This window comes from Aliivibrio fischeri, from assembly GCA_038993745.2.
Taxonomy (GTDB): Bacteria; Pseudomonadota; Gammaproteobacteria; order Enterobacterales; family Vibrionaceae; genus Aliivibrio; species Aliivibrio fischeri_B.
In genome coordinates, this window is record CP160629.1 from 1,900,681 (window position 1) to 1,958,351 (window position 57,671).

Below are 57,671 nucleotides of genomic sequence, written 5' to 3' on the forward strand. Positions count from 1 at the left end.
TTTAACTTAATCGTTAATGCTTGCGAGTGACAACGCATTGCCCCAATACGCACACACGTACCGTCAATTGGTACTGGAGCATTTTCAAGCCCTAGAATCTTGTTCGTTTCTACTGTTGCTTTCCATTCTTCTTTACTTTGGCCGTTTTCACGCTTCACATCAATCCATGGGATCAAAGAACCCGCTAATGGAGCACCAAATTCAGAGGTAGGAAAAGAACTAGAACGAATGGTCTCAGCCACTTTTCTATCAATATCTAAAATTGAACTCGCAGGATTTGCCAACTCAGAAGTCACACAATCATTAACCACGCCCATTTGTGAAATCAGCTCACGCATATTTTTCGCACCAGCGCCTGAAGCGGCTTGGTATGTCATTGCACTCATCCATTCAACTAGACCCGCTTTATACAAACCACCTAATCCCATTAGCATTAAACTAACGGTACAGTTACCACCTACGTATGTATTGGTTCCTGCATGGATGCCTTGCTGAATTTGCTCAAAGTTAACAGGATCAAGGGTAATAATGGCATCATCTTTCATACGTAATGTCGATGCAGCATCAATCCAGTAACCTTTCCAACCTGCTTGTCTAAGTGCTGGGTACACTTTTTCAGTATAACTGCCACCCTGACACGTAATGATGGCATCTAATTTTGATAGTGATTGAATATCAAATGCATCTTGTAATAGCCCTGCATCTTTACCAAGGTTTGGAGCTGGAATCCCAACTTGCGATGTGGTGTAAAATACAGGTTCGATATGATCGAAATCGCGCTCTTCAACCATACGTTGCATCAATACAGAACCAACCATACCGCGCCAACCAACTAAACCTACTCTCATTCTACTCTCCCTGTAATCTTAAAAAATAAATACGCTTCCTCCATCTATATGATGAACAGAATAAAATCTCAAGCACTATTTTTATATGATTTGAAATAAATGCCGTCTTATTTCCTTACATGTGAACGAATAGATATAAGAGAAAAAGCGCAATAAACCACCAATTCAATAATTATCTTTTTAGTAAAAGACAATTTGAAACAACATAAATATAACTTTTATGCACCTTACTTTAATTCGCATCAAAAACCTTCAAAAGTAAGCTCTTAACACTTCTTACACCTAGTTACACTTCATAAAGTTTCACCAAAAACCAAGAAAGCAAACGTTTAAACCAATAATCACCGACAAAAAGTGAGGTTAAGTTACTATTCATGCTATTTTTTAATACAAAATAAAACATCAACTCATTTTTAAAATCAAATAAACCATTAATTAAAACCATTTATTAACGCTAAAATTACGTTTTTATTGTGAAATTAACAAGAGTAGAGATAAAAATCACAAATAAACCAGAGTTAATCGATCTATTGTTGATCATAAGGTAAAGTGCACCTCGTTTAGAAAACACAACCCCTTATCGTATGAATTTTATTCATACATACAAAAAAGAGGCTTTATACATGAAGCAAGCAACAACAAAGTTACCTTCGATTACGCAGGTAATTATATCTTTAGGGCTATTTCTACTTCTTGCCTTTTCATTCACGGCACAACTTGATCTACCTATTCAACTAGCTCTTTACATCGGCTGGTTCATTATCATGACGTTAGGTATCAAATTAGGCCATGATTACAAATCTTTAGAAAAAGCAGCTCTAAATGGCATCTCCAATGGACTAGGAGCAGTATTAATTCTCTTGGCTGTTGGCGCATTAGTGGGTACTTGGATCTCTGGTGGTATTGTTCCAACCATTATTTACTACGGCCTAAAAGCCATTCACCCATCTATCTTCCTTTTAGCTACAATGATCATCTGTTCATTAACGGCTCTTGCAACAGGAACATCATGGGGTGCGGCTGGTACAGCTGGTATTGCAATGATGGGGATCGGTCAAGGTCTTGGTGTTCCAGCACCAATTACTGCTGGTGCAATCCTTTCAGGCTGTTACTTTGGCGACAAAATGTCTCCACTTTCAGATTCTGTAATTCTTGCTTCTTCAATGTCTAATGTTGAAGTTATGGAGCACATTAAAGGCATGCTGCCTGTTGCTCTTATCAGCTACATCATCACTGGTATTATGTTTACTGCATTTGGTTTCCACTTTGCAGGTAACGTAGACATGAGCCAAGTTGATTCTGTTATCTTAGCAATGGAAGAGCAATTTGTTATCTCTCCATTCTCATTTGTTCCTGTTGTTATTGTTCTTGGCCTATTGGCGATGAGAATGCCTTCTTTCCCAGTGATCAGCTTTGGTTCTCTTTTGGGTATTGTATGGGCAGTAATGGTACAAGATATCGATTTCTTGACAGCATTTAATACTGCATGGGCACCTTTCTCAATTTCATCTGGTGTTGAGTTTATTGATGCGATCCTAAACCGTGGTGGTATGTCTTCAATGCTTGGCTCAGTTGCAGTTATCGTATTTGGTCTAGGCTTTGGTGGTCTATTAGATAAAGTAGGTGTTCTTGAAACCGTTGCTAAACTATTTGAAAAACGCGTTCAAGGTCCAGGTTCTCTTGCAACAAGTACGATTGCTACTGCTTTCTTTGGTAACATCTTCGGTTCGGCGATGTATGTATCGCTTATCCTTACACCAAAGATTTGTGCGAAAAACTACGACCGTTTAGGCTACAAACGTAAGAACCTATCTCGTAATGCTGAGTTTGGTGGTACGTTAACTTCAGGTATGGTTCCTTGGAGTGATAATGGTATCTACATGGCAAGCATCTTAGGCGTCGCTACACTGTCTTATGCACCATTCATGTGGTTAAGCTTCGTATGTATTATCGTAACGATTGTAACTTCATACTTCGGTTGGTTTGTTGATAAATGCGAACCAACGGTAACGATAGAAGAAACTGATGAAGCTATCGCTGTAGAAACAAAAACAGCATAATTTCTTAGTTTACTCATTAAATAAAAATGCCAGTGATTGATCACTGGCATTTTTGTATCTAGCACTTAATTATTCGGATTATGTTTATTACACTGTGGCTTTCTTAACTGCCGCTCTTTTTCCTAAGAAATACCCTAACCCTAGAGGAGCAAAGAAAATAGCCAAGATAAACAAAATGAAGTAAATGATTGTACTCTTAATTAAATCGATCACTTTATCCATAGCAAGAGTTAAAACATCTTGGGATACTTGATCTAAATCCTGAGTAAACTTCTCACGCTCTTGAGTTACAATGATTGCAATAGCCTTACGCTCTCTTTCAACCATATCAACCAATTCTTTACGCTCACGAGCTACCATAGCTTCTAAAGCAATACGCTCTGCACTTAATTGATTCAGTTTATCATCGGTTTTCATGTCCAAATCATCAAGCAATGGCTGCAGCTGAATACTCATCTGCTCGGCAAGATTTTGCATATATTCTGGGTTATTTTTCACGAAATCTTGGAACGATTGCGATGTATTTCGTAAGCTCTCTAGTGTTTTGTTCACGTCATTGCCATTAATCGTACTATTCATGGCAATCAATTCAGCTTTCCACGTCATAATTTTTGGCGTTTGTTCAGAAACTAAACCAAGACGATCAGACACATCACCTAGTGCTTCAGGCATAGTGCCTAGTGTAGCTACTGCTTCTGTTTCATCAATATTTTGATGAGCTAACCAAGCCTTTAATGCAGGTGTTCTACGCATCATTAAACTATCAAATGCATGATCTTTTACAAATTGAGTAACAAACTCTTTCCCTGATTTAAATTCTGAGCCAGATAATAGTTTTTCTGCCATGTTTTCAATATCGACATATAAAGCCTGACTGGTTTTGTAATCAATATCGCTATCAAAGAGCTCAGCACCTTTACCTTCTGGAGAGAAAAATTGCTCCATTTGTGCCACAAACACCCAAGTATCAATCAACGCCACTTTTGGAGATACTTGGTACGCTGCACGCTGAAGCCCTTCTTCTGCATGAATCTTCCATAATAAGACATAAGACTGATGTAAGGTGTCATCTTTAGGGTAAGTTAATGCGATTTCATCTGCCGCAGATTCTACTTCACTAAAGAAATGCTTACTGTATTCACGAGTTAAAATACGTGTATTTAGCTCTGCTGTTGTCAATGGCACAGATTGAGACTCTAACTTTACTTCAAGAAGAGAACAGCCATTAAGCATCAAAAGAGAGATAATAATAGAAAAGAATTTAGAGGTGTGTTTCATTACAACCCTACCTAACCAAAAATGATAATTAAAGAGTAGATAGGGTATCATTTTGTAAAAAGCAAGCTATCAAATATTTGAGAAGAGTTGTCAAAACGCACTCAAATAGACAGCTTACTTTTGATCATATAAGCAACAATTATGATTCAGAAGAACCTAATCGACGCGTTAATTGATCTTTAAGATTTGGCGGAGTGCCCTTGATTGTTAACGTATCCGTTTCTGGATCATAAAAAACACGCTCACCAAGCAGCATTGCATCAAAATTTAATGATAAGCCACCACCAGCACCAACAAATTTAGTTAATTTTCGTAATGCGGTACGATCAACAGGGAAAGACTCTTCTAATTCATATCCTTGCTCTTCTGCAAATTGATAAAAATTTGAGCCTGACTCAGACGTTGGTAATTCACTAGCTAGCTCTTTAACTGTTAACTCTTCACCAGCTTGAAGCTGACCATTACAGTAATCATAAACTTGTTTGCGATATTGTTGTTTTTCTTCTTTGTCTAAACGTTCGTCAGCACAAAAATCTTCAACCGCTTGCATTAATACTTGGTTTTGAACTTTAGTATCCATACCAACATCAGCTTGTAAGAAATCTAAGAAGAAATCAGAGACCTTACGACCAACACGACCCTTAATGAAAGTCAGGTAACGATTCGAATCTGAATCGGTTTCCCAAGTTGATAAATCAATACGTGCAGCAATATCCATTTTTGCAATATCAAGATAATCAGTCGCACTAATATCTAGTTGCTCAGTGACTTTCATACTTTCATTTGATGGTAATACCGCGACAAACAGGTATTCAGTAGCCAATGATTGGTATTCAGCAATAACTAAAATACCTTCTTCTGCAAATGGATATTTAATCAGCTCTGATTTTAACTTCTCTGCGGAATTGTTGCTAAACTCTAAAAAAGGCGTTTCGTTCTTGCGAACAGATGATAACCAATGACCAAACTCACTTTCAGTTTTGAAAACACCGAAGCCTTTACCCGCTTTTGAATTAAATACACGGTGTAACTCAGAAACAAGGGCTTCTGTGAACTCTTCGTTCTCAAGAGTTTGATTTCTTAGACAAACTTCAAGTTCATCTTGCTCATTTTTTACTAATTTATGTAAAATTACGTTTGAAAGGGTTAAACTCATAATAGAAAAGGTTTTTAGTTGACGTACATAGTAGGTTATCATAAGCCGCTTTCACTATCATTAACTGACTGAAAAGACTTATGGCTATTACTTCAAAATACAGCAACAAACAAATTGAACAAATGTTAACAGAGATGGTCGATGTATTAGACAAACATCGTGCACCAGCTGATTTATCTCTAATGCTAGTTGGTAACATTGCAACAAACGTTCTAAACCAAGAAGTGCCAGCAGAACAGCGCCAAATCATCGCTGAAAAATTTGCTCAAGCACTACTTAGCTCACTAGATAAACCAAAAACTCACTAAGAGCGAGAATTCACAGACCATGGTTGATAGCGGGAATACATACGGCGACAAAGTTTCTAAGTTAATTACTTGGGGTCACTGGTTTAGCTTTTTCAATATCATTGCAGCAATGCTTATTGGTACGCGTTATATAGCGCAATCACCATGGCCTGAGACCTTTCTTGGTCAAACCTATCTTGTATTAAACTGGATAGGTCACTTTGGTTTCTTAATCTTTGGGTTTTACATTCTTGTTCTGTTTCCGCTGACCTTTATTACGCCATCACAACGACTTATGCGTATTTTAAGTGTCATCATTGCAACGGCAGGAATGACTCTACTCTTATTAGATACATACGCTTATCAAAACCTTCATTTACATATCACGCCGCTAGTGTGGGATATGTTACTTAACAATGATAAATCCAATTTAAATACACAATGGCAATACTTGTTCATTGTGGTACCCGTAATATTCCTACTGCAACTCTCATTATCTGAATGGGTTTGGAATAAACTACGTAAACTTGCTCATAAACATGTTGGTCGTCCATTTGCGATCACATTTGCCATCGCTTTTATTGGTAGTCACTTAATTCATACTTGGGCTGATGCCTCAGCTTATGGTCCAGTAACGGCTCAGCGCGCTACATTCCCGCTCTCTTACCCTATGACAGCTCGTTCATTTTTAGAAAAGCACGGATTCATTGACCGCGAGGCACTTGCAAAACAAATTCAAAATGAAGGAACTGGTGGCGCAACAGAAGCCATGCGTTACCCTCTTGAGCCTATTGCATTTAAAACAAAGCAAAAAGATTACAACTTGCAAATCATTATGATTGATAGCCTTCGAGCAGATACGCTAAATCATACTGACACACCAAATTTAACTCGATTTGCACAAAACAATCTGAACTATAACAACCACTACAGTGCAAGTAATAATCCAACAAGTTTATTCGGGTTATTCTATGGTCTGCCTGGTAATTACGTAGATAGTTTTAGAAACTCACACATCGAATCACCAATTTTAACCGAGCTACACGCTAGAAATTACCAATTTGGTCTATTTAGTGGCGATGATTTTAATTCATCTCTGTATAAGCAAATCATCTTTACCAAAGGTGAAATTGCTCAATCAACAGAAAAAATGAATGATAAAAAAGCAGTTTCACAATGGAAAGATTGGTTCGGTCGACAAACAAGTGATAAACCTTGGTTTAGTTATTTAGAGCTTACATCTGTTTCTGAATACGATGACGCTGCGCCGATTTCGACTTCGAATGTAAGTCAAAACCTATTTGAAACAAACTACCGTAAGGCAGTACAAAGAACAGATAAACAACTTAAAGCGGTTTTATCAACCTTAAAACAGTCCCCTGACTGGGAAAAACCATTGTTATCATCACTTCAAACCACGGTATGGAATTTGATGAAACACAAACAAACAGTTGGGGCTCAAGCACTAACTTTAGTGAGTATCAACTACGTGTTCCAATGCTTATCCATTGGCCAAATGTAGAACCAGAACTCATTACAACAACATCCAGTCATTTAGATTTAGCGCCTACTTTAATGGAAGAGTTTTTAGGTACAACAACCCCTGCAGATAGCTACAGCAGTGGTATTAACCTATTTGACCAAACAGAAGATCGTAATTGGTTACTTGCTGGAGACAGAAAAAATATAGCACTAATAACAGGAAAAAATACCGTTGTTATTGATACTTTTGGTAACTATCGAGTTTACGATGAAAACTATCGTCGTTTAAAAGATGAGAAGCCAAAACTGTCTTTATTAATGCAAGGTATCTCTGAATTGAAGCGTTTTTATCACCCTAAAAAATAAAAGATGAATTAAAAATTCAAGTATATTTCTAATCCCTTCCTTAATTGTGAAGGGATTTTTTTTGCCTATAAAATACGAACAACTGCTTTATCCCCCCAAAATTGTCGCAATTGCGATCAAAGTGAATATTTTTAAAGCAAACGGAAAATATTTTAAAAAGAATACTTTACAATAAGTAAGGGTATCGCTATTATTCACCGCGTTGGAGGGATGGCTGAGTGGTCGAAAGCACCGGTCTTGAAAACCGGCAAGGGTTAATAGCCCTTCTAGGGTTCAAATCCCTATCCCTCCGCCACTTTCGAGATTCAGATAGAGTCTGGGTTTCAAAAAATTGGAGCGGTAGTTCAGTTGGTTAGAATACCGGCCTGTCACGCCGGGGTCGCGGGTTCGAGTCCCGTCCGCTCCGCCAACACAACGAAGGCATTGTCGAAAGACGATGCCTTTTTTGTATCTATTGAAAATGAAAATACTTCCAAGATCCAGATAAAGTCTGGGTTTCTAAATAATTCTCCGATTCTTACCTACTCATTTCTAAAGACTGTAAAGTAAAAATCGAACTACTCTCTCTTCATATCCCTCCCTGTACAACACAATAAAAACAGCGAACTTTGCATTGATTTGCTTTAAATGCCATCAAAATGAATAAATTTGAATCAAACGAATTTATTTTTAAAAAGAAGTCTTTACAACAAGTATGGGTATCGCTATTATTCACCGCGTTGGAGGGATGGCTGAGTGGTCGAAAGCACCGGTCTTGAAAACCGGCAAGGGTTAATAGCCCTTCTAGGGTTCAAATCCCTATCCCTCCGCCACTTTCGAGATTCAGATAGAGTCTGGGTTTCAAAAAATTGGAGCGGTAGTTCAGTTGGTTAGAATACCGGCCTGTCACGCCGGGGGTCGCGGGTTCGAGTCCCGTCCGCTCCGCCAACACAACGAAGGCATTGTCGAAAGACGATGCCTTTTTTGTATCTGTTGAAAATGAAAAAGCTTCCGAGTTCCAGATAAAGTCGGATTTCAAAAAATCCATCACACCAATTCTTTAATTCTCAAAATTTGCGTTAAAACTAAGACAATCAAACAAAGCATTTCAAAGAATTAGAAGCAGGTTGCGAAACTTCATTCAAACCATTATTAACCAAGGTACATTTGTATTAGCCTAAACTCGATTTTATAAAATAATAAGGCTAGATAAATACCATGAAAAAATTATTTACTACATTAGCTGTTCTAAGCGCTCTTTCAGCAACGCCATTCGCTTCTGCATCAGAATGGGGTTATACAGGAGATACAGGCCCTAACCACTGGCATGGCGTTTGCCAAACAGGCGTAAACCAATCTCCAATTGACATTACCAATGCCATTGAGAGCGAATTAGAGCCGATTACGTTTAATTATGGTCAGGCTGGTGAAAACATCGTTAATAATGGCCATACGGTGCAGGTAAACATAAAAAGCCCACAATCAATTCAAGTTGAAGGTAAGACATTTAGCCTACTGCAACTGCACTTCCATGCTCCAAGTGAGAATTTAATTGCAGGACACTCATATCCGTTAGAGATGCACTTAGTTCATGCTGATAAAGATGGAAACTTAGCCGTTGTTGGTGTGATGTTTAAAGAAGGCAAAGCAAATCCAGAACTTGCTAAAATCTGGTCGCAAATGCCTGAATCAGGAGAAGTCACTCTTGATAAGAAATTAACACTAACGAACTTATTACCAAATGATCAAGCCTACTATCGTTTTAATGGCTCATTAACGACACCACCTTGTTCTGAGGGTGTGACTTGGCTAGTAATGAAAAATCCTATTGAGATTTCATCTGAACAATTAGCTCAATTTAGAGAACTCTACAACGGTAATAACCGCCCAACCCAAGCAATTAATGCTCGCCCTATCTTAAAATGATAATGAAAATGCCGTAAATCCACACAAAATGCTCGAATTTACGGCAAACAGTACTTAATTTTAAAAGAGTACTTTACATGAAGGTGGGGAACGCCTATTATTCACCGCGTTGGAGGGATGGCTGAGTGGTCGAAAGCACCGGTCTTGAAAACCGGCAAGGGTTAATAGCCCTTCTAGGGTTCAAATCCCTATCCCTCCGCCACTTTCGAAGCCCTAGCAGAAATGCTGGGGCTTTTTCGTATACGCAAATAAAATTGCTTTCCAAAAAATAAGTCTTAAAGCCCTTCTCTTTGTTAGTAATAATCAAAAAGCACTGCCGCTTATCTAAATACGTACTATTCAAGTAATAACTAAAAATCGATATAAACAAACACATAAAAACAATAGATACTTAAAAACCGATCTCTTATTTTTTATTCAACATCAAATCAATCTTGCCTAACAATAAAGCGAAATGTTCGATTTTAAAGCAAACGATGCGTAATTTAAAAAGAGTGCTTTACATGAAGGTGGGGAACGCCTATTATTCATCGCGTTGGAGGGATGGCTGAGTGGTCGAAAGCACCGGTCTTGAAAACCGGCAAGGGTTAATAGCCCTTCTAGGGTTCAAATCCCTATCCCTCCGCCACTTTTGAAGCCCTAGCAGAAATGCTGGGGCTTTTTCGTATCTATAGTTCAATCATACGTTAGAGCATACTTATTCGTAGATATCGTCATTAACTATACCTCCCAACACCAAAGATAATGAGATTTTGCTCTACGTTATTACTTTACTCTCACTTATTTTCTTTAACCTAAATAATCTATATTCCAGCCTTTACTTATATCACTCCCTTACAAATATAATCACTATATATTAATCATCATATTTTCTATCAAAATAAGAAAACAATTAATAACATTCGCAAAATTTAGTTTTTAACAATTATATAGAAGCTATAAATTCTCTTACAAATTTAAAATTGATAGATTTAATTTAATTAGAGTAAACTCGAAAAAATTAACAACTCCCAAAGAAAGATAAATAAAGTCAAAAAGCCCCAGCTCAATTATAAATAAATTAAATATATTATTAATTTTACCTAAGATGATCACATCATGAATCTAACATTAAAAAATACAGTTTTTATATCCACATTTTCACTGTTATTTATAATATCAATAATTTTAACAGGAACAGGATATTTTACATTTAAAAATTACAACATTAACTCTACTGAAGAACATAAAAAAAATATTGGTGCTTTATTAGCTATCTCATTAGAAGAGAACATAAACAGTTATTTTACTGCTATGGAAGCCTTATCTATCGATTTCGATAGCAATGGAAATATCAGTGATATAAAGCAAGCAACAACGAGTTTAGAATTATTACGTAAAAGTACGAATGTACCTTTAGTCTCTATTGGACTTAAGAATGGGTTAACGTTCGAAAATGGTGCTTTTATCCCTAATTTCAATGCAAAGGAAATGAAGAGAGAATGGTATCAGCGTACATTTAATGGTGAAACTAAAATTATCACACAAGCTTATAACGATGCCGCAACTAACCGTACTGTTTTCGCCTTTTCAAGTCCCCTTTATAAAAACAATGAAATTATTGCTGCAGTAGTTATTACAATTGAATTAGATACAATTAAAGAATTCATTAGTAAACTTACACCTGAGAATCAGGTTTTTGTTTACGACAACAGTGGATATATTGTCTCTGCTCGTAGGGATCACTTAATCGGTAAAAATATATTTTCTGAACGTCCTGAATATAAAAGCTTTATTAATAACGAACTAAATTACAGCATTGATAATCGATATGTATCAGCATATAAAACAGAAGTACCATCAATAAATTGGAATGTTGTAAGTTATGAATGGGACGATGTTATTGCTCAACCAAGTAAAGACATGTTAATTGATTCAATAATATTATTTGTTATCGTATTAAGTATCGCTCTGATTCTTGTTCACTTTTTATTAATAAGATTAATTTATGCACCAATAGGTGGAGAGCCCGCTTATATTTCTTCTATTCTATCAAATATCGCAAATGGTAACCTATCTGAAAAATTCACAATTACAGGCAAGGAAACAGGGATTTACGCATCCGCTATTGCCCTTAATCAAAAATTATCATCAATAATCAAAAATAGCTTATTACTTTCTGATAGCGTGTCTTCGGCTTCCGAAGAACTAACACTAGTGATGAATGATACTTCAAACAACTCTCAACAAGAATTAACCCAAGTTGAAGCTATCTCAACAGCGATAAACGAACTTTCGAGTACATCCAAAGAAGTGAGTATCAATGCGCTGCATGCAGAAAATGAAACACAAAACGCAATCAATAATGTGACGAAAGGATTAGAGGTTCTTAATTCTTCGATTTCGCTAGCTGGCAATATCAATGATTCTGTTCAGCAAACAGCGGACATGATCTCAGAGCTTAAAATTAACTCTAACAATATTGGAGAAGTAACAACGGTTATCAGCTCTATTTCAGAACAAACTAACTTACTTGCACTAAACGCAGCAATCGAAGCTGCTCGTGCAGGAGAGCAAGGACGAGGCTTTGCTGTTGTCGCTGATGAAGTCCGAAATTTAGCGGCAAAAACTCAAGAATCGACAAAAAACATTCAAGAAATCATTCTTAAATTACAAGAGCAATCTGAAATTGCCAATACGAATATTGCTTCGAATGTTGTTGCTATTCAAGAGTATATAAATCTGTCTGAAGATGTAAAAACTTCATTTGATAACATCGTTCTTTCTGTTCAATCTATCTCTGATGTTAATACTCTTGTGGCAACAGCTTCACAAGAACAGTTAGCGGTAACAGAAAATATTGCTCAAAATACAACGGCTACTTTTGATTTAGTACACCAAAACGTATCGGCAATAAACCAAACACAACAAGCTGCTGCTGAACTTTCGCAATTAGCTGTATCACAAAAAAATGAGTTATCTTTCTTTTTAATAGATGATAAATAATACAAAGAAGTGACAATAAGATATTTAAAGCCCTAACAGAGATGCTAGGGCTTTTTTATATGTGCGGGTAATTATTTTTGCTTCGCAATCCACTGCTTAACAAAATCAATTACGTATTTTTGGTTAGTAATTGCCGTTGCAGGATCAAAATCTTGATTATGTAAATCTGTGTTCGATAAGATTCGAATACCGATAAATGGTACTTTATAAGCCTCTGCAACTAATGCTGCTGATGAGCTCTCCATCTCTTCTGCCGCAGTTTGGTAGGTTTTGTGTAGCCAATTAATTCTAGCAACTTCTCGGTTCCATTCATCAGCGGTACCAATTACGCCTTTAACCACTTTGCCTTGAGCAGGATGCTTTACATTCTTATAAGCAAAGTCGACTAACTCTGGAGTTGAATAAAATGCGTCATGCTCAACAAACTTATTATCTTCTCTTAATCGCATTGTTACTGTGAAGTTTTTCCATTTTTCAGGTTGAATACCTTCTTCTACTTTAGAGAATTCAGAGCGATTTGCTCCCATATTGAAGCTCTTAACGGCTAAAACAATATCACCACGGTAAAGCTCTGGATCATGACCACCAGAAGTCCCTTGGTTGATAATCATGCCTGGTGAAAACTTCTCAATAGCTAGAGTTGTTGATGCTGATGCATTAGCAATACCCACTTCAGTTCTTGACACAATGACTGGATAATCATCAATAGTTCCAGTCCAAAACGTCCAAGAGCCAAAAGTTACCTCTTGTTTGTTTTGTAACTGCTCAACCATATAGTTAACTTCGACATCCATGGCGCCTTGTAAAACAATAGGCTTTGGTGCTGCAGCTAAAGAAAACGAAACAAGCGTAAATAAACTAGCAAGAAAATAACGAAGGTACTGCATGTATATATCCCTAATTAATATTTTTATGATTAAAAATTTTGGCGGATAATACAGGAACACCAACAAAAAGCAATCGTTTGCTATTTTATTTCACACTCTGTCAAATTCTTGAGCATCCAAACATCACATCCATTGTGTTCAGTTCCATCAAGAGGCGTAGATAAACGCTTAAAGCCTAAATCTTCATAGAGAAAGATCGCAGACTTCATACTGGATAGCGTGTCTAGGTAACACTGAGTATACCCAACCTCTTTTGCAAACTTTAAGATTTTCCCCGCAATAGTTTTACCGAACCCACGTCCTCTTGCTTCTGGTAGGAGAAACAATTTTTTCAATTCACAGATCGTTCCACTGTTATTAAATGGCGATAAACCACAACCTCCCACCACTCTGTCATTAAGTAGTAGGATAAGATATTTACTTTTTTCTTTTGGATTATAGTGAGCACTCATTTCTAACACTTCGTCATCACCAGGTCCAAATCCTTCTCCAACAGCACCGAATTCGACACCTACATTTTTAATGATGTAGCAAATGTCATTATCGTGCTCACTAGATATATCTACGATTCGATATTTCATTTTAATTCTCCGAAATCAGCTATTTTTCATTATAGAAAAATAAATAGAACATAATGCTGCCAAAAATTGATTGTGTGGGCTCAGTACAGATTTTGATCACAGAGAAAGTTATTTCTTTTCATTAATTACATATTTTATAAATCACGAAATTAATTACATTAAATCACAACTAAATAACGCCTTTTGTTTCCGATTTGATGCGTTTTACAAAAAAATAGATAAATTGCTACATTGATCACATTTCTCCTAAACCAACGCATTACCTATCATCAACAATGACGTCTTATTTCGTCATAAATATTGAGACTTTTTCGTTACTTATGAATAATATTGTTACTCATTTGCTTTTAGCGTTTGCTCTATTCTGTTCCTCACAAGCTTCTGCTGAATGGGGTATTAATACCTATAACCCAGTATCAATCTCGGAATCTGCACAAAAGATTGCGGCCGATATTAAACAGCTACCCGAACAGCACTTTTTTTCAAATAACGAATATCGACAAGTAAAAGAGTTGATGTCTCGAACGCTGTTTGAACAAAATAAACAGTTAAAAACATTAGAAGGCTCTTTAGTTAACTATAGAAATGATGCGACAGACAAAAACTGGGCAAAGGTAGAACAAAATCATCGCTCACTGACATCGTTAAACGTGAGCAAAGAGAAGTTATTGCTACTTAGTGATACAAAAACACGCGACCAACTCACTGGATTTGGTCCTCGTGGTGTTACTCAGTTTTATTCTGAATTACGTATTACAAAACAAAATATTCAATACTATATTCACTACCAACTGCGCAGTTTTAAAAAACTACTGAGTGATTTAGCTATTTCACCAGTACCTATGATTAGCGTGCTGTTTAAAGTGTTGTGTATCATGTTTATCTTTAATTGGTGGATGCGTAACAGCGATCGTCTAATTCACGACTTTAAAGTGTCTAAACTAAAGAGCACTTCAAATCCAAGTTTGCTGATCCGTACTATTTGGTATTGCAGTCGTGCGCATAAAGCCATTGCATACTTGCTACTAATTACAGCGACATTACGCATTATTTCAACGTTACCAAGCTTACAGCATCTGATTTTCTTAGAGATCTTCACATGGTGGATCTTAGGTGGTTCCATTGCGGTAAGTTTTATTCTTGAATTTGCTTTCCGTAATAGCAAACACAATAAAAAAGAAAATATTGCACTTCGCTTATCCACGATTCGCCGTTATGTATGGGGGATAATTGTCGCTGGTGTGATTTTACAGATCTCATCAAGAACATTAGGCCAAGGAACCATTTATGCATGGATTAACTCCTTTGTTGCTTTGTTCTTTGTATTACTGACGATCATCAGCTTGAAGCAATGGAACAACACTATCTTTAGTCGTATTGATCGTTTCGAAACCTACCCTATTTCGGTTCAATGGGCGATCCGTAATAAAGATTCAATGTTTATGTCTATTCCAGCAACCGCTTGCTGTGCTGCGTGGCTAATAGGCAGAACACTGCAACATCTTGTGCTTTCGACTTTGTCACAATACGCTGCATTCAGTCATGCCCTTGCTTACCTATTTAGAATAGAAGTGGCTAAACAAACAGAAGTCTCACGTGAACAATCGAACCTTGTGCGTGTAAAAGGTCCACTAGCATTTGACTATATTGCACCTGGCTCTGAAGAATCCGAACTTATCGAAGATTATGCTAAAGATGAAATCATCTCTCTGTCACGCTACTTGTTAACTGACAGCCCAGCGGTATGTGTGCTGTCTGGCGAGCGTGGTGTAGGTACGACAACAGTACTTAAGCGCATTCTGAATAAAACTAAAAACGCAGTACCCATTTACATTAACTGCCCTTACGACGGTTACGCTGCACTGTTACCAGAGTTAGCTCAATTACTAGGATTAGATGCAGAATCATCTGAAAAAGATATCTTACAACACCTAAGAAACAGCGAACAATGCTATCTAATCGCTTTTGATAACGCACAACGATTAGTGAAACCAAAAGTAAACGGGTTAATTGAGCTAATGAAATTAACCAACCTACTAAGACGTGCACGTAAGAGTCACCGAGTTGTTTTATCCATTGATAAATCAAGCTGGCGTTTTATTGACCGTGCTCGTGGCGAACGTCTGTTGTTTGATCTTGTTACGTTTATGCCTAAATGGACAGAGAAAGAAATTGGCCAGTTACTTGATTCGCGTATCGTAAAAGACAATAACGTAAACACCATTTCGTTTGATGGGTTAGTACTACCTAGACAATGGGATGAAGATAATTTAAGTGATGAAGAACGTGCTAAAAACGGTTTCTATCGTATTTTATGGGACTACTCAGATGGTAACCCAACGGTTGCTCTGCGCTTCTTTAGACTGTCACTATTTAGAGATAAAGACACCGACGCCATTTTAATTCGCCTATTTAGAGCACCACAATCAGATGATTTAGAAACCATGCCAAAACCGATGTTGGCCGTACTTCGCTCTATCGTACAGTTGGAAGTCGCTTCCCCTGAAGATCTGTGTGATTGTAGTCGTCTAAGCATTGCGGAAGTCATTAGTACACTACGCTACTTCCAGAGCCGTGGTTACATTGAATGGAATGATGAAAAAGCGCGTATATCAGACCACTGGTATCGTCATATTACTAACGTATTACATCGTCAACACTTACTGGTGAAATAACATGATTCGTTTATTTGTACTTTGCTTATCGTTGATGGTGAGCTCAACTGCATTGGCTGAAGATCCTCAATCAATCGACAATTTACAACAATTTGCCAGTTTAATCCGTTGGAGTGGTGTTGCTGCCTCCTTCTTTATTATCCTAGGCGCATGGTTATTTTTACGTTTCATTCAATCGATTGTGGATGGGGTAAGTAGCCAATTTGCTCAACGCCGTATGTTGATGCAAAAGCTGCAATCGTTCTTTCAATTCTTTATTTACATGTCGACAGCCGTTGCGGTTTTCATGTTGAGTTTTCGAGTTGATGATCGAGTCTTAGCCTTAATTGGTGGTACGATTGCCGTATCTGTGGGTTTTGCCTTAAAAGACCTTACCGCCTCTTTCATCGCGGGCTTAACCGTAATGATTGACCGTCCATTCCAAGTGGGTGACCGAGTGACGTTTGAAGGCCACTACGGTGACATTATCGCCATTGGTCTTCGCTCTGTTCGCATGCAAACCTTGAACGACGATATTATTACCATTCCAAATAACAAATTCTTAAATGAAGTCACCGTCAGTGGCAACTACGGTGGGTTGGATATGCAGGTGGTGATCCCTTTCTATATTGGAATGGATCAAGACATCAATAAAGCGCGAGATATCATTCAAGAAGCGGCGTCTTCAAGTCGTTATATTCACTTACCAAAACCGGTTGTGGTATTAGTAAAGCAGACGATTACCGATAACTATTTGGCGATTCAACTGACCTGTAAAGCTTATGTGGTAGATATTAAGTTTGAAAAACTCTTTGAAACAGACATTACGTTACGTGTGATGCAAGAGTTTAGGAAAGCCAATATCATTCCACCAACCATCGCAATACAGAGCAAATTAGCGTAATAAAAAATAAAAAGGTAGAGTTATTAGGCTCTACCTTTTTTATTGGATGAGGTTCAGAACTAAATAACGCCTAACTCTCGTAAACGCTCCATCAAATAGCTATTTGCAGTATGACGCTCAGACAATACAACCTCTGGTTTTGGGTGTAAGAACAAAGGTAAAGAAATACGAGACTTCGTCTTATCAACACCTTCAGGATTAATCACTCGGTGCGTTGTTGATGGGTAATAGCCACCCGATGCTTCTTGCAACATATCACCGATATTAATGATCAGATTACCAAAATCACATGGAACATCTAACCAATCACCCTCTTTTGTCTTAACTTGTAAACCCGGCTCATTTGCTGCTGGTAACACCGTCAGTAAATTAATATCTTCATGCGCTCCAGCACGAATCGCACCAAGCTCCTCATCCCCTTCTAGCGGTGGATAATGAAGAACACGCAATAATGTTTTTTCACTTCCCTCTATCATGCTAGATAAAGATTGTGAGTACAGTGCTGATACCTCTTCTGGTGAATGTTCTTCTACCCAAGACAACAGCTCAATCGCTAATGTATTCGCGTTATCGTAGTACTCTTGAATTTGTGCTTTTAATTCAGCAGGACATTGGCCGGTAGGATAATAATGATAGTACTCTTTAATGTCTTTTTTAGTATGGCCTTTGGCTACTTCTGATACTGAAGCAGGAAAAAAACCATCTTGAGTATCGACATTAAATTGAAAGTTTTCTTTCTCTTGGCTATTAAAAAACGCATACCAATTATCATAAATACTTTGTACTGATTCTTGTTGAATTGGATGATTTTTTAACACTCCAAATCCAGTTTCTCTTAGCGACTTTACAAACAGCTCTGCTGCATTTTCAGCAGTGTAATCAATAGCTTCTAATTTCATAATTGTATTCTTTTTATTGTTGAGCAAGGAGTGATCTCAATAGTCTTTATTCACCTTAAGAAAAGGCATTCTGCTATTTGAGTATACAAAGCGAATTGTATTAAGATGAGTCTATAGGCTCAAGGATTAACGTCTAAAATATAGAAACAATTTGTTTACATCTAAAAACACAACTTTTCCGTGCAACAACATAAGGGATATTCATGAAACACATTTTCATTACAGGCGCTAACCGTGGTATTGGTTTATCTTTTGTAAAATACTATTTGCAGCAAGGCCATAAAGTCAGTGCAACTTATCGTGATACCTCAACGGCTCAAGAGCTTCTTCAACTTGAAAATGACAATCCTGAACTTTCTTTGTATCAATTAGAACTGACTAATTACACTGCCATACAAGATGTAGCAAAAACGCTTTGCCATACTCCTATAGATATTCTAATTAATAATGCCGGTTATTATGGCCCTAAAGGTTATGGTTTTGGGCACTGTGATGTTGAGGAATGGAAGAAAGTATTTGAAATCAATGCTATTGCACCACAAAAGCTCGTAGAAGCGCTCTACCCTAGCTTGCAATTAAGTCATGATAAAACCATCGTATGTATCTCTTCTAAAGTCGGCAGCATGACAGAGAACACTTCAGGTGGAGGTTATATTTATCGTTCATCTAAGGCTGCATTAAACTCTGTAGTAAAAAGCTTAAGTAATGATTTAAAACCAGAAGGATTTACTGTAATTGCAATGCACCCAGGCTGGGTTCAAACGGAAATGGGTGGACCAAATGCTTTAATTTCAACAGAAGAATCTGTGAAGGGATTAACGAAAGTCATTGCCCAACTATCCATTGAAAATAGCGGGCAATTTTTAAATTTTGATGGTACTGAGTTACCTTGGTAGTGGTTCTAAAATTCCGTTTCTTACCAAGCCACGTCGTACGTTTTTACACAGTTTAGCGAACTTATCAATCTCAGAGAAATTGGGCGTTTCACCACGCTCAATATAAGATTCCCAATACAAGAGTTCACTTTCAACCAGCTCAATCAATTTTCGTGGACAACCTACACACGTATCGCCACATATCTGCGCTTCTGGTGCATCAAACGGAAAGTCAGCTTTCACCAACTCAATGATGTTACGCATTGCGGTTTTGCGATCGGGCTTTTGTGCTTTTACTTTATTGGCCATGAATTACTTAATTTTAATGATATAAAACTTAAACAGATCATAGCGCACTTATTGGAACTTTACACATTTACAACGGAGCTATGTAAATACATAATTTACGATTCTTCCTAAAGTTTCAACTTCGTTGTTGTAAAATCAAACAACTAAATAATCTTTACTAGTTAACCTCTTTCGTATCTCAAACACCAAGGTATAATGCTAACAGTTAAAAATTTTCGTTATAAAAGGAGTGGTATGCTTACTGAATCTACAAAAAATGAACTCGACTATAAATTAAAACTAATTGATTTTATTTTAGAGCAAGAGCCTACAGCAATTTTATCTTCAGAGTTTTCATTCAATTTTCAAAAAGAAGAGCGGATTTATTAATTATAAATAATAATACTACACATGCTATTGAAATAAAAAGTGATGTAGATAACACATATACATTACAAAGCCAAATTGATGATTATTACAAAGTATTTAATAAAGTATCCATACTTATTAGTGAAAAACACCTTAAAAACATAAATATGTTAAATAAAAACATAGGCGTTTATATATTAAAAAATGGGTACATATCTTGTAAACGAAAAGCAAAAGAAAAGCGAAAACTCAACAAAAGATTAACACTGGATTTATTATCCACAGCTGAACTTAAAAGTTTATCACCATCTAAAACTAGCAATAGAATTGAATTAATCAATGATATTGAAAATTACATTTCATTTAAAGATTTAAATGAAATTACTTATGCTAGTTTGTATAAAAAAATAAGTGCCATCTTTTCACTATTCAAAAATGAAAAAATAGGACCGACAACAATCCATGATCTAAGTGTGCTTGAAATAAGGCAACCATTAATTTAATGAAGAAACTTTACTTCGCACTAAACGAGCCATTCTAGTCATATGAATATTTGCCCTTACTGAAATCCAATAAGACGGACTTTTTCCATTAACAATTCCAATAGATGCAGAATCGATTTCATTGCAGCCCCAAGAATCAATATAATTGATTCCATACTCTTGAGTTAGTCTAATTCTCTCTGCACAAACTTCATAACCTCCATCATCTCGGCTACAACGTTCAAATAAAAGTTTATTTTGATATGGAAAGTCTATCCTAGGAACCCAAATCATAGGTTTAGATTCGCCTCTATAAGGGTGAATACAGCCATAATCACCATAAATTAATTCGCTATCTACCTTAAGCAACTCATTAAATATTTCTTGAGAATACATTCGTATCTCACTTGACATCTTGTCTTTCTTTGGAACTTCTTGAACAACTGAGCTTGGAAAAGAAGATGTTACTAAAATAATATCTAAGCTATCATCAACACAAATAATATCTTGAATTAAATCACTTGCATCCCTCAGCTTAAGGTCATATTCTTGCTGACGAGTTAAAGCCAAATCTACAATAACAATAACATTTTCAATTTCAGAAGCTAATTGTATAAGATTATCAGTAATCTCTTCACTCACAAGGTCTACACTTAATCTTATACAAATTTTCTCACAAGACCTACTTAACCTCTCAGCTTGAATCCTTAATGTATCCATATCCGTATCTTCATAAGCTAACACTGTGGGAATAACTGATACATTTTTTTCTTCTACAATTCGTCGTATAAAGTCTGTCCAATTATAAAATGCGTTATCATCATCAAAAAAACTTTCTATTTGCTCATTGGTTAAAGACTCTTCATTAGTTAAATCAAGAATAAACGTTTTTTTATTCATAATATCCGATAATTCATCAATTTTTTTGTAAACATCACAACCTTGATTTTTTTTACTTTTTCTCGACTTTGTCAATTCAAATATTGGAGTAATATAATCAAAGTCCTGACTATATATACTCTTCAAAGCTCTTAGCTCTGAAATGCTAGTTTTAAGAAGTGGATAATAATTAGAATTCATATTTATTTCCTCTAATAATATCCGCACGAACTTTAACTGCCATTGCTGATACATTAAACTTTTCTGAAATATTTTCTATATTATTAGATGTATTTCTTATATAATCTACAAACTCATCTTTTGGCATCAGCAATGCTCCTGCAAAATTATTAGCTTCAAATTCAATATTATTTTTTATATTTTCAGAACGAAAAAATACAGTATCCGTAAAATTTTTTTGTTTGTTTTTATGTAAAAAAAGTGTGCTAATTCATGTGCAAGAGTAAATCGTTGCCTTCTTGGGTGATGTAAACTATTAATGCTAATTAACCATTGTTCTAATGTATTATCAAAACTTAAAGACCCTGATACATCAGGCTCTAATGGTAAATATTCAACTCTAATATTAAATACTTTAGCAATAATAGATAAAATATCATCGCCAGGATTTACTTTATTTTGAACAAGTTGCAGTAACTGAACTGGAGAACGAATTTCAAACTTTGATGTATTTGAATCATGGGGTAAATCAAGCCGCTTCTTTCGGGGTCTAATAGCCACTTTAAATCTCCTCAACCGTTCCTTGTGAAAATTCTTTTTCATAAGGATCTAACTGTTGTATATATTTTTCCATTGCAGCAATTTTTTGTGTTATAGCTCTAAGTTCATCAGGATCAAAATGCTTAACACGCTCAATAACAATACCAACTTGCTCTAAAGACTCTTGTATCTCACTAATTGAGTCTTCATTTATAGTAGCTCGCTTATCTATATCACTCATAATCGATTTTTTAATTTCGGGTTCCGCCCTATGCAAAGCAGCTTCAAGTTGATTATGATAACCAACATTCTCTTCAAAATAAGTTCGCACTTCATTTTTAGTTTGTTGTTTAGCCACATTTTCAGCATTGGTCTTTATATATAGCGGAATCGATATGCCCAAAACAGTAATAATTGTTATCAATATGGTAATTATTGTTGTGTAAAACGTTGAAATTTGTCCTAATAAATCACTACCTTCTAGCACGATTCTCTTTTCAACTAATCGACCAAGCATTGATGCCTCTTTAAAAGATAAGGTATTTTCTGGTTTACTCCAAAAAATTGCTTTTGCATTATCAATAAGTGACATAATAGATGAATCAAACCATATATATACTGCAACCCAAAATAGCAAAGTCCCAACAAGTGTTGAAAAAAAGAAAATTATACTTAGTTTAAAATTTGACATAATTAATCCTAACAATTCAAACCGAATGTTATCTAATTATCTAAAGATATTCTATTGTCTAAATCAAAAACTAACTCAATATCTATTAATTCATAAAAGTAACGTTGAATTTTGATAAGTTACGTCAAGTTAACTAACAAAGAGTAAAAACCTGGATTAGAAACTATTAGCAACATATTTATAAATAAGAGTTTAAGGGGTATGATTAAGCAAGGAACATAACCCTCTGAAAAACCTTGATTTACTTAGCTTCTATGCGGATGGTTAGTGATGTGGTCTTCCCAGTTCTTCACATCAATAGCATAAACCACTTTATTTCTTACACTTTCACCAGCAGCGTGCATTGCTGATTTTGAACCTGTGATCAGCGGGTGCCATTTAGGTAATGGCTTATCTTCCGCTAATAAACGGTACGCACAAGTCAGTGGCAACCAGTTAAATTCTGCGATATTTTCACGACTTAGTTTTAGACACTCTTCACCTGATGTGAAACGTTTTGGGTAATCTTTACACGCACATGTTTTGCTGTTTAACCAGCTACATGCCACATTGGTGTAGTAAACTTCATCTGTATCTTCATCCATTAATTTGTGTAGACAGCACTTACCACAGCCGTCACAAAGAGATTCCCACTCTTGTTCTGTCATTTCTTCTAATTTTTTTTGTTGCCAAAATTGCTCTGTCATTGCTTTACACTCATTATGGGAAGAGGCCGTTTTATACCACTCTGTTCCAAAAAAGCAAGTTTTGACCTAAAGATAGAAGAGTGATACCTTGCGCATCCTTTATTTTTTGCGTGAGTTTAATTATGGAATGTCGATTAGGTTGCGGTGCGTGTTGCATTGCCCCAAGTATTACGTCATTTATCCCGGGAATGCCAAATGGTAAACCTGCTGGTGTTCGCTGTGTGCAATTAAATGAAGAGAATTTATGTAAGCTTTTTGGTAAGGCAGAACGCCCAAAGGTATGTCATCAATTTAGTGCTTGTCCTGATGTATGCGGTTCAACCTCAGAACAAGCTATTCAAACCATCACTGAACTAGAGTCAATGACGTTATAATTCTTTTATAGAAGAATACTCTTACGATAGTACACGAACAACGCTTTGTACTTGCTCTGCGATTTCAATGCCGTGGCTTGTTAAATAGCCACCATCTTCTTGTGTTACCAATCCTTTACTGAAAAGACGCTTCATTGCTTCAATTGCTTCGGGTGCTGCGTCTGAGTGAACCTTTAAGCCCGCTTGAGTGCTTTCTAGTGGGAATTGCTTGAGAAGGTTCATTTCTTCTACGATGTCTTTATTAAATGGCATATTTATATCTCTCTTATTTATTAACTGAATTCAGCATAGACTGTCTGAAAAATATTAAAACAGAGCTGGATCACACCTATAAAAAATCCCTATAGGATTACTCACTATAGGGATATTTTTTAATCAATTTTCAGCTAGTTAAGTGCTTAAGCTTGAATACCGATAATTAACCATGGCGCATTTGGTTGTGTTAAATCACGCTCAAGGTGCCAAATATCAGTAATGTCTTCTTCAATACCTTCTACAGCATCACGGTAGCGCCCAGAGAACTGAAGACTTAATTGAGCACGGTTTGCGTCATAATCAGCACGAACCACTTCTGCATCCACGTACATTACGTCTGTATGTTGCTCACCTTCAAGGGTTGCACGCTCTTGTACAAGATCATTGTACAGACTGATTGAAACATACTCTTGAATCGTCTCAAGTTGGTTATGGTTCCATGCACCTTGTAAAATACGGTAGTGTTCACGAGAACCATTGATGAATGCTTGCATATCAAAACCCGGTGGGTAGTTATGCGGAACGTCATCAGCACTTGCTGCACCAAAACCACCAGTAGGTTGTGCTGTAGCTTGATCAGCTTGGAAGTATTGTTGATTATCACGGAAACTAGGCTGTGCGTCCTGCTGACCTTGTGGGCCTGCATAAGCTGCACCTTGTCTCTGATTCATGCTACCCGCCTTGGCAGCCATCATTGAGCGGAATACCTTGAATAGAATGAATGCGATACCTGCCATGATAAGAATATCCATGAATTGGATACCTTCAAACGCACCACCACTAAATAGAGCTGCTAATAAACCACCAGCAAGTAGACCACCAAGCAAGCCACCCATTAGGCCTTTTTTGCCTGATGCACTTTTTGTTGTGTCTTGCTTACCAATAGTATTGGTATTTTGCTGTTTTTGTTTTGGCGCAGGCGCCGTTTTAAAGCTTTTACCAAATGACTTACCGCCACCGAATTTCTTTGCTTCTGCATGTGGTGCTGAAACCACAAAAACAAACATAAGGGCAACAATAGATAAAAGACGTTTCATTACCTCTTCCTTATTTTTGGAATTAATTTGGATTGATAATAGCTTGCATTGAGGAACAATGGCAGCATTAATCTTCAATAGAATGTTTCAGAGTGTTAAAACAAACAGTTATCCGTCTCAAACATGTGCACTAACTCCTAATTGACATAACTCTTACTTGAAGATTATAGCCATACATTTAAAATTAAGAACAATGTACATAATTTTATAGCTCAGGTTAATATGGCGCGCAGAAACGACCATTCTCATCAAGAAATACGCGAAATGGCATTAGATAATGTTAAATTGTTTCTTAATGAGCATAGTCATCACGAACTCAGTTTACGCAAACTGGCAAAAAGCATTGGTTATGTACCGAGTACATTAGTCAATATTTTTGGTAGCTATAACTTATTACTGCTTCGCTCTATCGCACAAACCCTTGATGAATTAATGCTTCAAATCTCACAAGGTATTGAAAACAGTGCAACCCCTGAAGAGGCACTAAAAGCCATTGCTTATTGTTATTATGATTTTGCACAGCAGCAACCTAATCGTTGGAAGTTGGTATTTCAACATAATATGAATGGTGAAGCCCTACCTGAATGGCAAGAAAACCGCATTAATCAAATGATGTCGATCCTTGAAAGAATGATCTTCACCATTAACAGTACGAAAACTCACGAAGATATCGTAGAAACAAGTCGAGTTATCTGGGCTGGTGTTCACGGCATAACCTTATTAAGTCTTGATGATCTACTTTTTTCAGCAACGCCGATTGATGGTCACAAACTTATTGATAATCTGCTGCTAAACTACATCAATCAATGGAAGCTTCATTAAGCGATATTCTTTGGTGAAAAGGACTTTTTATGGCAAAGCAAGCCAAACTACTCACACAGCGTCGATTCCTTCCCTACTTTCTCACTCAATCTCTAGGGGCTTTTAACGACAATATTTTTAAAAACACCCTATTATTGTTTGTTGCTTTTGCCAGTGTCGATTCTCTACCTATATCGTCTAATTTATTCATTAATTTGGCCGCAGGGTTATTCATTCTTCCTTTTTTTCTGTTTTCTGCTTTTGCTGGCGTACTGGCTGACAAGTATGAAAAATCGGCTTTTATACGCAAAGTTAAACTCGCTGAAATCATTATCATGCTCTTTGGGGCTATTGCCTTTGTTTTAAAAGACTTCACGCTATTACTTATTTTATTATTTTTAATGGGCACTCAATCCGCTTTTTTTGGTCCAGTAAAATACGCTTTACTCCCTCAGCAATTAAAAGAAGATGAGTTAGTTTCTGGTAATGCATTAGTTGAAACAGGCACTTTCTTAGCCATTCTATTTGGAACCATTGGCGCTGGCATTATTGCTTCTCAAGAGAATGCACAATACATTGCCGCTGGTGCAGTGCTTCTTTTCGCAGTACTTGGCTATTTATCTAGTCGTTTCATCCCTTATGCAAAAGCCATTGACCCAACACTTTCATTTCGCTGGCGACCAATTCAGCAAACACGAAATACTATTTCAATCGCCCAAAAAGACAGCTCTGTATTTTTAGCGATTATGGGGATCAGTTGGTTTTGGTTTTTAGGTGCAAGTTACTTAACTCAGTTTCCTAATTACACTCACCATTTTTTAAACGATAATGCAATTACTGTTAGTGTACTACTGGCGTTGTTCTCAGTTGGCATTGCAGTAGGTTCATTAGCCTGTGATGTATTATCTAAACACCGTGTTGAACTAGGCATTATTCCTCTTGGCAGCCTTGGTATTACTATTTTTGGTTTCAATCTTTTTTTAGCGACGCCGGCAAATCCAATACATACCACTGATTTTTTTGAAATCTTAACGCATCCAGATCTTTTCTCTGTTTTTGTTAATCTCTTTTTTCTAGGGGTTTCTGGAGGAATATTTATCGTTCCTTTATACACGTTAATCCAAAAACGACCTCAAGCAAAACATCGATCTCAGATCATCGCGGCCAATAATATTTATAACGCCATCTTTATGGTAACAAGTGCTATTCTTGGGATTATTTGCTTATCTGTCATAGAGTTAAGTATTCCTCAATTTTTCCTTCTTCTTGCGATATTAAATGGGATTGTCACCCTCTTTCTGTTTTTCCGTGTGCCTATTTTTATTATTCGCTTTGTTTTATGGGTCCTCACCCACACGGGATACCGAGTAAGCCATCAACATTTACATCATATTCCAGATGAAGGTGGCGCTTTGTTAGTATGTAATCACATCACTTACATGGATGCCTTTATTATCAGTGGTGCATGCCCTCGTCCTATTCGATTCGTGATGGAGGAGGAATACGCGGAATTACCTTTAATTAAATACTTTTTCAAATTAACGAAAGTTATTCCAATTAATGCCACTAAAAGTAGCTCAATTCGACGAGCATTTATGGAGGTTGAGAACGCATTAACAAATGGGGAGATTGTGTTGATTTTTCCAGAAGGCGTTTTAACTCGTGATGGTGAAATCGGTCCTTTCTTACGAGGTATGGATATCATTTTAAAACGCTCACCGGTGCCAGTCATTCCAATGGCGCTGCGAGGCTTATGGGGAAGTTTCTTTAGTCGCCATGGCGGTAAAGCAATATTAAAACGCCCTAGTCGCTGTTGGTCTAAAGTAGAAGTGGTAGCAGGAGAACCCGTACTACCACAAGATGCGACATCAAAACTGATGCGTGAAAAAGTAGCTCAATTACGCGGTGATTGGCAGTGAATCAACCCACTCTTTAACCAATTTACGTGAAATTTTAATGCCAGAAATAAGCAAATGTTCTGGCATGATCTCATAACTTATCGGTTGCTCAAATTTAGCCAATTTATCTTGAGTAAACTCGACTAACTTAGCAGGAATTTTGCCTGTGTTTGAAACAAGAACAGCAACAGGTCGTTGTCCATACTCCTCATCAGGTACATCGACAACAATCACATTATCGATCTCATGATGTGTCAGTAGCACTTGCTCTATTTTTTCAGGATGGATATTTTCGCCACCAGAAATAAACATGTTATCAGCGCGTCCGTGAATATGGAGCTCAGCATTAATCACAGAACCAAGATCCTTGGTCTCAAACCAACCATCTTCGTTCGCTATATCAATAATGCCTGAAGAGCGATAATAACCTAGAGTTAAACTCTCTCCTTTTACCCACACTTCGCCTTCTTCAATGCGTAATTCTCGATAAGGCAGAACATTCCCTACTCCCGGCTCACCATCTGCTCTTTTTGCTGTTACGGTTGAGCCCATTTCGGTCATACCATAACCGAGCCAACATTCGATGCCCTGTTTTTGCGCAGCTATTGTTAATTCGGTTGGAATAACACTACCACCAAGTAGAACACGTTTTAATGCAAGCTGAGATGTTTCACCACTATCTAAGATACGTTGCAGTTGAGTTGGAACTAACGACGCATGCGTAACACCAGCTAAATCACTCAGCAAGCCTTGCTCTGTTGGCATAACCAGCATTCCGCCAGAAAGTAACCAACGCCAAACAATAGCTAAGCCTGAAACATGAAACAAAGGCAGTGATACCAGCCAAGAATCACTAACATCAAAGTGTAACCAGCTTAATAAACCAGCGGCTGAGTGTAAGTGATTACTTGCACTGTGCGCGACAGCTTTAGGGTTTCCCGTTGAGCCTGATGTAAACGTTAATGTTGCTAAGCGAGTTGGTTGCCATGTAGCCGCTACTGCGCCATATTCTGCGTTTATCAGTTGCAAATGATGCCATGTGCCAGAGATGGTCTCTTGACCTTCACCAAACCAAATATGATTAGCAGCAATGCTAGTAACTAATTGGTGTAGCTGTTTGCTCGGTGTCTTTGGATTAATTGCGGCAAAGCGAGCTCCAATACGAACAGAGGCCAGCTGCAACCAAACTAATTCTATGCAGTTTTTAGCAATGCCAACAATAACATCATCACGCTTAACGCCTTGCTGAAGAAGACCATTAGCATAACGATTGATTTGTGTAGACACTTCACTCCATGTCCACACTTTATCGCCATCACGCAATGCAATGTCTAATTCTCGCTCTTCACTCCACTTAACCCAAGGCCAAGTCGTGAATGCTGGTGAGATCAGTTTTCCCATATCACCTCGAGATCAGCCAATTGTGCCACTGGTAATTCGCAATTAGGCCAAGAAGTATCTAGCTGCATTTTAAACAGATCGATAGTATCTAAACCCGGAATCGTTTCTGGTGTTTTCCAAGCAGCTAATCGTGCAAGTTGTGTTAATGCCAAACTTGATTCAATGCTTGAGCTAATCACCGCTTGCATGCCTAATTGATGTGCTTGTTCTATTAACGAAATACACTTTTCAACAGAACCCACTAATGTTGGCTTAATGACAATAGCTGTAACGCCTTCTTGAGCTTTAACAGTAAAACCATCATCACGTAGAGTTTCATCCCATGCGATTGCAATATCGGTGGCTTTAGAGAAAGCTAAACTTTCTTCTGGTGTAGCACATGGTTCTTCTAAGAATTCGATACGAGAACGAAATTGTGGATGTACGTAATTAGCAAATTGCTCTGCTTTCTTTGCTGTCCAGCCACGGTTAGCATCAAGACGTAAAGAGAGATCAGAAATCAGTTCTAAAAACATATTCACAACCATGCCATCACGAATAGGTTCGTATAAACCCACTTTGATTTTGGCAATTTTCTTACCGCTCATTTCATTAAGCTTAACAACCAAGTCATCAGGATCACCAGAGCACAAAGGTGCTGCTTGGTAATTACCTTCTTGTGGCAACTGTTTTTCAAGTTCTAACAAAGCCATGCTAAAGCCAAATGCAACCGATGGGCAGTTTGAATCAAGATCCAACTCTTCATTGTTTAACCATGATTGAGTTAATGAAATTAAATCTTCACGAGCTTGTTCTAGCGTTTCTTGGCTGAATTCAGGTAAAGGTGCTACCTCACCTCTTGCTGTATGTATTCCATCACTTAACTCAATGACCAATCCATCTCTTTGCTGAAGACGTTGTTCACGAAGAATTACTCCACTGTCCATAGGGAGTTGGTATTGATAGATCTTGGCTGTTTTCATCTCTTACTCCAACCAATAAAAGAAAAAAGAGACTCAAAGGAGCCTCTAATACTTAATTGAATCTGTAACAGCGAATTATGGGTTACGAGGGAACTTATCGAAGTCTGGACGACGTTTTTCGTTAAACGCGTTACGACCCTCTTGACCTTCTTCTGTCATGTAGAACATCATTGTTGCGTTACCCGCTAACTCTTGAAGACCTGCTTGGCCATCACAATCAGCATTTAACGCCGCTTTTAGACAACGTAATGCCATTGGGCTGTGTTGTAGTGTTTCACGACACCAACGAACCGTTTCTTTTTCTAGATCAGCAACAGGAACAACCGTGTTTACTAAACCCATATCCAACGCTTCTTGAGCATCGTAGAAACGGCAAAGGAACCAGATTTCACGAGCTTTCTTCTGACCAACGATACGAGCCATGTAAGAAGCACCCCAACCACCATCAAAAGAACCTACTTTAGGCCCTGTTTGACCAAACTGTGCATTTTCAGCAGCAATGGTTAAGTCACACATCATATGAAGAACGTGACCACCACCAACAGCGTAACCTGCTACTGCAGCAATCACAGGTTTTGGACAAGTACGGATTTGACGTTGGAAATCCAATACGTTTAAGTGGTGTGTACCGCTATCATCACGGTAACCGCCGTAATCGCCACGGATCTTCTGGTCGCCACCAGAACAGAATGCGTCTTCACCTAAACCAGTTAAAATGATCACACCTACTTTTTCATCGTAACGTGCATCCGCTAACGCATCGATCATCTCTTTTACTGTGCCCGGACGAAATGCGTTACGCACTTGTGGACGAGCAATCGTAATTTTTGCGATACCATCCGCTGATTTGTGGTACTGAATGTCTTCGTATTGCGCAGTGCAATCTGTCCAATCTACTGGAGCGTAAAGTTCTTCTTCTGAAATGCCAACAGTTCTTGCCATGGGATTTATGTCCATTGTTGTAAGAATGTATTAAGTACATGTGTAAAGCGTTCGGGCTGTTCCACATGAGCGTTATGCCCTGCCTGAGCAATGATTTGATACGTTAATTGACTTTGCTCAGCCAAGTGTTGAAATTTTTTATCTGCTTCACCGCAAATATAAAGAATTGGAATGGTGCTACGATGTAATGCATCAAGCAAATATGGTTGCTTAGCAAGTGACGTAGATCTCAACATCATTCCAATTGCAGGTCCAAGATTATCACTTCTCTTGGTTACTAAAACTTGTCTTTGCTCAGGGTTTAGTGAAGAAAACACCGCTTGTTGATACCAATTGTCTAAAACATCAACAATAGGTAGTTCTTCAAAGCGCTTTGCCCATTGAATATCATTTTCCAAGCGCAGCTGCTTTTCTTCTTCTGAAACTAAGCCAAAGTTTCCACCTTCAATACACAGTCCTTTTACCTTTATCGTAGAAGGCAAAGAATACATAGCATGAAGATACATCGCTAATCGCCCACCCAACGAGTACCCAACAAGGATAAAGGCCTGATATGGTGATTTTTCCAATTGTTCAACAATCAACTGGCAGCTCTGTTCAAATCCCTCATTGTGATCCAATAAGGTTGATTGACTGTTTCCATGTCCTGGAAGATCAATTAATAATACCGGATGCGTCTTTGCAACCTTTGCAGCGATGCTTGACCAATCTTTCGTTGATCCTAACAATCCATGTAAAAATACCACGCAAGGTTGAGTGGTATTTTTCATGGTTTCCAATTGATTAGAATAAAGCGGCATGCTGAATGGTCTGAAAAAGACGTGTTAGCTCTTCACCAGATTGACCTGCTGGTGTATTGATCTCAATTAAATGAATGCCCTTTTCTAAGCCATCGTTAATCATTGACATGGCACAGCTTAGAGTTTCTGGCCTATGGTAGGACAAACCAAACATCGCAGCAGCATGGCTGAACTCTAGCTGATGAGGCATACGATAGAAATCATCTTTCTTTTTCTCATTCACGGGTAATAAATCAAAAATACCACCGCCATCGTTATTCATCACCACAACAACCATAGGTTGCGTCGCTTGCTTTAATAACGCTAAAGAATTCAAATCATAAAGTAATGACGTATCCCCAACTAAAGCGAGTAACGGTTTATCATTAGCTAACTGAACCCCAACGGCTGTAGCTACTAAGCCATCAATACCTGAAGCGCCACGATTGGTGTATACATTTTTTTGATTAAGCTCACCAGTCATGTCCAATAGGCGTACTATCAAGCTGTTACCAACAAACCAATCGCAATCATTGGCTTTTTGGCCTACGGTAAGCGCAAAGCTTAATTCAGATAATGTTTCGCTATTGCACGCCATAGAACGAGCCAGCGCCAATGCATTCTGTGATGCCACTTTAAGAGATTCACTCCAATGAACAGATGGCGCATGGTCAAATACACAATCTCTATCAGCAAGGCTGTCTGCGTGTGTTTGGCACCAAGTTGAAATATCAGCACGATAACGAACATGTGCATGACAACTTTCGTTTAATAACTCACTATGAGAGTCGATTAAATAATAAGCCTGTTGGTAGTTTTTCAACCATGCACCCAAACGTTTTGATACTAATCGAGCACCAAATTGTAAAACGCACTCAACTTCGGATAACAACTCAAAACACGCACTATTTTGTAGCCACAAATCGTAATGTGCCCACTCTGAATAATAACCTGATTGTGGATCAGCCAATACTGGCCAACCAAGTTCTTTTGCTAACTGTGCTGCGCAATTTGCTTCTTCTAAAGAGACTTTACCGATAATAACAACCCCTTTCTTACGTGCCGTTTGCATCCAGTTAGGTGATAACGTTACATGAGAAAAGTAAGGTGTTTGTTGTATATAAGAAGAAGTATCCGCTTTCCAGTTCTGAATTGGTGCTAAATAATCAACAAGAAGGCTATCGTCTTTTTTGCCATAAAACGGCTCAGGGAAAGGGCAATTAATATGGATAGCGCCACCCTGCTCTTGTTGAACAAAGCACGCTTGATCAAGACGGCTTAATAACCACTGTGCCGGCACGTTTTGACTTGGAGAAGGCAATTGAAGCGAATGGCAAACGTGTGACGAAAAAATACCCTGCTGATTAATTGCTTGGTTCGCTCCACAATTAATCAATTCAACAGGACGATCTGCAGTAAGTAAGACGAGTTTTTCTTTGGTTAATCCTGATTCAGCAACTGATGGCAATAAATTAGCGACTGCAGTACCTGAAGTGACAATAACAGCAACAGGATCATTAGATGCTTTAGCAATACCTAAAGCTAAAAAGCCCAAGCCACGCTCATCAAAATGGGTATGGATGGATAAAAGAGCATGTTCAGAAGCGGCAAGAGTTAGTGGGGTTGAACGCGAGCCCGGAGCGATGCAAATATGCTTTACTCCATTTCGAACTAACTCCTCAATAATTAACTCAGCCCAAACTTGATTTAGCATTACTTGCTGCTCAGGTTGCATCATGCGACTTGCGACTCCGTGATATCTGAACTCACATTAGTATCAGATTCTAATAAGGTACATAAAGTAGAGGTTTTTCTATCTAACTCGTCCCATTCACTGCTTGGCTCAGAGCCCGGAACAATACCAGCACCTGCAAATAAGTGAAGTTTATTACCCATAACCAAAGCACTACGAATAGCAACACAAAATTCACTGCGTTGTTGACTCAAGAAGCCGACAGCACCGCTATACCAACCACGAGCAAAAGGTTCATTATCAATAATGAAATCCAAAGCCGACATACGAGGTAATCCAGCAATAGCTGCCGTTGGTTGTAAGTTATCAAGTAATTGAGAGTCACTGCATTCCGCATTAATTTCAGCAGAAATAGGACGTTTTAAATGCTGAACTTTGCGTAATTTCACCAATTCTGATGTATCAGCAACGTTCATTGAAATACTGAACTTAGATAAACGGTGAACAATATCGTCCACCACTAAACGGTTTTCATACTGATTTTTCTTATCCGAAATTAACCATGAAGCTAATTGGTTATCTTCTTCTTCGTCATGGCCACGCCCAATCGTACCAGCTAATGCTTCTGTTTTTAGAGCATAGCCATTACGTACATATAAACGCTCTGGTGTTGAACCAATAAAACAATGCTCGCTATCCAACGCCATCATAAAATGAAAACTGTGGCTATTTGACTGGCGACTTGCTTTTAAAAACTGAGCAGACGATAAATTCTGATCAAGCGTCAATGTCGTTTTACGAGCGAGTACCACTTTCTCAAACTGCTTATTTTCAATTGCAGTTAACGCTTTATTGACCATGTTTGACCAATCCGCTTTTTCAGGCGTATTGATACGTTGAGTTACTCGGCAATGTAATTCAGATAAATCATCAAACTCTTCTGTCATTTTGTTTAATGTAGAGAGCAAACGGGAATTATCTTCTGACAAATTCACCATAATATTCCACGATGAACCCAAACGCGTAATTTCTACTTGAGGAAGAAAAAAGAAAGATGACATACAGCGACGATTACGTTCAGTTCGACCATCAAAAGATCGACCACCCCAAATACGTTGCTGAGGAGCGAGAACTTTTTGAGCGGCACTAGGGTCGGTAAACGTCTTAACTTGACCCAATACTGCCACTTCTTCTTCACCGTCACGTGATTGCCAATAAAACTTAGGAAATACAGGTTGTGCTTCTAACCAATCAATTAGCTGCTCACCAATAGACCAATCCAGTTTTAAAGAAATTGTATGGGATGTTGTTGCCTGTGTAATTTGATGACGGATCGATTCAATGGCATCTTGAAAAGTGGACAAATTAACCTCTCTTGATCGTTTTCAGCCATCATGGCAACCGACTTGCACAAGCGGAATTGCTTGTTATTTCCTTGTATGAACTAGTGATTCTAGCAAAAGGTTTGTAAATAAAAAATAATTCACATCAATTGTATGTCTAAAAAATAAAACTCTTATCAAATTTTGCTTGTTTATGAAAATCTAAAACAAGAAAAGCAATACCTAAAAAATTCTTAAGTCACGCAAAAAAGACGATGAAATTAAAAGAAGAGAAATTATCTATTTTTAGATAGAAATATGGCAGAAGATGTTTTTACATGATTTTTTTCTAAAAATTGGTTCTCAGCCTATTAGAAATAGTGTAATTTGAATCTATATCGTTTTTATATCATCAGGGTTTCACCATGCAAAATATTGGAATGTCATCAAAACTTAGCAGTGTATGCTACGACATCCGTGGTCCAGTTCTTAAACATGCTAAGCGAATGGAAGAAGAAGGCCACAAAATTCTTAAGTTAAATATTGGGAATCCAGCCCCATTTGGCTTTGACGCCCCTGATGAAATCCTTGTTGATGTGATTAAAAATCTACCAACATCGCAAGGTTACTGTGATTCAAAAGGCATTTACTCAGCACGTAAAGCTGTTGTTCAACATTATCAACGTCGTGGTCTATTAGATTTGGACGTAGAAGATGTTTACATCGGTAATGGTGCGTCTGAGCTGATCGTTATGGCAATGCAAGCATTGTTAAATAATGGCGATGAGATGCTAGTTCCTGCTCCTGATTACCCATTATGGACAGCGGCAGTGTCACTTTCAGGTGGTAAACCTGTGCATTACATGTGTGATGAAGGGGCAGATTGGTACCCAGATTTAGACGACATTAAAAAGAAAATCACACCAAACACTAAAGGTATCGTGTTAATTAACCCGAATAACCCAACAGGTGCGGTATACAGTCGTGATTTCTTACTACAAGTTGTCGAAATTGCACGTCAAAACAACCTAATCATTTTTGCTGATGAAATTTATGACAAAGTACTTTATGACGGTGCAGTTCATACTACATTGGCAACATTAGCGCCTGATATCTTAACGGTAACATTCAACGGTCTATCTAAAGCGTATCGAGTATGTGGTTTCCGTGGTGGTTGGATGTTCTTAAACGGTCCTAAAGATCACGCTCAAGGCTACATTGCTGGTTTGGATATGCTTGCTTCAATGCGCTTATGTGCAAACGTACCTATGCAACATGCGATTCAAACAGCGTTAGGTGGTTATCAAAGCATTAATGAGCTTCTGCTTCCTGGCGGTCGTCTATTAGAGCAGCGTGATAAAGCGTATGACCTTATTACACAAATTCCTGGTGTAAGTTGTGTGAAACCAAAAGGCGCAATGTATCTGTTCCCTAAACTTGATCCTAAGATGTACAAGATTAAAGATGATCAGAAGTTTGTGCTGGATTTCTTAATCAAAGAGAAGGTTCTACTAGTTCAAGGAACTGGCTTTAACTGGCCAACACCTGATCACTTCCGTATCGTGACATTACCACGAGTTGATGATCTAGAAACTGCGATTGGTCGCCTAGAGCGCTTCCTACACACTTACAAACAATAAATTGTTCTTGTTATAAAAATTCAAAAGCCTGCTCACTTGCAGGCTTTTTTATACTCACTAATCTTCAGACCACACATCTCGAATTGCAGGCCACCCCCACCCCGTGATAGAAACACCTTTAAGTACATCTTGAAAACGTAAAGTCTGCTTATGATGAAAAAGAGGTAATATTTTATAATCACTAATCAGACTTGAAGAAACAGGCTCTAATTTACCTAAATAGTATGTTAATTCAGTTATATTCCTAATATTAATTAACTCTGATTGTAGCCATTCTTTCGTCTCTAATGAAAGACTTTGCTGCAAAATAGGATTGGATAATAACCAACGAAAGATCGATGTTGGGCGGTTATCATCTAAGTCTAGACTCGTTAAGATGACATCTTCAAGCAACGTCTTTTCTTTTGCTTTTCTATAAAACTCATCAAAAGAATAACTATTAATCTGACACTTTACGCCAAGCTGGCTTAATATCTCCATCATTGCACTGGCACATCGAAATAACGTTTGATGATCAAATACTGCTATAGACAATGTTTCAGGTAACTCTAGTTCTGTTGTTGGCGAGTTAAGTGTTTTCATCCAATGTTGAAGCAGATTATAGGCTGGGACTGCTTCTATTTTTTCTCCTGATTTAATCACTTCATCTTGTAACTTATTAGGAGATAAAATCTGACTTAAATATTTTCGTTGTAATAATGATAACCCTGAACTGTGATTAAATAACGCAAGTAAACATCCATCTTCAATTCTTGTTCTTACTTCGTTACTCCTCATTTTTTTATTATCTTGGCTCTTTTCGAGATAATGAGTACAAGTGACCTTTTGATCTAAATCGACTTGTCCACTCTTCATTGCAATTTTACCTAATGAATCCATTGCAACCTTCCATATCGTGACACTATCAACTAATGCACGACAACCATAATATCGCTCAAAAGCCTGTAGTTGTAATCGTGTATCTGAAAGAGAATCGACTTGAAAGAAACCACTGCCAATACTTGTTTTTGATGACGATAACTGAGAAACAGGTTGAATCGAGTAACGAGCATCAGCAAGTAAACCCGCAAAGCCTAAATCCGGTTGGTTTAACTTAAACTCAATACAATGTGTATTGGGAGCAGAAATAGTGGTGACGTGCTCTAATTCATCTTGATACTCTGGCAACTCTTTTAATTTTTGAAATAATTCAGCGACACATTCTGCAGTAATTATACTTCCATCATGAAAATACAATTGTGGTCGTAAATAGAAACGCCATCGATATGCTTGTTCATCATAAGTCCAATGGTGAGCTAATTGAGAGGACAGTTTTCCCGAAAAATCACATTCAGTTAAACAGCAATAAACCTGTCGTAAAAGAAAACGCTCACTATTTCTTAATGAACAATGTGGTAATAATGCAGAAAAAGAACGAGGATAAGTAAGCTGAATATGTAGTTCTCCTTCACGTCGAACCACACCTGAGGTATTTTGAAGTAACGCCCCAAATAAAGCATGATCATGATCTATCAAAGCTAATGCTTTTTCATACTTACCATTAGAGATCATGGTCTTAGCTAATTCTGATTTCAACTCATTGACGTGGTAATTTAAATAAAGAACAGAACGTTGATTTCGACCAACCTTTGGATGCCATTCTAACCACCCTAACTGGCTCATTTCTTTTAAAATAGTTCGGCAATGTCTTGCACTCGTGAAAACGAGATCTGCCACCTCATTTAAAGTAATTAAAACTTCCGTTCGAACACCTAATTCAACCATGCGAAAATAATAAGCAGCCAGTTTACCTTCAATCAAAACATCACCTCTTTTTTATTCTTACTTCCCCATTTAAATAAAATACACCTACAAATGGCAAATTTACAATTAAAAACCACAATAATAGGAACTAAATAATAAAATTCACTCTCTTTTTAGCTTCCCTATAATTTGAAATAATTTATTTACTCCATCACAACGACCTACAGTAGGCTTAGTATGAAATTATTATCAAACAAACATTCAACAGCACTAAAAGATTACTACCAGTCAAAATTGCTTATGACAAAAAATTGGATTGAAGTAGAGGCTATTTTGTATATGTCATCACTGCTAAACCTTCAAAAAGAAGAAATACACAGTGATGAATTAAGTAGGAAAAATAAGGAGATTCAGGATTAGACTAATGATTCAAAAATCTTCAACGCTCACGTACAAAGTGGTTCTGAACAATCGCACCAAGGAAGGTTTCGCTCTTCACAAACTTAAAGTTTAGCGGTTGTTCTAAACCAGCAAATAATGGTGAGCCTCCACCTAACAGCACAGGTATCGTGGTAATAATAAGCTCATCAATCAAGTCCTCTTTTAAAAAGTTTTGGATAGTCACTCCACCATCGATATACAGGTTTTTAAAACCTTTGGCATGAATCTCATTAAGAACCTCTTTCAACTCACCCTTAACTAAAAAGACCTTGTCTTCATACCCTTCAGGAACAGAGGTCATGGTATTACTCAGAACAAAAACCGGTTTTAAATAAGGCCACTCAACATCAAAACTTAATACCATATCCAAAGTATTACGTCCCATCACCATGGCATCAATACGATCAAAATGTTCAACAAAACCCATCGAATCTTGTTCTGGATTTGGAATTGCATGTAGCCAGTCAAGGCCTCCGTTTTTATCTGCAATATAACCATCTAAACTTGTTGCTATAAATACACTGTTTGACATGCAATACCTCGATTCTGATTCGTTAATAGTCTTTACTTGGCTTTGATTATTTCTTTCTATATAATTATTCTACACTGTAGAAATTAATATTAGTTTAACGAGGAATTTAAATGTCTGTCAAGGAGAAAAAAAGAGGAAGACCTAGTGGTTCGAATAAACAATTAAGCCAAAAATCCATAATGATAATGGCAAAAGAATTAATGAAATCAGAAGGAAAAATCCCAAGTATTCGCAAACTGGCCACGCATCTAAATGTTGATGCAATGGCTATCTACTATTACTTCAGCAATAAAAACGCGCTACTTGAAGCCATCACAGTGTCATTAATTGAAGAGATACATCAACCAAAAGAACAAACTGACTGGCAAGATGAATTACATCTGTTATGTGTAAGTTACCTACGCTTACTCAATACGTATACAGGACTACTTGAAACACTGCTGTCGATGACATCGCAAGGGCCAGCTGATATTTTTACCGAACGTTTTAGCATGATCATTGAGCCACTTGAACTCGATAATACAGCGAAAAAAATGCCTTGGATCTATTAGCTGATTACCTACATGGGTTTGCTCTCGCTTTACACTGTAACCCATCGCACGAATTAGATATTTCCGAATACATCAAAGGGCCGCTTAATTTTTATTGTCTTGCCCTTAAACATTCACACTAAACCAAACAGCCCTTAGGCGTCACATTAAAATGGCGCTTAAACTCACGACTAAATTGAGAAGTGCTGGTATATCCAACTAAATGAGCAGCGTCATTCACTCGTTTACCTTCTAACTGAATCAATTCTTTTGCTTTATTCAAACGTACTTTTTTTAAATACTGCAATGGCGACTCTAGCGTGATTTTCCTAAATGCAGAGTGAAAAGCAGAAACACTCATGTTGGCTTCTTCCGCCAAATTTTGCACAGTTAAGCTATTTGCATACGATTGATGCATCTTATTCATCGCTTTAGCAACACGAGCATACTGGCTATCATGATGCGCTAAATTAAATAATACGTGACCTTCTGGCCCAGTCAGCACTCGATACACAATCTCAGTTAATAATGCCTCTCCTAGCATTTTTGTATCTAGATCTGTATGTAATGCTGCCATTAATCGCTTACAGCTCTCCAACATATCATTCGCCATTTTTACGGATGTTAATCCAAAGCCATCTGAAGAGGTTTGTATACAAGGTTGAAACTTTGCTTCTTCTAGCTCATTAACTAAACGGTGTAACAAAGCGGAATCCACATCAATACTTAAACCTAACAGCGGATCTCCATTTTCTGGGAATGCTTCGCACTCTAATGGCATCGGCACGCCCACCACTAAATAATCATCAGGGCCATAATGAACCGGCTGATTACCTATATAAATATTCTTATGACCTTTACCAAGAACAATAATCCCTGACTGATAAACAAAAGGCTGACGTTGATTTCCTTTACTACTGCGATAAAACCACACGCCAGGAATAGCGGTTTCTTTAATACCTTCAAGATCATTAAATCCACAATGATCCGCATAACTTTGCATCAATTCGCCCAAAGACTTCATTCATTATCCTTTATCTGATTAAGATCACATCTATTCAATTCTATTTAAAAAAATACGCTTAATTGTAGAAATAGGCAATAAAAAAGCAGGAATTCGCCTTTATAGATCGCATACCTGCTACTAATATGCACTTATTGAAATAATAAGCTCTAGAAAATAGAGCATCCTTTTTGGAAGAAATGAGGTACAGCAATGAAATTCTCTTACGTTAACCCTACTCTAATCCATTTTGGCCAAGGTCAAATCGAAGCTATCGCAACATCTATTCCACAAGACCAAAAAGTGCTTGTCATTTATGGTGGCGGTTCTATTAAACACAATGGTGTTTACGATCAAGTTGTCGCTGCTTTATCCAATCATACATGGCTTGAGTTTTCGGGCGTAGAACCAAATCCAACAGTAGAAACATTAGATAAAGCGGTCACTATCGCTAAAGAAGAAAACGTAGATTACATTCTTGCTGTTGGTGGTGGCTCAGTTATTGATGGTTCAAAATATGTTGCAGCAGCAACCAAATATGACGGTAATGGTTGGGATATCTTAATTGGTAAACACACAGTGACCGAAGCCGTTCCACTTGGTGCAATCTTAACCTTGCCAGCAACAGGCTCTGAGTCTAACTCTGGTGCTGTAATTACTCAAAAATCAACACAAACCAAACTGCCTTTCATGGCTTCAGCAGTACAACCAAAATTTGCGGTTCTTGATCCTGATTCAATGAAGACATTACCAGAACGCCAATTAATTAACGGGATTGTTGATGCTTGGGTTCATACTTGTGAGCAATATTTAACTATGCCAACTGGTGCAATGGTACAGGATGGCTATGCCGAAACCCTACTACGCAACTTACTGACTCTCGGTGCTCAATACGATGACCGTGACAATAATGAGTGGCGCTCAAACCTGATGTGGACAGCTAACCAAGCGCTAAATGGCTTGATTGGTACAGGTGTTCCTCACGATTGGGCAACACATATGATTGGTCATGAGTTAACTGCGCTTTATAACGTAGATCACGCACGCTCTTTATCTATCGTTCAACCGTCTTTACTTCGTAATCAAATCGAAGCAAAACGAGCTAAATTAGAACAAATGGGTAAGAATGTATTTGGGCTTGTTTATACCGATGATTTAGCAGAACGTACTATCATTGAAATTGAAAACTTCTACCACAGCTTAAACTCTCCAACTGAATTAACCGAGCATGGTAATGATAAAGCATCTGCTATTGATGCTATTATCAAACAGCTTGAAGCTCATGGAATGGTTGCTTTAGGTGAACATCAAGCAATTACACCTGATGTATCACGTAAAATTCTTGAAGACGCTGTAAAATAACCATCTAAATACTGACTCAGAATGATATGTTCTGAGTCAGTATGATTTTACAAACTAACTTATTGTTGTTTAAAGAAATCGAAACCTGTTAAATGCTCAGCGAGTGCAGGCTCAGTAAGAACTTTATCCTGCTCAACATCGTATTTAATAAATCGAATACCATCTGATTGATAATCATCATATTGTTCACCATCAGGTCTCAACAAAATAAGAATCTTACCGTTTTCAAAATAATTTGAAGCCGCCGTAATGTCCCCTGCATAAGCTTCTAACGCTTTATTTCCCGTATCTTCCCATGTATCTGTTAATAAAATATGCCCATTTTCTGTCACAACCATACCAATATTGTCATCACTAGGATGATGGAACGCTGCAACAAACTTTTGATCTATATTTTTAAAAGTAACATCTGAAGAATATGGCGTTACAATAATCTCTTTATCTTGCTTTAAGTTATAAGTAAAAAAATGCATTTTATCTTGAGACTCAGAATAATAGCCCGCTGAAATAAAGTTTGCATCCTCACCCAGTTCTGGATAGTAATCAGAAATATTACGAGGACCGCTTAATAAACCATTTTCATCAGCGGTAATAAAGGTATCACCAGTGAGCTTTCCATAACCACTGCCTTCGTTATCATGCCACCCTGCCCCATTCACTGTTCTTGAAATACTTTCAGCTATATATCCCGGATCAGGTAAATCTTTATATTTACTTAATGGGTACCATTTGGGTACAACCGTTCCCCAGTCAAAGGCTTGTGCAAAATTAACATTCTCATCTTTTGGTACGATGGAATTAAATAAATTACCAGCAAACCAAGCACAGTTACCATATAGCGTATATTTACCTCCATTCCAATCTTTTCCTATACCTAAAAATAACTTAGCGATCTCTTTACTCTCAACATATAACGACTCTTCTTTGTCCGCTATATCCTGCTTTATTTGTTGGTAGTTTTTATCTTCAATATGAACGCATTTTTGAAAACTAAATTCTCGACTGGCTTGGTTGCCATCGCTACCAAATCCATATCCATCAAACTGAACTTTTCCTTCATCATCTTTATAAAAAAGATCCACCCATGTATGTCCAACAGCTCCAGAATCAGCCCACTGAACCATTCTTTCTAATAATTGAACGATATTGTCATCAGGGTAATCGTGTTGAAATTGTTGATAAGTTTCTAATAAAGGAATTCGATTAGCTTTTCGATTTATTCGAATACACACTTGAGGATAACCAATATTAGGATCTCCCTCTAAAGCAACACGGTGCCCATTTCGATATTCATCGGCAGTGGCAACATTAGAAAAAAGAGCAAGGGAAAGTATAGTTGATGCTGTAATAATGGTTCGATTCATAATTAATCCTTAATATTATTAAGTCGCATCATTAGCCTATTTAATTATTTTTCGAAGGTCATAGAGATAATATTCAAAATGCAAATAATTAAGCATTTATACCAATTTGATTAATTTTAAATAAAAAAAACCGCACCAATTAAATTGGTACGGTTTATTTTAATTCTATCAATAAAGATTATTTCTTCTTGCGTTCCCATTGTGTAATAAACGCAACAGAAGCAATAATAATAGCAGCACCTAACCATAAACGACCAGGTGGAACCCATCCAAATACCATCCAGCCTGCTAACACATTTAATGGCAATTTTGCATGATCAAAAGGCTGAACAAATGAAGCATCAGCAACTGAATACGCTTTTACAATTGCCCATTGCGCTAATGCTGTCATTACACCAGCACAAAACAGCAATAACCACACATTCATACCACTTGGGGTTTGCCATTCAGGTAGCGCTAATAAAATATTAAATGGCGTAATCAGAACCAATAAATACACAACCATGGTCGATGGTGAATCGTTTGACGACATTTTCTTCACCATTAACGAATAACAAGCCCAAAAGAAAGCCGCACCAACAGGCAATAATGTTGCCCATGTAAAGCTATCAGACCATGGCTCTAGAATAATCATTGCACCAACAAAACCAGCTAAAGTCGCAAACCAACGAGCCGCTCCTACTTTCTCTTTTAAAAATAGACCAGAACCTATGGTTGCAAATAATGGAGACGTCATCAAAAGAGCGATACCTTGCCAAATAGGAACAGGATAAGCAAGGGCCCACAGCCATAACTGAATGCCGATAACTGATAAGAATACACGCAGAGCATGCATACCAAAATGTTCAGTTCGAAGTGAATTACGAAGACCCAATGTTCGTAGGTAAGGTAAAATAACAACCAAAGCAATAGCGTATTGAACCAAAGCAACCATGGTCGATGGAAGACCAAAATTCATACTTACATATTGAGCAATACTGTTTACTATCGCAAAAGCAAGTCCTGCGGTAAGCATCCAAGAAGCGCCTTGAACCGGTTGATGTTGAGACATAAAGGGCAATTCACATTAAAAAAGGGAAGCAGATCATACGACTGTTCCCCTCATTTGCCAACTGCTAAACCACAACAAAAACCGACTAACTGGCCTATTTCATAAATTTTAAGCCTAATACTTTAAGCATTGACTTTTTATGCTTCAATAATAACCGTGCTCTTGGTAACCACGTTGGCGTTGATAACACGGTTTTAGCATGTGAAAACGTAATAAAACCTTCTATGCCATGATAGCTTCCCATACCAGAATCACCGATTCCACCAAATGGGGCGTCATCAGCAGCAACATGCATCATAGTATCGTTGATTGCCACACCACCACTGTGTGTATTTGCAATAATTTGTTTAATTAACAGCTTATCGGAAGACATCACATACAGAGCTAATGGTCTCGGTCTCTGCTTAATATAATCAAATGCTTCTTCAATGACCTCATAGCCAATGATGGGTAAAATTGGTCCAAATATCTCTTCTTGCATCACTAGCATATCGTCATTAACGTCAGTAAGCAGGTGTGGCAAAAACGAACGTCCTTCGGATTGAACATCACACTCTATCGAAGTGAGCGTCGCTCCTTTTTCTTTAGCATCCGTAAGATACGATTCTAAACGTTCATACTGAGCTTGATTAATAATATGGCTGTATTCTCGTTTTCCTTTTTTTTCAGGGAACGCCTGTGAAAATCGACGAACATACAAAGAGATAAACTTTTCGACCTTATTTTTAGGAATGAAGACATAATCAGGTGCTACGCATATTTGCCCTGCATTCATTGATTTTCCGAGCATAATGGCATCAACAGACGATGTTAAATCCGCATCATCAGCGATAATAACAGGTGATTTCCCGCCAAGTTCAAGCGTAATAGGCGTAAGATTTTTTGCTGCTGCACTTGCTACCAGTTTCCCCACTTGAGTTGAGCCCGTAAATAATAAGTGATTAAAAGGTAACTGAGAGAATTCAGCAGCCACATCAGCGGCGCCTTCAATGATGCATACATGCTCAGATAAATCGGAAAAGACTCGACGGAGTACTTGATTGGTTTCTGGCGTATATTCACTCAATTTCACCATCACTCTATTACCTGCTGCGATAGCTGTAACAATTGGCGCTATACTTAAATAGATTGGAAAATTCCAAGGAACAATAACGCCTATCACGCCTAAAGGTTGGTAAACGACTTGTAATCTTGATGGAGAAAGCAATAAACCAGCACTTCGTTTTTGGGGTTTTAACCACTTTGATAAACGTTTGGTCGTGTAATTAATATGCTGAATTGACGGCATTAAATCACAAATAGTGGAGTCAAAATGACTTCGATATCCATAATCTTTTTCTAATGCGCTCGTTATATTTTCTTTTTCAGATAATAAAGCCTGTTTTAATTGGCCAAGCAGCAACAATCGCTCATCTTTTGATGAATTCGGCGATGCTTGATACGCGTGTTTAAGCTGTTCAAATTGATCTAGCAAATTAGCAACACTACTCATATTGTTATTCCATTCAACAAAGTGGTTTTCATTATAACAATCCGTATACATGAACAAAATAATACAAATATAACTGTGTGTTCTTGCTCTATATTCTCTTATATATAAGCGAATTAATTCAGTAATATCTGCATAAATAATGTCGAGTTAATATCTAGAATTGCTATAAACCATTGATCTTTTTGTAGCAAGCCTGTAATGATATAGAGGTAGAAATAACTTCGAGAACAATAATAATGAATAAAACGAATGAAATTACTCTATCCCCTCACTGGGAAGATCGTATAAGCAACGAACAAAAGTTACGTCGTAATGATCAGCGCAGCGTTTTTCAACGAGATCGTGCTCGTATTCTTCACTCTGCCGCTTTTCGCCGCCTTCAAGCTAAAACTCAAGTGCACGGCCCAGGTAGTGCCAATGACTTTTATCGCACTCGATTAACCCATTCTCTTGAGGTCTCTCAAATAGGTACAGGGGTTGTCGCACAGTTAAAGCTTAGACAGCCTGAGTTTCGTGCCCTTTTAACCTCAACTAGCTTAATGGAAAGCATTTGTTTGGCTCATGATATTGGCCACCCACCTTTTGGTCATGGTGGCGAAATCGCTCTAAATTATATGATGCGTGATCATGGTGGTTTTGAAGGTAATGGGCAAACTCTACGAATTTTAAGCAAGTTAGAACCCTATACTGAGCATTTCGGTATGAACTTAGCCAGAAGAACCTTGTTAGGGGTTTTAAAATACCCTGCATTTCTTGATCAAGTTCATTCAACAGAACGCCCACAAGAAGTAACTAATGTTCGTCATTTAAAATCCATAGATTGGCATCCACCCAAAGGGGTTTATCGTGATGATGCTGATATTTTAAATTGGATTTTAAAACCGCTATCGGACGTCGATAAAGCGCTATTTTCTACTTTCCGTTTTCAACAAGACAGTCAAAATACGCACCGTAAAACTCGCTTTAAATCTATAGATTGTTCCATCATGGAACTCGCTGATGATATTGCTTATGGCGTTCATGACCTAGAAGATGCCATTGTGATGGGAATTGTTACTCGTAATCAGTGGCAAGAATCAGTAGCGAGTAAATTAGCAGAATGTGGTGATGAGTGGTTTGAAGCAAATATTGAAACCATCAGCGATAAACTATTTTCAGGCTTACAGTATCAACGTAAAGACGGCATCGGCAGTATCGTAAATGCGCTATTAACATCGATTACCATTAAACCGACCACCTTTAATGATGAAGCAGAGTTTGAATCTGAATTGCTGCGTTGGAATGCTTTTTTAAGTCCTTCTATGAGTTATGCCTTAGAAGTATTGAAAAAGTTTGTTGGGCAATTCGTAATTCACAACTCTGAAATGCAGCGTATTGAATATAAAGGCCAACAAATAGTCATGGAGATATTTGATGCTCTCAATTCAGATCCTGAACGCTTGTTACCAGAAAACGACAAAAGAGAATGGAGAGAAGCGAAAGAATCTGGTGCTAATGCACACCGTGTAATTGCTGATTATATCGCTGGCATGACCGATGGCTATGCTCAGCGTTTATATAATCAACTCTTTGTTCCGATTTAAGAATCAATACCACTTCATATAAGTATTAATATTTACTTGCTTGGATTGATATATTACAAGCTATGAACGGTAGTTCTTCTCAAATACACCTTCTGGCATTTGGCTAATATGAAACTCAATCATGTTATCAAATGCCGTTAAAATCGAATCAAATTTTTCAACATTATTTGACGCCACACAATCATTATCTAGCTGAGTTAAAATGTGGTATCCCGCTTCCGCTGTTGATAATGCATTGTCTTTTGGCGCTTTACGAACTCGATAATTACCAGATAAATCGGTGTTTAAATGCACCTTAGGTAAGGAATGCAAATTGGTGGATAACTGCCACATTTTATATGCTTTTTTCCACGTACCATCTAATAGAATAACGCGTTGTTTCTTTTGAAGAAGAGCTTTATCTGTACCAATAGCTTGGCTTTCATTATCTAAAAACAACACTTGATGATGATAGCTATCGTCAGCTAATAATTGGTTTAACTCAGAATGTTCTGAAAAATTCTCACCGATAAAAGTACGACAATTCGCCAAACTTAAAGATAAAATTTTCGCTGTTCCTAATGGGCGCTTAGCTTCTGTTGGATGCTGTAGTATGATTAATTCAATATCCGTGGTGATGGGTGTGATCCACTCACATATACAGGCTTTTTTTGTTTTTAAACATTGAAGACAAAATCGAATCACAAGGAACCTTTACTTGTTTAAATTATTACTTCCCATTCTAATTGGGCTTGGTATTGCTCAATTTAGTATGGTATCGGATATATTGGTATGGGATCGCTATCTGATAGAACATGGCGAGCTTTGGCGTATCGTAACAGGGAACTTTACCCATACGAATCTAGCACATTTAATAATGAATGCTGCTGCACTCGTCCTTTTTAGTTATATTTTTAAAGAGTTACTTACCCTTAAAAAATTATCGATTTTACTGTTTTCTATCAGTTTACTAACTGGACTAGCACTACTCTTTACGCCAATACAAGCTTATGTTGGACTCTCAGGCGTATTACACGGGCTGTTTGTTTGGGCTGCCATCGAAGACATAAAAAATAAACGTCAAACCGGATGGTTACTGCTGCTAGGTGTAATTGCTAAAATCAGTTGGGAGCACTATTTTGGAGCCAGTGCATCAACCATCTCATTAATAAATGCAAAAGTAGCAACAGAAGCGCATCTATTTGGAGTAATCGCAGGCGGACTACTCCAAATTCCAGCTCTATTTCTCAAAACTAATAAAGCTTCTGACGGCCTAAAATAGAGTGAGATAACGTTGTACCATCAACTAATTCTAATTCACCGCCCATTGGAACACCATGTGCTATTCGACTAGCAGGTACTTGGTGCTCTTGGCAAAGCTCAGCAATATAGTGTGCCGTTGCTTCCCCCTCAACCGTTGGGTTAGTTGCAAGAATAACTTCTTTGATATCACCACGATTCAAACGATGATCTAATAAATCTAAACCAATATCGCTTGGACCAATACCATCCAGTGGCGATAAATGTCCCATTAGTACAAAGTAACGCCCAGAAAACTGCCCTGTTGCTTCTACTGCAACAATATCTGCAGGACTTTCAACAATACACATTTCACCACTTGCTTGACGCTTTGGATTCAAACAAATAGCGCAGGTATCTTCCTCAGTAAATGTTCGACATTCCGAGCAATGACCAATCTCAGACATCGCTTGAGAAAGAGCATCAGCTAACTGCATTCCCCCTTGGCGATTACGTTGAAGCAAGTGAAAAGCCATTCGCTGAGCTGATTTTGGGCCAACGCCTGGTAGGCATCGTAATGATTCCATTAATTGTTCTAGTAAACCACTGGTTCGCATAGTTTCTTATATTCCTAAAAAGAAAAAGGCAGCCACTGAGCCGCCTAATTATTCCAAGACTAATAATGCGTTATTAATCTCAGCTTTATCATAAAGATAAATTAGAATGGCATTTTAAAGCCCGGTGGCATTTGCATTCCACCAGTTACACTTGCCATTTTTTCTTTTTGTGTTTCTTCAATGCGACGAGATGCATCATTGAACGCAGCTGCGATCAAATCTTCTAGCATTTCTTTTTCGTCTTCTTCCATTAGGCTTGGATCGATTTCAACACGACGAACACTATGAGAACCAGTGATAGTTACTTTAACTAGACCAGCACCTGACTCACCAGTTACTTCCATGTTTGCGATTTCTTCTTGCATCTTCTGCATGCGATCTTGCATTTGCTGGGCTTGCTTCATCAAGTTGCCCATGCCGCCTTTACCACCGAACATAATTATTCTCTCTTAAGTTTACTTCTTTGTTACTAAAAAAATGGGGGTTAAATTTTTGTTTTCAACCCACTCTAAATTTTAAATTAGATTGTATGAACGCTTATGTTAAATAGGTCTCACACTTTCTTGATCCATCTCTGCGCCAAATCGCTGAATAAAGAAATTGACGTGTGGATCTTGCTGCAAACTCTGATAAGCCGTTTGCAGTTTAGTTTGATACATTCGCTCACGCAGCTCTAAAGGTGTTGTTCCTTCGTCACTAATATCGATTGTTACCGTCACTTCTCGATTTAATGTTTGTGTTAGCGCTTGAGTGATCAGCTCATTGGCTTTGTCGCCATTTAAATGCGATTGCGCTGCTCGCAAATGTAACTTAACTTGGTTATCTTGCTCAACAAATGCTGAATTTAAAACAAGCTGCTGTACTAACTTTGGTAATGTTAATGACATTGCTAAAGCAGACCAAGTATCTTGTTTTGATGACTCTTCAACAAGCAATTTCACCATTTCAGGCGTTTTTTCATGCTCTAGCGCTTGTTTTAGTTTCGTTGGAGTAACATCACTCACCACTTTTTTCATTTCTGGTTGAGTTGATTTCCAGCGATACGGCTCTTCTGTTTTTTTCTCTTGTGTTGCGGAATTTCCAATTTGCGACACCTGAGCACGAGGCGCTAAATGTTGCTTTTCAGCAATACGCTCTAACACTGAACTCGTTTTTTTCTTATCGGATGCCGCACTAGCCTTTTTTGAGCCAGTACCTGTATTGGTCAAATTGTTTTTTGCACTACGCAATTGGTTACGAACACCTAATAGTCCACTTCGTGGGGCTGGCATCTCTTGCATAGGAGGCTGTGCTGAAGAAGAATGTTGAGGTGCTTGTGACGCAGATTCACCTGACGGCGTTCCCATAGGAGGCGCATCATACACTGGTGGCTGCTCAGTTTGCATTGGTGACACATTCGCTGGCGCATAACCTTGCTGTGTTTGCTGTGGCGTTGTAGGGCGTTGTTGAGACGCCATTGGTCTTTGTGCTTGAGGCGCAACATTAACAGGAGCTGAAGGGGCTTGTTGTACCCTTGGTGCCACATTTGTTGTTTGAGGCTCTGTTGATGGTACTGCAATTGGCTGTGCTTCTAATGCCTGAGCATGTACAGGGCGGAATGCGACCATTCTCAATAGCATCATCTCTGCACCAGTTCGCTCATTTGGAGCTAATGGCAAGTCCTTACGGCTTTGCAGTACAATTTGATAAAACAATTGCACTTCTTGAGGCGATAATTGTGTACTTAAAAGCTCAATACGTTCAGCATCTGGCTGTGTTTTATCTAGAGTTGCAGGCAACGCTTGATACATAGCTAATTTATGAAGCTGGTTAGCTAACTCTTTCGCTAATCTATCCCATTCAACACCAATATCAGCAAGATCATTTACGCAATTCATGAGTGTCTGCATATTCTTAGTGCTAATCGCTTCTAGAATACGAATTGCCTGATCGGTATCTAAGGTTCCGAGCATTGCCGATACAATTTCAGCCGTCACTGAACCGTTACCAAGCGCAATAGCTTGATCGGTTAAACTTAATGCATCACGCATACTACCATCAGCGGCATGAGCAATAAGCCCAAGAGCTCGAGCTTCTTTTGAGACTTCTTCTTTATCAAGAACAAAGTCTAGCTGCTCATGAATTTGGTCAACACTGATATGCTTAAGGTGAAACTGTAAACAGCGAGAAAGGATCGTTACAGGTAACTTCTGTGGATCCGTTGTTGCGAGTAAGAATTTTACGTATTCAGGCGGCTCTTCCAATGTCTTTAATAAAGCATTGAAACTGTGGCGAGATAACATATGAACTTCATCGATCAAATAAACCTTAAAGCGACCACGCGCAGGCTTGTATTGAACGTTATCTAATAGTTCACGTGTATCTTCCACTTTCGTTCTAGAAGCAGCATCGATTTCAAGTAAATCAACAAAACGTCCTTCGTCGATTTCTTTACATGTAGAACACACACCACACGGTGTTGATGTGATCCCTTCTTCACAGTTCAAACCTTTAGCAAATAAACGCGCAATCGTGGTTTTACCCACACCACGTGTTCCGCTAAATAGATAAGCGTGATGAAGTCGATTATGGTCAAGTGCGTTTTCCAACGCAGTAAGCACATGGGGTTGGCCAACAACATCTTTAAAATGATGTGGTCGCCACTTCCGTGCCAATACTTGATAGCTCATAGAATACAGCCCAAAATAAAATAGTTCTAAATCGTAGCACAGCAAAAAAATGAGATCTTCCTTGATAGAGAGATCTCACGTAATTAACTGTGTATATGAAGAATTAGTGACCAGCAAACTCACAAATGCTGTATACGTTTAGACCTAGGCCTTCTAAACGTGTTTCGCCACCAATTTCTGGAAGATTAATAACAAATGCGGCATGCTCAACTTCACCACCAAGTTGGCGGATCAGTTTTACCGTTGCTTCAATCGTTCCACCCGTTGCTAATAGATCATCAACAACAAGCACCTTGTCGCCTTCAACGATCGCATCAGTATGAATTTCTAATGTATCCGTACCGTATTCAAGATCATATGTTTGTGCGATTGTTGTACGAGGCAATTTACCTGGTTTACGAACAGGAACAAAGCCAACACCTAACTCTAATGCTAATGGCGCACCAAATAAGAAACCACGAGCTTCTGTACCAACGATTTTAGTAAAACCGCCTTGCTTATACTTTTCAACTAATGATTGAATTGTTGCTTGGTATGCTTTTGGGTCTTCCATTAGGCTTGTTACATCACGGAACATAATGCCAGCTTTAGGGTAATCAGGAATTGATTTAATACTGTTCTTAATCAGTGTTAGTGTTTCTGTAGACATTGTTATTTGACCTGCTTTGCCTCTATTCGGGCTTAAAAATAAATTAACCGGGCAATGGTATTCACTTTCTTATCCATGAGCAAGTATTACCAAACAAGGTGCGTAGTTGATCAAAGAGTTAATACAAATCTACTCCGAGGTAGGAATCCTTAAAAAACAGACCAAAAGGACAATAGCAAAACAAAATAGACCTATTTTTACCCATAAAAGTGGAGCAAGAGCAATTGAAATAACAAAACTTAGTATTATCAGAAAGAATGCTTTTTTCTTTATTGATTTTTTAATCGTTTTTTTCTCTTGCCATTCAACAATCGGAGGACCTAAAGATGGATGGGTGATCAACCAATGATTTACCCGAGGTGATGCCTTCATGAAGCATGCACTGGCTAATAATAAGAAAGGAGTTGTGGGTAAAAGAGGCAGAATAACACCGATTAAACCGATAATAAGCGATGTTAATCCAGCAACAAACCAAAATACTTTACGGGTAAAATGCAAATTAGCCTCTAAAGAATCAAAAAGTTAATTGAAGTGTAAACAACAATGACTTTAATCAATTCTAAAACGATGTCAATTCTAACTTAAAACTGCTGCATCCCACGTTATTTAATGAAAGGCTGTTCATACCTTCTTTCACTGAAAAACGATGAACCTGATTGGTTGAGGCATGAGTGGTTAATTGGTTATTTGCTCTTAAAACATTACGTTGATTATTACTTTCCCAGATAGCATCCAGACCCGCAGACAAAATAAATACCGCTTGCTCAGACAAATCCACATAGCCAAAAACACCAGACATTGCTTGGCTATTTTCCATTGTTCCCATGCCTTTTTCTATGGATGCCACCATTGCCGATATAGTATTTGTTGACATCTGCTGCTCTCGAATAAAATCATTAAAAAACGCTCTGATCAATAAACAAGAGATAACGCCATTTTCCCCACCGGAATGTGAATCAACAAGGTAGAAAAATAAACGTCCATCCAATAGCCATTCATAATCAAAGATTAAAGGCATACCATCCGTTGACTGCAATAAACGATAACTTAACTTCCAATTGGCATGTTGAGCCTCACTTTCAGGTAACAACTCAAACAGTAATTCTCGTCCTACGTTCGGCTCTTCTTGTAAGTATTCTAAATGCCAATGCAGTTCATCATTACAGCTTTTATCAAGCTCTGATGTTCTAAACCACTGACTAGAAAAATCTTGCATTCTTAACGAGCTTTCTTCACTTAGCTTTAATGCAGAAGAAAGCGATTTAATTAAAATCGAGACATCACTGATTGGTTTAACAAGAAAATCTTTTGCTCCTAAACGCAACACCTTAGCGACATCTTGCATGTCACCACTACCTGAAATAACAATGATTGGAAGCATTGGATATTCCAATACCGCTTCCTCTACAAATTCAATGCCATTTAATATTGGCATAGCTAAATCACACAACAATACATCAGGTAAAGAATGCTTAAGCATTTGTAAACCTTCAAGGCCGTTGTTCGCTTCTTTAACATTGCATGAATAAGCTTCTAAGACCGCTCTAATCATTGAGCGAAAGATTGGATCATCATCAACAATCAAAATATCTTTGTTTAACAATAAATCTTCTACAGGAGCGTTACCCTCTCCTTCCTTTTTTTTTGTTGCCTGCTCTACTGACATACTACTACCCTCTGCACGCACCCAAATTCAGTACCTATTATTTTTATTATCTAAAATAAATTTAGTTCGAGATCTAAGTGAGCACAAATAATTTTAGCTATCATTATTAATAAAATGCTAAATTAACCGTGAATTTGGACTTTTATTTATAGATTTTCATTTTAGTTGACTTATAACAACACCAACTCACGCATTTTTGTTACACTTTAGCGCTCTAAAAAACGGGAGAGTATCTTAATATAATGAAATTAGATGATTTGAATTTGTTTCGACAAGTGGTTGAAAATGGCAGCTACACTGCAGCTTCAAGAAAAACCCTAATTCCTGTTGCGACAATTACTCGTCGGATTCAAGCTTTAGAAGATTCTTTAGATATTCGCTTACTCAACCGCCATGCCAGAAAGTTATCTCTTACTGAAGCTGGCCAAAAGTTTTACGATGAATGCGCCCCTATTCTAGCAACGTTGGTAAATACCAGTGAATATCTAGGAGAAGAGTGTCGTGGTGCAGCTGGAAAACTTAAGATTGCAGCTCCTTCAAACTTAACTAAACGCATGATCCAACCAATTTTGAATAAGTTTATGCTGCTTTATCCAGACATTAGCATTAACTTAACCATGAGCAATCAACCTGAGCAACTTGATCCTACCGATTGGGACATTATTTTCCGTGTTGGTAAACAACGAGATTCATCTCTTATTGCTCGTCAAATTGGTTCTTTAGAAGACATTTTAGTTGCTAGCCCGAGTTATCTAGAAAAAAACTCAGAACCGACTCATGCGCAAGAATTGCATAAACACAGTTTATTAAAAGGTAATCCTTTAATGCGTTGGCGCTTAACCAATAAAGATGGTGAATCCGTCACGATTACTGACGCTGGGCGCTTTGAAGCAAGTGAACTTAACGTAATTCGCATGGCTTGTTCGAATGGATTGGGTATTACACTCATGCCAGATATTATGATCAGCCAATATCTAGAAGAAGGCTCACTTATTAGAGTATTAAGTGATTGGTCTGCAAACCCTCGTGATATTTATATGATCTATAATTACAAAGATCATCAACCAGAAAAAGTACGTTTATTTATCGATTTTGTAAGTAACCACATACCTGATTAATTTACTCTCTACAAAAAAGCCTGTGAAATCACAGGCTTTTTTATTAAGCAAGAAATTAAATCTCTTCGTTATAAATATCTAGACTTGCTACGTTTTGTGCTTCGTTGTCTTGTTTTGCATCATCATTACGTAGGCTTTCTAAGTACTCTAGGTAATTCTGGTCAACATCACCAGTAACATAATGTGCATTGAAAACAGAGGTTTCAAATTTCTCAATTTCTCTGTTACCGCAACCAACCGCATCAACTAAGTCTGAAAGGTCTTGGAAAATAAGAGCATCCGCACCAATCTCGTTGCAAATCTCATCAACTTCACGACCATGTGCAATCAGCTCATTTGCACTTGGCATATCGATACCATATACGTTAGGGAAACGAATCTCAGGAGCTGCTGACACCATATAAACGTTCTTAGCACCAGAATCACGAGCCATTTCAATGATCTGCTCTGAGGTTGTTCCACGCACAATGGAGTCATCAACTAATAAAACGTTTTTATCTTTAAATTCTGAACGAATAGCATTCAATTTACGACGAACTGATTTCTTACGCTCTTGTTGACCTGGCATGATAAAAGTACGGCCAACATAGCGGTTCTTAACAAAGCCTTGGCGATAAGGTTTATTGATAATCTGAGCGATTTCTAATGCGATATCACATGATGTTTCAGGAATGGGCAGTACAACATCAATATCTAAATGATCCCACTCACGCTTAATTTTCTCACCTAAACGCTTACCCATTTCAACTCGTGCACTGTATACCGAAATTTTATCAATAAACGAATCTGGACGAGCAAAATAAACAAATTCAAAAATACATGGATTTAACTTTGGTTCATGCGCACATTGTTGAGTATATAATCCCCCCTCAAATGGAGCATAAATAGCCTCACCCGGTGCGACATCACGAACAAAATCAAAGCCTACTGCATCTAAAGCTACAGACTCTGAAGCCACCATATATTCTGTGCGACCTTCAACTTCACGCTTACCTAAACATAATGGGCGAATGCCGTTTGGATCTCGAAAAGCCACCATACCATGGCCAATGATCATTGCCGTTACTGCATAAGCACCACGAATTTGTTCATGAACTTTCGCTACAGTTTTAAAGATATCATCGTTTGTTAGCGGGTAATTTTTTGATTCATCAAGGTGATGTGCAAAGATATTTAATAAAACTTCAGAATCAGAGGTTGTATTTACATGACGACGCTCTTGTTCAAATAACGTTTCACGTATTTCATTTGCATTGGTTAAATTACCATTATGCGCAAGAGTGATACCAAATGGAGAGTTTACATAGAAAGGTTGTGCTTCTGAGGCACTAGAACTACCTGCTGTAGGGTATCGAACATGTCCAATACCAACGTTACCTTGTAGGCGTTGCATGTGTTTTGTTTCAAACACATCCTTCACCAAACCGTTCGCCTTTCTCAGACGGAAACGATTGCTTTCTATGGTAATAATACCAGCAGCATCTTGGCCACGATGTTGTAGCACTGTTAAAGCGTCATAGATTGACTGGTTTACTGGTGTTGCGCCCACGATTCCAACAATACCGCACATGTCCTAGAGTCCTCAATTTGCTAAAAAACTGGCGCTATTTAGCGCCAGGAAGAAAACTTGATGTATCCTTTAAGTAATCGAAGAACCATTCAATTACTACCGAGAATTGCGGTATTAATTGTGATTGCTTCCACCACTCTGAATCTGATAAAGAAGTAAAGGCATCAATGAAGAATAGAACAGCGGCTATAATTAACACGCCTCTTAATCCCCCAAAAACAATACCTAAAATCCTATCTGTTCCCGACAACCCTGTTTTCTGTACTAATTGACCTACCACGTAGTTCACAACCGCACCAACAATTAAGGTTGCCACAAACAAAGCAGCTATCGCACTGCCATTTCTTATCATTTCATCATGTATGTTTGTGAAATAAACAGCTAGCTTTGGATAAAAGTTACTGGCAATAAAAAATGCACCAAACCAAATAACCAAAGACAACGCTTCTTTTACAAAACCTCTAATCAAACTGATTAAAGCTGACAGGCTAATAACGCCTAAAATGACAAAATCGATCCAAATCATAATTTATCTTTTCTCTGTTGCTGCGCATTTTAACAGAAAAATCCGCTACGCAAACGTTTTCTTATGGGTTTAGTGGTGTAAATTTAAGCAATTGACCATTTAAGCCAGTTATTTCTTTTAATTTTGGCAACAGCTTTTCAAGATCAGGTTT

General features: G+C 37.8%; 51 protein-coding genes, 6 tRNA genes and 4 pseudogenes (2 of these 61 only partly in view). 26 read left to right on the plus strand and 35 right to left on the minus strand.

Annotated features, from left to right (window positions below; genetic code table 11):
* A pseudogene (asd, locus tag AAFX60_009200) lies at positions 1 to 848 on the minus strand (aspartate-semialdehyde dehydrogenase); it reaches 267 nt to the left of the window's first position.
* A 623-nt stretch (positions 849 to 1,471) separates the two neighbouring features.
* Here asd and nhaC point away from each other — a divergent pair.
* Positions 1,472 to 2,908, plus strand: a complete 1,437-nt coding sequence (nhaC, locus tag AAFX60_009205) for a Na+/H+ antiporter NhaC (protein ID XDF76915.1) — start codon at positions 1,472 to 1,474, stop codon at positions 2,906 to 2,908.
* 87 nt (positions 2,909 to 2,995) lie between these two features.
* On the opposite strand, the gene AAFX60_009210 is transcribed toward nhaC, so the two are convergent.
* Complete coding sequence (locus AAFX60_009210; GenBank protein ID XDF76916.1) at positions 2,996 to 4,186, minus strand: chemotaxis protein; 1,191 nt, start codon at positions 4,184 to 4,186, stop codon at positions 2,996 to 2,998.
* Positions 4,187 to 4,325: 139 nt separating this feature from the next.
* Positions 4,326 to 5,342: a nucleoid-associated protein YejK gene (gene yejK / locus AAFX60_009215; protein ID XDF78915.1), complete on the minus strand. Its 1,017-nt coding sequence runs from the start codon at positions 5,340 to 5,342 to the stop codon at positions 4,326 to 4,328.
* Between the two features lie 80 nt (positions 5,343 to 5,422).
* On the opposite strand from yejK, the gene AAFX60_009220 reads away from it, so the two are divergent.
* From AAFX60_009220 to AAFX60_009265, 10 genes and pseudogenes are all read left to right on the plus strand, one after another.
* Positions 5,423 to 5,650, plus strand: coding sequence for a YejL family protein (locus AAFX60_009220; GenBank protein XDF76917.1), 228 nt, complete (start codon positions 5,423 to 5,425; stop codon positions 5,648 to 5,650).
* A gap of 19 nt (positions 5,651 to 5,669) precedes the next feature.
* Positions 5,670 to 7,477: pseudogene (locus AAFX60_009225) on the plus strand (DUF3413 domain-containing protein).
* Positions 7,478 to 7,681: 204 nt separating this feature from the next.
* Positions 7,682 to 7,772 (plus strand) — tRNA-Ser (locus AAFX60_009230).
* A gap of 38 nt (positions 7,773 to 7,810) precedes the next feature.
* Positions 7,811 to 7,886: transfer RNA gene (locus tag AAFX60_009235), tRNA-Asp, on the plus strand.
* A gap of 312 nt (positions 7,887 to 8,198) precedes the next feature.
* Positions 8,199 to 8,289: transfer RNA gene (locus AAFX60_009240), tRNA-Ser, on the plus strand.
* Positions 8,290 to 8,327: 38 nt separating this feature from the next.
* Positions 8,328 to 8,404, plus strand: a tRNA-Asp gene (locus AAFX60_009245).
* Between the two features lie 270 nt (positions 8,405 to 8,674).
* Complete coding sequence (locus AAFX60_009250) at positions 8,675 to 9,382, plus strand: carbonic anhydrase family protein (protein ID XDF76918.1); 708 nt, start codon at positions 8,675 to 8,677, stop codon at positions 9,380 to 9,382.
* A gap of 111 nt (positions 9,383 to 9,493) precedes the next feature.
* Positions 9,494 to 9,584: transfer RNA gene (locus AAFX60_009255), tRNA-Ser, on the plus strand.
* Between the two features lie 335 nt (positions 9,585 to 9,919).
* Positions 9,920 to 10,010: transfer RNA gene (locus AAFX60_009260), tRNA-Ser, on the plus strand.
* Between the two features lie 470 nt (positions 10,011 to 10,480).
* The gene (locus AAFX60_009265) at positions 10,481 to 12,367 is read left to right on the plus strand and encodes a methyl-accepting chemotaxis protein (GenBank protein ID XDF76919.1); all 1,887 of its coding nucleotides are present in this window, start codon (positions 10,481 to 10,483) and stop codon (positions 12,365 to 12,367) included.
* Positions 12,368 to 12,438: 71 nt separating this feature from the next.
* Here AAFX60_009265 and AAFX60_009270 read toward each other — a convergent pair whose 3' ends face one another.
* The gene (locus AAFX60_009270) at positions 12,439 to 13,254 is read right to left on the minus strand and encodes a 5'-methylthioadenosine/S-adenosylhomocysteine nucleosidase (protein ID XDF76920.1); all 816 of its coding nucleotides are present in this window, start codon (positions 13,252 to 13,254) and stop codon (positions 12,439 to 12,441) included.
* 80 nt (positions 13,255 to 13,334) lie between these two features.
* The gene (locus AAFX60_009275) at positions 13,335 to 13,835 is read right to left on the minus strand and encodes a GNAT family N-acetyltransferase (GenBank protein ID XDF76921.1); all 501 of its coding nucleotides are present in this window, start codon (positions 13,833 to 13,835) and stop codon (positions 13,335 to 13,337) included.
* Positions 13,836 to 14,155: 320 nt separating this feature from the next.
* Here AAFX60_009275 and AAFX60_009280 point away from each other — a divergent pair, with 320 nt between their 5' ends.
* Both AAFX60_009280 and AAFX60_009285 read left to right on the plus strand, forming a co-directional pair.
* On the plus strand, positions 14,156 to 16,510 hold the full coding sequence (locus tag AAFX60_009280; GenBank protein XDF76922.1) for an ATP-binding protein: 2,355 nt from the start codon (positions 14,156 to 14,158) through the stop codon (positions 16,508 to 16,510).
* 1 nt (position 16,511) lies between these two features.
* Positions 16,512 to 17,393, plus strand: a complete 882-nt coding sequence (locus tag AAFX60_009285) for a mechanosensitive ion channel domain-containing protein (protein XDF76923.1) — start codon at positions 16,512 to 16,514, stop codon at positions 17,391 to 17,393.
* Positions 17,394 to 17,452: 59 nt separating this feature from the next.
* Here AAFX60_009285 and AAFX60_009290 read toward each other — a convergent pair whose 3' ends face one another.
* Positions 17,453 to 18,292: a 2OG-Fe(II) oxygenase family protein gene (locus AAFX60_009290; GenBank protein ID XDF76924.1), complete on the minus strand. Its 840-nt coding sequence runs from the start codon at positions 18,290 to 18,292 to the stop codon at positions 17,453 to 17,455.
* Positions 18,293 to 18,495: 203 nt separating this feature from the next.
* On the opposite strand from AAFX60_009290, the gene AAFX60_009295 reads away from it, so the two are divergent.
* A complete protein-coding gene (locus tag AAFX60_009295; GenBank protein XDF76925.1) occupies positions 18,496 to 19,188 on the plus strand; it encodes an SDR family oxidoreductase in 693 nt (230 codons plus the stop codon).
* Here AAFX60_009295 and AAFX60_009300 read toward each other — a convergent pair.
* Positions 19,177 to 19,476 (minus strand): hypothetical protein, encoded by a 300-nt coding sequence (locus AAFX60_009300; GenBank protein XDF76926.1) that lies wholly within the window; start codon positions 19,474 to 19,476, stop codon positions 19,177 to 19,179. The genes AAFX60_009295 and AAFX60_009300 overlap by 12 nt on opposite strands.
* A 234-nt stretch (positions 19,477 to 19,710) precedes the next feature.
* Between AAFX60_009300 and AAFX60_009305 the strand changes: the two genes are divergently transcribed.
* Together AAFX60_009305 and AAFX60_009310 are read left to right on the plus strand one after the other, a co-directional pair.
* The gene (locus AAFX60_009305) at positions 19,711 to 19,845 is read left to right on the plus strand and encodes a hypothetical protein (GenBank protein XDF76927.1); all 135 of its coding nucleotides are present in this window, start codon (positions 19,711 to 19,713) and stop codon (positions 19,843 to 19,845) included.
* A 2-nt stretch (positions 19,846 to 19,847) separates the two neighbouring features.
* Positions 19,848 to 20,327: a sce7726 family protein gene (locus AAFX60_009310; protein XDF78916.1), complete on the plus strand. Its 480-nt coding sequence runs from the start codon at positions 19,848 to 19,850 to the stop codon at positions 20,325 to 20,327.
* Here AAFX60_009310 and AAFX60_009315 read toward each other — a convergent pair.
* The 4 genes and pseudogenes from AAFX60_009315 to AAFX60_009330 form a co-directional block, all read right to left on the minus strand.
* Positions 20,319 to 21,386 carry a hypothetical protein gene (locus AAFX60_009315; protein XDF76928.1) on the minus strand — a complete coding sequence of 356 codons (1,068 nt, stop codon included), beginning with the start codon at positions 21,384 to 21,386 and terminating at the stop codon, positions 20,319 to 20,321. The genes AAFX60_009310 and AAFX60_009315 overlap by 9 nt on opposite strands.
* Positions 21,376 to 21,968 (minus strand): annotated as a pseudogene (locus AAFX60_009320) (ImmA/IrrE family metallo-endopeptidase). Before AAFX60_009320 ends, AAFX60_009315 begins: the two are co-directional and overlap by 11 nt.
* The gene (locus tag AAFX60_009325; GenBank protein XDF76929.1) at positions 21,928 to 22,596 is read right to left on the minus strand and encodes a hypothetical protein; all 669 of its coding nucleotides are present in this window, start codon (positions 22,594 to 22,596) and stop codon (positions 21,928 to 21,930) included. The pseudogene AAFX60_009320 and the gene AAFX60_009325 overlap by 41 nt, the downstream one beginning before the upstream one ends.
* 245 nt (positions 22,597 to 22,841) lie before the next feature.
* Positions 22,842 to 23,282 (minus strand): YcgN family cysteine cluster protein, encoded by a 441-nt coding sequence (locus tag AAFX60_009330; protein ID XDF76930.1) that lies wholly within the window; start codon positions 23,280 to 23,282, stop codon positions 22,842 to 22,844.
* A gap of 122 nt (positions 23,283 to 23,404) precedes the next feature.
* Between AAFX60_009330 and AAFX60_009335 the strand changes: the two genes are divergently transcribed.
* Positions 23,405 to 23,656: a YkgJ family cysteine cluster protein gene (locus AAFX60_009335; protein ID XDF76931.1), complete on the plus strand. Its 252-nt coding sequence runs from the start codon at positions 23,405 to 23,407 to the stop codon at positions 23,654 to 23,656.
* 21 nt (positions 23,657 to 23,677) lie between these two features.
* Here the strand turns inward: AAFX60_009335 and AAFX60_009340 are convergent, their stop codons facing one another.
* Together AAFX60_009340 and AAFX60_009345 are read right to left on the minus strand one after the other, a co-directional pair.
* A complete protein-coding gene (locus AAFX60_009340; protein XDF76932.1) occupies positions 23,678 to 23,908 on the minus strand; it encodes a TIGR02647 family protein in 231 nt (76 codons plus the stop codon).
* A gap of 146 nt (positions 23,909 to 24,054) precedes the next feature.
* Complete coding sequence (locus AAFX60_009345; protein XDF76933.1) at positions 24,055 to 24,948, minus strand: TIM44-like domain-containing protein; 894 nt, start codon at positions 24,946 to 24,948, stop codon at positions 24,055 to 24,057.
* 222 nt (positions 24,949 to 25,170) lie between these two features.
* Between AAFX60_009345 and AAFX60_009350 the strand changes: the two genes are divergently transcribed.
* A complete protein-coding gene (locus AAFX60_009350; GenBank protein XDF76934.1) occupies positions 25,171 to 25,770 on the plus strand; it encodes a TetR-like C-terminal domain-containing protein in 600 nt (199 codons plus the stop codon).
* Between the two features lie 29 nt (positions 25,771 to 25,799).
* Entirely contained in the window at positions 25,800 to 27,668 is a 1,869-nt protein-coding gene (locus AAFX60_009355; GenBank protein ID XDF76935.1) for an MFS transporter, read from the plus strand.
* Here AAFX60_009355 and menE read toward each other — a convergent pair.
* From menE to AAFX60_009385, 6 genes are all read right to left on the minus strand, one after another.
* A complete protein-coding gene (gene menE / locus AAFX60_009360; GenBank protein XDF76936.1) occupies positions 27,648 to 29,048 on the minus strand; it encodes an o-succinylbenzoate--CoA ligase in 1,401 nt (466 codons plus the stop codon). The genes AAFX60_009355 and menE overlap by 21 nt on opposite strands.
* Positions 29,036 to 30,010: an o-succinylbenzoate synthase gene (gene menC / locus AAFX60_009365; GenBank protein XDF76937.1), complete on the minus strand. Its 975-nt coding sequence runs from the start codon at positions 30,008 to 30,010 to the stop codon at positions 29,036 to 29,038. Before menC ends, menE begins: the two co-directional genes overlap by 13 nt.
* Before the next feature lie 75 nt (positions 30,011 to 30,085).
* Positions 30,086 to 30,952, minus strand: coding sequence for a 1,4-dihydroxy-2-naphthoyl-CoA synthase (gene menB / locus AAFX60_009370; protein XDF76938.1), 867 nt, complete (start codon positions 30,950 to 30,952; stop codon positions 30,086 to 30,088).
* Between the two features lie 5 nt (positions 30,953 to 30,957).
* Complete coding sequence (gene menH, locus AAFX60_009375; GenBank protein ID XDF76939.1) at positions 30,958 to 31,752, minus strand: 2-succinyl-6-hydroxy-2,4-cyclohexadiene-1-carboxylate synthase; 795 nt, start codon at positions 31,750 to 31,752, stop codon at positions 30,958 to 30,960.
* Positions 31,736 to 33,469, minus strand: coding sequence for a 2-succinyl-5-enolpyruvyl-6-hydroxy-3-cyclohexene-1-carboxylic-acid synthase (menD, locus tag AAFX60_009380; GenBank protein XDF76940.1), 1,734 nt, complete (start codon positions 33,467 to 33,469; stop codon positions 31,736 to 31,738). Before menD ends, menH begins: the two co-directional genes overlap by 17 nt.
* Positions 33,466 to 34,788, minus strand: coding sequence for an isochorismate synthase (locus AAFX60_009385; protein ID XDF76941.1), 1,323 nt, complete (start codon positions 34,786 to 34,788; stop codon positions 33,466 to 33,468). The genes menD and AAFX60_009385 overlap by 4 nt, the downstream gene beginning before the upstream one ends.
* 383 nt (positions 34,789 to 35,171) lie before the next feature.
* Here AAFX60_009385 and AAFX60_009390 point away from each other — a divergent pair, with 383 nt between their 5' ends.
* Positions 35,172 to 36,386: a pyridoxal phosphate-dependent aminotransferase gene (locus AAFX60_009390; GenBank protein XDF76942.1), complete on the plus strand. Its 1,215-nt coding sequence runs from the start codon at positions 35,172 to 35,174 to the stop codon at positions 36,384 to 36,386.
* A gap of 57 nt (positions 36,387 to 36,443) precedes the next feature.
* Here AAFX60_009390 and AAFX60_009395 read toward each other — a convergent pair whose 3' ends face one another.
* On the minus strand, positions 36,444 to 38,186 hold the full coding sequence (locus AAFX60_009395; protein ID XDF76943.1) for an SgrR family transcriptional regulator: 1,743 nt from the start codon (positions 38,184 to 38,186) through the stop codon (positions 36,444 to 36,446).
* Positions 38,187 to 38,366: 180 nt separating this feature from the next.
* On the opposite strand from AAFX60_009395, the gene AAFX60_009400 reads away from it, so the two are divergent.
* On the plus strand, positions 38,367 to 38,549 hold the full coding sequence (locus AAFX60_009400; GenBank protein XDF76944.1) for a hypothetical protein: 183 nt from the start codon (positions 38,367 to 38,369) through the stop codon (positions 38,547 to 38,549).
* A 19-nt stretch (positions 38,550 to 38,568) separates the two neighbouring features.
* Here the strand turns inward: AAFX60_009400 and AAFX60_009405 are convergent, their stop codons facing one another.
* On the minus strand, positions 38,569 to 39,102 hold the full coding sequence (locus tag AAFX60_009405; protein XDF76945.1) for a dihydrofolate reductase family protein: 534 nt from the start codon (positions 39,100 to 39,102) through the stop codon (positions 38,569 to 38,571).
* A gap of 110 nt (positions 39,103 to 39,212) precedes the next feature.
* Here AAFX60_009405 and AAFX60_009410 point away from each other — a divergent pair.
* Positions 39,213 to 39,775: pseudogene (locus tag AAFX60_009410) on the plus strand (TetR/AcrR family transcriptional regulator).
* On the opposite strand, the gene AAFX60_009415 reads toward AAFX60_009410, so the two are convergent.
* A complete protein-coding gene (locus tag AAFX60_009415) occupies positions 39,772 to 40,656 on the minus strand; it encodes an AraC family transcriptional regulator (GenBank protein XDF76946.1) in 885 nt (294 codons plus the stop codon). The pseudogene AAFX60_009410 and the gene AAFX60_009415 overlap by 4 nt on opposite strands.
* Before the next feature lie 192 nt (positions 40,657 to 40,848).
* Here AAFX60_009415 and AAFX60_009420 point away from each other — a divergent pair, with 192 nt between their 5' ends.
* Entirely contained in the window at positions 40,849 to 41,997 is a 1,149-nt protein-coding gene (locus tag AAFX60_009420; GenBank protein XDF76947.1) for an iron-containing alcohol dehydrogenase, read from the plus strand.
* Positions 41,998 to 42,056: 59 nt separating this feature from the next.
* On the opposite strand, the gene AAFX60_009425 is transcribed toward AAFX60_009420, so the two are convergent.
* The 3 genes from AAFX60_009425 to AAFX60_009435 all read right to left on the minus strand — a co-directional run bounded on the left by AAFX60_009425 (position 42,057) and on the right by AAFX60_009435 (position 45,904).
* Positions 42,057 to 43,361 carry a hypothetical protein gene (locus AAFX60_009425; GenBank protein ID XDF76948.1) on the minus strand — a complete coding sequence of 435 codons (1,305 nt, stop codon included), beginning with the start codon at positions 43,359 to 43,361 and terminating at the stop codon, positions 42,057 to 42,059.
* Between the two features lie 178 nt (positions 43,362 to 43,539).
* Positions 43,540 to 44,412, minus strand: a complete 873-nt coding sequence (locus tag AAFX60_009430) for a DMT family transporter (protein ID XDF76949.1) — start codon at positions 44,410 to 44,412, stop codon at positions 43,540 to 43,542.
* Positions 44,413 to 44,506: 94 nt separating this feature from the next.
* The gene (locus AAFX60_009435; GenBank protein XDF76950.1) at positions 44,507 to 45,904 is read right to left on the minus strand and encodes a coniferyl aldehyde dehydrogenase; all 1,398 of its coding nucleotides are present in this window, start codon (positions 45,902 to 45,904) and stop codon (positions 44,507 to 44,509) included.
* Positions 45,905 to 46,140: 236 nt separating this feature from the next.
* Here AAFX60_009435 and AAFX60_009440 point away from each other — a divergent pair, with 236 nt between their 5' ends.
* The gene (locus tag AAFX60_009440) at positions 46,141 to 47,487 is read left to right on the plus strand and encodes an anti-phage deoxyguanosine triphosphatase (GenBank protein XDF76951.1); all 1,347 of its coding nucleotides are present in this window, start codon (positions 46,141 to 46,143) and stop codon (positions 47,485 to 47,487) included.
* 60 nt (positions 47,488 to 47,547) lie between these two features.
* Here AAFX60_009440 and AAFX60_009445 read toward each other — a convergent pair whose 3' ends face one another.
* Positions 47,548 to 48,171 carry a DTW domain-containing protein gene (locus tag AAFX60_009445; protein XDF76952.1) on the minus strand — a complete coding sequence of 208 codons (624 nt, stop codon included), beginning with the start codon at positions 48,169 to 48,171 and terminating at the stop codon, positions 47,548 to 47,550.
* A gap of 13 nt (positions 48,172 to 48,184) precedes the next feature.
* Here AAFX60_009445 and rrtA point away from each other — a divergent pair, with 13 nt between their 5' ends.
* Positions 48,185 to 48,748 (plus strand): rhombosortase, encoded by a 564-nt coding sequence (rrtA, locus tag AAFX60_009450; GenBank protein ID XDF76953.1) that lies wholly within the window; start codon positions 48,185 to 48,187, stop codon positions 48,746 to 48,748.
* Here the strand turns inward: rrtA and recR are convergent.
* The 6 genes from recR to AAFX60_009480 all read right to left on the minus strand — a co-directional run bounded on the left by recR (position 48,720) and on the right by AAFX60_009480 (position 54,306).
* Entirely contained in the window at positions 48,720 to 49,322 is a 603-nt protein-coding gene (gene recR / locus AAFX60_009455) for a recombination mediator RecR (GenBank protein ID XDF76954.1), read from the minus strand. The genes rrtA and recR overlap by 29 nt on opposite strands.
* A 101-nt stretch (positions 49,323 to 49,423) precedes the next feature.
* Complete coding sequence (locus AAFX60_009460; protein ID XDF76955.1) at positions 49,424 to 49,759, minus strand: YbaB/EbfC family nucleoid-associated protein; 336 nt, start codon at positions 49,757 to 49,759, stop codon at positions 49,424 to 49,426.
* A gap of 105 nt (positions 49,760 to 49,864) precedes the next feature.
* Positions 49,865 to 51,991, minus strand: a complete 2,127-nt coding sequence (gene dnaX, locus AAFX60_009465; protein XDF76956.1) for a DNA polymerase III subunit gamma/tau — start codon at positions 51,989 to 51,991, stop codon at positions 49,865 to 49,867.
* A 103-nt stretch (positions 51,992 to 52,094) separates the two neighbouring features.
* The gene (gene apt / locus AAFX60_009470) at positions 52,095 to 52,640 is read right to left on the minus strand and encodes an adenine phosphoribosyltransferase (protein XDF76957.1); all 546 of its coding nucleotides are present in this window, start codon (positions 52,638 to 52,640) and stop codon (positions 52,095 to 52,097) included.
* A gap of 129 nt (positions 52,641 to 52,769) precedes the next feature.
* The gene (locus AAFX60_009475) at positions 52,770 to 53,138 is read right to left on the minus strand and encodes a YbaN family protein (protein XDF76958.1); all 369 of its coding nucleotides are present in this window, start codon (positions 53,136 to 53,138) and stop codon (positions 52,770 to 52,772) included.
* 61 nt (positions 53,139 to 53,199) lie between these two features.
* A complete protein-coding gene (locus AAFX60_009480) occupies positions 53,200 to 54,306 on the minus strand; it encodes a response regulator (protein XDF76959.1) in 1,107 nt (368 codons plus the stop codon).
* A gap of 242 nt (positions 54,307 to 54,548) precedes the next feature.
* On the opposite strand from AAFX60_009480, the gene AAFX60_009485 reads away from it, so the two are divergent.
* Complete coding sequence (locus AAFX60_009485; GenBank protein XDF76960.1) at positions 54,549 to 55,424, plus strand: LysR family transcriptional regulator; 876 nt, start codon at positions 54,549 to 54,551, stop codon at positions 55,422 to 55,424.
* A 55-nt stretch (positions 55,425 to 55,479) separates the two neighbouring features.
* On the opposite strand, the gene purF is transcribed toward AAFX60_009485, so the two are convergent.
* The 3 genes from purF to AAFX60_009500 form a co-directional block, all read right to left on the minus strand.
* Entirely contained in the window at positions 55,480 to 56,994 is a 1,515-nt protein-coding gene (gene purF, locus AAFX60_009490; protein ID XDF76961.1) for an amidophosphoribosyltransferase, read from the minus strand.
* Positions 56,995 to 57,028: 34 nt separating this feature from the next.
* Complete coding sequence (gene cvpA / locus AAFX60_009495; protein XDF76962.1) at positions 57,029 to 57,520, minus strand: colicin V production protein; 492 nt, start codon at positions 57,518 to 57,520, stop codon at positions 57,029 to 57,031.
* Positions 57,521 to 57,581: 61 nt separating this feature from the next.
* Positions 57,582 to 57,671: the 3' portion of an SPOR domain-containing protein gene (locus AAFX60_009500; protein XDF76963.1), read on the minus strand. The gene runs 468 nt beyond the window's last position; only the last 90 of its 558 coding nucleotides appear in the window; its start codon lies beyond the right edge, outside the window; its stop codon occupies positions 57,582 to 57,584.

What these genes read in the sequence shown, in the direction of transcription:
- nhaC (XDF76915.1), top strand. Translation starts at nt 1,472, where the DNA reads ATGAAGCAAGCAACAACAAAGTTACCTTCGATTACGCAGGTAATTATA.
- AAFX60_009210 (XDF76916.1), bottom strand. Translation starts at nt 4,186, where the DNA reads ATGAAACACACCTCTAAATTCTTTTCTATTATTATCTCTCTTTTGATG.
- yejK (XDF78915.1), bottom strand. Translation starts at nt 5,342, where the DNA reads ATGAGTTTAACCCTTTCAAACGTAATTTTACATAAATTAGTAAAAAAT.
- AAFX60_009220 (XDF76917.1), top strand. Translation starts at nt 5,423, where the DNA reads ATGGCTATTACTTCAAAATACAGCAACAAACAAATTGAACAAATGTTA.
- AAFX60_009250 (XDF76918.1), top strand. Translation starts at nt 8,675, where the DNA reads ATGAAAAAATTATTTACTACATTAGCTGTTCTAAGCGCTCTTTCAGCA.
- AAFX60_009265 (XDF76919.1), top strand. Translation starts at nt 10,481, where the DNA reads ATGAATCTAACATTAAAAAATACAGTTTTTATATCCACATTTTCACTG.
- AAFX60_009270 (XDF76920.1), bottom strand. Translation starts at nt 13,254, where the DNA reads ATGCAGTACCTTCGTTATTTTCTTGCTAGTTTATTTACGCTTGTTTCG.
- AAFX60_009275 (XDF76921.1), bottom strand. Translation starts at nt 13,835, where the DNA reads ATGAAATATCGAATCGTAGATATATCTAGTGAGCACGATAATGACATT.
- AAFX60_009280 (XDF76922.1), top strand. Translation starts at nt 14,156, where the DNA reads ATGAATAATATTGTTACTCATTTGCTTTTAGCGTTTGCTCTATTCTGT.
- AAFX60_009285 (XDF76923.1), top strand. Translation starts at nt 16,512, where the DNA reads ATGATTCGTTTATTTGTACTTTGCTTATCGTTGATGGTGAGCTCAACT.
- AAFX60_009290 (XDF76924.1), bottom strand. Translation starts at nt 18,292, where the DNA reads ATGAAATTAGAAGCTATTGATTACACTGCTGAAAATGCAGCAGAGCTG.
- AAFX60_009295 (XDF76925.1), top strand. Translation starts at nt 18,496, where the DNA reads ATGAAACACATTTTCATTACAGGCGCTAACCGTGGTATTGGTTTATCT.
- AAFX60_009300 (XDF76926.1), bottom strand. Translation starts at nt 19,476, where the DNA reads ATGGCCAATAAAGTAAAAGCACAAAAGCCCGATCGCAAAACCGCAATG.
- AAFX60_009305 (XDF76927.1), top strand. Translation starts at nt 19,711, where the DNA reads ATGCTTACTGAATCTACAAAAAATGAACTCGACTATAAATTAAAACTA.
- AAFX60_009315 (XDF76928.1), bottom strand. Translation starts at nt 21,386, where the DNA reads ATGAATTCTAATTATTATCCACTTCTTAAAACTAGCATTTCAGAGCTA.
- AAFX60_009325 (XDF76929.1), bottom strand. Translation starts at nt 22,596, where the DNA reads ATGTCAAATTTTAAACTAAGTATAATTTTCTTTTTTTCAACACTTGTT.
- AAFX60_009330 (XDF76930.1), bottom strand. Translation starts at nt 23,282, where the DNA reads ATGACAGAGCAATTTTGGCAACAAAAAAAATTAGAAGAAATGACAGAA.
- AAFX60_009335 (XDF76931.1), top strand. Translation starts at nt 23,405, where the DNA reads ATGGAATGTCGATTAGGTTGCGGTGCGTGTTGCATTGCCCCAAGTATT.
- AAFX60_009340 (XDF76932.1), bottom strand. Translation starts at nt 23,908, where the DNA reads ATGCCATTTAATAAAGACATCGTAGAAGAAATGAACCTTCTCAAGCAA.
- AAFX60_009345 (XDF76933.1), bottom strand. Translation starts at nt 24,948, where the DNA reads ATGAAACGTCTTTTATCTATTGTTGCCCTTATGTTTGTTTTTGTGGTT.
- AAFX60_009350 (XDF76934.1), top strand. Translation starts at nt 25,171, where the DNA reads ATGGCGCGCAGAAACGACCATTCTCATCAAGAAATACGCGAAATGGCA.
- AAFX60_009355 (XDF76935.1), top strand. Translation starts at nt 25,800, where the DNA reads ATGGCAAAGCAAGCCAAACTACTCACACAGCGTCGATTCCTTCCCTAC.
- menE (XDF76936.1), bottom strand. Translation starts at nt 29,048, where the DNA reads ATGGGAAAACTGATCTCACCAGCATTCACGACTTGGCCTTGGGTTAAG.
- menC (XDF76937.1), bottom strand. Translation starts at nt 30,010, where the DNA reads ATGAAAACAGCCAAGATCTATCAATACCAACTCCCTATGGACAGTGGA.
- menB (XDF76938.1), bottom strand. Translation starts at nt 30,952, where the DNA reads ATGGCAAGAACTGTTGGCATTTCAGAAGAAGAACTTTACGCTCCAGTA.
- menH (XDF76939.1), bottom strand. Translation starts at nt 31,752, where the DNA reads ATGCCGCTTTATTCTAATCAATTGGAAACCATGAAAAATACCACTCAA.
- menD (XDF76940.1), bottom strand. Translation starts at nt 33,469, where the DNA reads ATGATGCAACCTGAGCAGCAAGTAATGCTAAATCAAGTTTGGGCTGAG.
- AAFX60_009390 (XDF76942.1), top strand. Translation starts at nt 35,172, where the DNA reads ATGCAAAATATTGGAATGTCATCAAAACTTAGCAGTGTATGCTACGAC.
- AAFX60_009400 (XDF76944.1), top strand. Translation starts at nt 38,367, where the DNA reads ATGAAATTATTATCAAACAAACATTCAACAGCACTAAAAGATTACTAC.
- AAFX60_009405 (XDF76945.1), bottom strand. Translation starts at nt 39,102, where the DNA reads ATGTCAAACAGTGTATTTATAGCAACAAGTTTAGATGGTTATATTGCA.
- AAFX60_009415 (XDF76946.1), bottom strand. Translation starts at nt 40,656, where the DNA reads ATGAAGTCTTTGGGCGAATTGATGCAAAGTTATGCGGATCATTGTGGA.
- AAFX60_009420 (XDF76947.1), top strand. Translation starts at nt 40,849, where the DNA reads ATGAAATTCTCTTACGTTAACCCTACTCTAATCCATTTTGGCCAAGGT.
- AAFX60_009425 (XDF76948.1), bottom strand. Translation starts at nt 43,361, where the DNA reads ATGAATCGAACCATTATTACAGCATCAACTATACTTTCCCTTGCTCTT.
- AAFX60_009430 (XDF76949.1), bottom strand. Translation starts at nt 44,412, where the DNA reads ATGTCTCAACATCAACCGGTTCAAGGCGCTTCTTGGATGCTTACCGCA.
- AAFX60_009435 (XDF76950.1), bottom strand. Translation starts at nt 45,904, where the DNA reads ATGAGTAGTGTTGCTAATTTGCTAGATCAATTTGAACAGCTTAAACAC.
- AAFX60_009440 (XDF76951.1), top strand. Translation starts at nt 46,141, where the DNA reads ATGAATAAAACGAATGAAATTACTCTATCCCCTCACTGGGAAGATCGT.
- recR (XDF76954.1), bottom strand. Translation starts at nt 49,322, where the DNA reads ATGCGAACCAGTGGTTTACTAGAACAATTAATGGAATCATTACGATGC.
- AAFX60_009460 (XDF76955.1), bottom strand. Translation starts at nt 49,759, where the DNA reads ATGTTCGGTGGTAAAGGCGGCATGGGCAACTTGATGAAGCAAGCCCAG.
- dnaX (XDF76956.1), bottom strand. Translation starts at nt 51,991, where the DNA reads ATGAGCTATCAAGTATTGGCACGGAAGTGGCGACCACATCATTTTAAA.
- apt (XDF76957.1), bottom strand. Translation starts at nt 52,640, where the DNA reads ATGTCTACAGAAACACTAACACTGATTAAGAACAGTATTAAATCAATT.
- AAFX60_009480 (XDF76959.1), bottom strand. Translation starts at nt 54,306, where the DNA reads ATGTCAGTAGAGCAGGCAACAAAAAAAAAGGAAGGAGAGGGTAACGCT.
- AAFX60_009485 (XDF76960.1), top strand. Translation starts at nt 54,549, where the DNA reads ATGAAATTAGATGATTTGAATTTGTTTCGACAAGTGGTTGAAAATGGC.
- purF (XDF76961.1), bottom strand. Translation starts at nt 56,994, where the DNA reads ATGTGCGGTATTGTTGGAATCGTGGGCGCAACACCAGTAAACCAGTCA.
- cvpA (XDF76962.1), bottom strand. Translation starts at nt 57,520, where the DNA reads ATGATTTGGATCGATTTTGTCATTTTAGGCGTTATTAGCCTGTCAGCT.